The sequence below is a fragment of the Pseudomonas helmanticensis genome (genome assembly GCF_900182985.1).
Taxonomy (GTDB): Bacteria; Pseudomonadota; Gammaproteobacteria; order Pseudomonadales; family Pseudomonadaceae; genus Aquipseudomonas; species Aquipseudomonas helmanticensis.
On record NZ_FXUY01000001.1, the window covers coordinates 4,338,723 to 4,396,393 of the forward strand.

The 57,671-nt window shown below is 59.2% G+C and carries 51 protein-coding genes and 1 pseudogene (2 of these 52 cut by a window edge); 38 read left to right on the plus strand and 14 right to left on the minus strand.

Features of this window, described 5'->3' with window-relative positions:
- A protein-coding gene (locus QOL84_RS19320) for a response regulator transcription factor (RefSeq protein WP_283438229.1) crosses the window boundary here: on the plus strand, positions 1-79 show its end. The gene continues 641 nt to the left of window position 1, outside the view; only the last 79 of its 720 coding nucleotides appear in the window; the start codon falls outside the window, past its left edge; its stop codon occupies positions 77-79.
- A gap of 135 nt (positions 80-214) precedes the next feature.
- Here the strand turns inward: QOL84_RS19320 and gyrB are convergent, their stop codons facing one another.
- The 4 genes from gyrB to dnaA are packed head-to-tail and all read right to left on the minus strand — an operon-like array spanning position 215 to position 6,425.
- The gene (gene gyrB, locus QOL84_RS19325) at positions 215-2,632 is read right to left on the minus strand and encodes a DNA topoisomerase (ATP-hydrolyzing) subunit B (protein ID WP_129386943.1); all 2,418 of its coding nucleotides are present in this window, start codon (positions 2,630-2,632) and stop codon (positions 215-217) included.
- 5 nt (positions 2,633-2,637) lie between these two features.
- Positions 2,638-3,741: a DNA replication/repair protein RecF gene (recF, locus tag QOL84_RS19330; RefSeq protein WP_283438230.1), complete on the minus strand. Its 1,104-nt coding sequence runs from the start codon at positions 3,739-3,741 to the stop codon at positions 2,638-2,640.
- A 14-nt stretch (positions 3,742-3,755) separates the two neighbouring features.
- Complete coding sequence (gene dnaN, locus QOL84_RS19335) at positions 3,756-4,859, minus strand: DNA polymerase III subunit beta (protein WP_007911887.1); 1,104 nt, start codon at positions 4,857-4,859, stop codon at positions 3,756-3,758.
- A gap of 39 nt (positions 4,860-4,898) precedes the next feature.
- A complete protein-coding gene (dnaA, locus tag QOL84_RS19340; protein WP_283438231.1) occupies positions 4,899-6,425 on the minus strand; it encodes a chromosomal replication initiator protein DnaA in 1,527 nt (508 codons plus the stop codon).
- A 567-nt stretch (positions 6,426-6,992) separates the two neighbouring features.
- On the opposite strand from dnaA, the gene rpmH reads away from it, so the two are divergent.
- From rpmH to QOL84_RS19460, 24 genes are all read left to right on the plus strand, one after another.
- A complete protein-coding gene (rpmH, locus tag QOL84_RS19345; protein WP_003213577.1) occupies positions 6,993-7,127 on the plus strand; it encodes a 50S ribosomal protein L34 in 135 nt (44 codons plus the stop codon).
- Positions 7,128-7,143: 16 nt separating this feature from the next.
- Positions 7,144-7,545, plus strand: coding sequence for a ribonuclease P protein component (gene rnpA / locus QOL84_RS19350; protein WP_042704971.1), 402 nt, complete (start codon positions 7,144-7,146; stop codon positions 7,543-7,545).
- Positions 7,538-7,783, plus strand: coding sequence for a membrane protein insertion efficiency factor YidD (gene yidD / locus QOL84_RS19355; protein ID WP_010465488.1), 246 nt, complete (start codon positions 7,538-7,540; stop codon positions 7,781-7,783). Before rnpA ends, yidD begins: the two co-directional genes overlap by 8 nt.
- 2 nt (positions 7,784-7,785) lie before the next feature.
- A complete protein-coding gene (gene yidC, locus QOL84_RS19360) occupies positions 7,786-9,465 on the plus strand; it encodes a membrane protein insertase YidC (RefSeq protein WP_129386930.1) in 1,680 nt (559 codons plus the stop codon).
- A 79-nt stretch (positions 9,466-9,544) separates the two neighbouring features.
- Complete coding sequence (mnmE, locus tag QOL84_RS19365; protein ID WP_129386927.1) at positions 9,545-10,915, plus strand: tRNA uridine-5-carboxymethylaminomethyl(34) synthesis GTPase MnmE; 1,371 nt, start codon at positions 9,545-9,547, stop codon at positions 10,913-10,915.
- A 550-nt stretch (positions 10,916-11,465) separates the two neighbouring features.
- Positions 11,466-13,364, plus strand: coding sequence for a tRNA uridine-5-carboxymethylaminomethyl(34) synthesis enzyme MnmG (mnmG, locus tag QOL84_RS19370; RefSeq protein ID WP_129386924.1), 1,899 nt, complete (start codon positions 11,466-11,468; stop codon positions 13,362-13,364).
- Positions 13,361-14,005 (plus strand): 16S rRNA (guanine(527)-N(7))-methyltransferase RsmG, encoded by a 645-nt coding sequence (rsmG, locus tag QOL84_RS19375; protein WP_283438232.1) that lies wholly within the window; start codon positions 13,361-13,363, stop codon positions 14,003-14,005. The genes mnmG and rsmG overlap by 4 nt, the downstream gene beginning before the upstream one ends.
- 18 nt (positions 14,006-14,023) lie before the next feature.
- The gene (locus QOL84_RS19380; protein WP_007911909.1) at positions 14,024-14,821 is read left to right on the plus strand and encodes a ParA family protein; all 798 of its coding nucleotides are present in this window, start codon (positions 14,024-14,026) and stop codon (positions 14,819-14,821) included.
- A 9-nt stretch (positions 14,822-14,830) separates the two neighbouring features.
- Complete coding sequence (locus QOL84_RS19385; protein ID WP_129386921.1) at positions 14,831-15,703, plus strand: ParB/RepB/Spo0J family partition protein; 873 nt, start codon at positions 14,831-14,833, stop codon at positions 15,701-15,703.
- A 148-nt stretch (positions 15,704-15,851) separates the two neighbouring features.
- Positions 15,852-16,259: a F0F1 ATP synthase subunit I gene (locus QOL84_RS19390; protein ID WP_129386918.1), complete on the plus strand. Its 408-nt coding sequence runs from the start codon at positions 15,852-15,854 to the stop codon at positions 16,257-16,259.
- Positions 16,260-16,275: 16 nt separating this feature from the next.
- Positions 16,276-17,145, plus strand: a complete 870-nt coding sequence (atpB, locus tag QOL84_RS19395; protein WP_008084413.1) for a F0F1 ATP synthase subunit A — start codon at positions 16,276-16,278, stop codon at positions 17,143-17,145.
- Positions 17,146-17,278: 133 nt separating this feature from the next.
- Positions 17,279-17,536 carry a F0F1 ATP synthase subunit C gene (atpE, locus tag QOL84_RS19400; protein WP_003097235.1) on the plus strand — a complete coding sequence of 86 codons (258 nt, stop codon included), beginning with the start codon at positions 17,279-17,281 and terminating at the stop codon, positions 17,534-17,536.
- Between the two features lie 59 nt (positions 17,537-17,595).
- Entirely contained in the window at positions 17,596-18,066 is a 471-nt protein-coding gene (locus tag QOL84_RS19405) for a F0F1 ATP synthase subunit B (RefSeq protein WP_008084415.1), read from the plus strand.
- 12 nt (positions 18,067-18,078) lie between these two features.
- The gene (locus QOL84_RS19410) at positions 18,079-18,615 is read left to right on the plus strand and encodes a F0F1 ATP synthase subunit delta (protein ID WP_007911956.1); all 537 of its coding nucleotides are present in this window, start codon (positions 18,079-18,081) and stop codon (positions 18,613-18,615) included.
- 21 nt (positions 18,616-18,636) lie between these two features.
- On the plus strand, positions 18,637-20,181 hold the full coding sequence (atpA, locus tag QOL84_RS19415; protein ID WP_007911958.1) for a F0F1 ATP synthase subunit alpha: 1,545 nt from the start codon (positions 18,637-18,639) through the stop codon (positions 20,179-20,181).
- Positions 20,182-20,231: 50 nt separating this feature from the next.
- A complete protein-coding gene (gene atpG, locus QOL84_RS19420; RefSeq protein WP_007911960.1) occupies positions 20,232-21,092 on the plus strand; it encodes a F0F1 ATP synthase subunit gamma in 861 nt (286 codons plus the stop codon).
- A gap of 27 nt (positions 21,093-21,119) precedes the next feature.
- Positions 21,120-22,499 carry a F0F1 ATP synthase subunit beta gene (atpD, locus tag QOL84_RS19425; protein WP_016984062.1) on the plus strand — a complete coding sequence of 460 codons (1,380 nt, stop codon included), beginning with the start codon at positions 21,120-21,122 and terminating at the stop codon, positions 22,497-22,499.
- A 45-nt stretch (positions 22,500-22,544) separates the two neighbouring features.
- Entirely contained in the window at positions 22,545-22,970 is a 426-nt protein-coding gene (locus tag QOL84_RS19430; protein WP_007911962.1) for a F0F1 ATP synthase subunit epsilon, read from the plus strand.
- 118 nt (positions 22,971-23,088) lie between these two features.
- Positions 23,089-24,456 carry a bifunctional UDP-N-acetylglucosamine diphosphorylase/glucosamine-1-phosphate N-acetyltransferase GlmU gene (gene glmU, locus QOL84_RS19435; protein ID WP_283438233.1) on the plus strand — a complete coding sequence of 456 codons (1,368 nt, stop codon included), beginning with the start codon at positions 23,089-23,091 and terminating at the stop codon, positions 24,454-24,456.
- Between the two features lie 228 nt (positions 24,457-24,684).
- Positions 24,685-25,461, plus strand: coding sequence for a DeoR/GlpR family DNA-binding transcription regulator (locus QOL84_RS19440; protein ID WP_283438234.1), 777 nt, complete (start codon positions 24,685-24,687; stop codon positions 25,459-25,461).
- A gap of 2 nt (positions 25,462-25,463) precedes the next feature.
- Positions 25,464-27,296, plus strand: coding sequence for a glutamine--fructose-6-phosphate transaminase (isomerizing) (gene glmS / locus QOL84_RS19445; protein WP_283438235.1), 1,833 nt, complete (start codon positions 25,464-25,466; stop codon positions 27,294-27,296).
- Positions 27,297-27,423: 127 nt separating this feature from the next.
- On the plus strand, positions 27,424-28,350 hold the full coding sequence (locus QOL84_RS19450; protein WP_283438236.1) for a LysR family transcriptional regulator: 927 nt from the start codon (positions 27,424-27,426) through the stop codon (positions 28,348-28,350).
- A 105-nt stretch (positions 28,351-28,455) separates the two neighbouring features.
- The gene (locus QOL84_RS19455; RefSeq protein WP_283438237.1) at positions 28,456-29,082 is read left to right on the plus strand and encodes a glutathione S-transferase family protein; all 627 of its coding nucleotides are present in this window, start codon (positions 28,456-28,458) and stop codon (positions 29,080-29,082) included.
- A 45-nt stretch (positions 29,083-29,127) separates the two neighbouring features.
- Complete coding sequence (locus QOL84_RS19460) at positions 29,128-31,158, plus strand: 2Fe-2S iron-sulfur cluster-binding protein (RefSeq protein ID WP_283438238.1); 2,031 nt, start codon at positions 29,128-29,130, stop codon at positions 31,156-31,158.
- A 117-nt stretch (positions 31,159-31,275) separates the two neighbouring features.
- Here QOL84_RS19460 and QOL84_RS19465 read toward each other — a convergent pair whose 3' ends face one another.
- From QOL84_RS19465 to QOL84_RS19500, 8 genes are read right to left on the minus strand one after another with little or no spacing between them, the layout of a single operon-like run.
- The gene (locus QOL84_RS19465) at positions 31,276-32,406 is read right to left on the minus strand and encodes a glycosyltransferase family 4 protein (protein ID WP_283438239.1); all 1,131 of its coding nucleotides are present in this window, start codon (positions 32,404-32,406) and stop codon (positions 31,276-31,278) included.
- A gap of 1 nt (position 32,407) precedes the next feature.
- Positions 32,408-33,538 (minus strand): glycosyltransferase family 4 protein, encoded by a 1,131-nt coding sequence (locus tag QOL84_RS19470; RefSeq protein WP_283438240.1) that lies wholly within the window; start codon positions 33,536-33,538, stop codon positions 32,408-32,410.
- A complete protein-coding gene (locus QOL84_RS19475) occupies positions 33,522-34,889 on the minus strand; it encodes a glycosyltransferase family 4 protein (RefSeq protein WP_283438241.1) in 1,368 nt (455 codons plus the stop codon). Before QOL84_RS19475 ends, QOL84_RS19470 begins: the two co-directional genes overlap by 17 nt.
- Positions 34,886-36,139, minus strand: a complete 1,254-nt coding sequence (locus tag QOL84_RS19480; protein WP_283438242.1) for an ABC transporter ATP-binding protein — start codon at positions 36,137-36,139, stop codon at positions 34,886-34,888. Before QOL84_RS19480 ends, QOL84_RS19475 begins: the two co-directional genes overlap by 4 nt.
- A complete protein-coding gene (locus QOL84_RS19485; RefSeq protein ID WP_129386881.1) occupies positions 36,139-36,936 on the minus strand; it encodes an ABC transporter permease in 798 nt (265 codons plus the stop codon). The genes QOL84_RS19480 and QOL84_RS19485 overlap by 1 nt, the downstream gene beginning before the upstream one ends.
- The gene (locus QOL84_RS19490) at positions 36,937-38,379 is read right to left on the minus strand and encodes a mannose-1-phosphate guanylyltransferase/mannose-6-phosphate isomerase (protein WP_283438243.1); all 1,443 of its coding nucleotides are present in this window, start codon (positions 38,377-38,379) and stop codon (positions 36,937-36,939) included.
- Between the two features lie 3 nt (positions 38,380-38,382).
- A complete protein-coding gene (gene gmd, locus QOL84_RS19495; protein WP_011336673.1) occupies positions 38,383-39,354 on the minus strand; it encodes a GDP-mannose 4,6-dehydratase in 972 nt (323 codons plus the stop codon).
- On the minus strand, positions 39,351-40,265 hold the full coding sequence (locus QOL84_RS19500; protein WP_283438244.1) for a GDP-mannose 4,6-dehydratase: 915 nt from the start codon (positions 40,263-40,265) through the stop codon (positions 39,351-39,353). The genes gmd and QOL84_RS19500 overlap by 4 nt, the downstream gene beginning before the upstream one ends.
- 427 nt (positions 40,266-40,692) lie before the next feature.
- Between QOL84_RS19500 and QOL84_RS19505 the strand changes: the two genes are divergently transcribed.
- The 6 genes from QOL84_RS19505 (at position 40,693) to QOL84_RS19530 (ending at position 48,996) form a co-directional block, all read left to right on the plus strand.
- A complete protein-coding gene (locus tag QOL84_RS19505) occupies positions 40,693-42,270 on the plus strand; it encodes a glycosyltransferase (RefSeq protein WP_283438245.1) in 1,578 nt (525 codons plus the stop codon).
- Positions 42,264-43,565 carry a glycosyltransferase gene (locus tag QOL84_RS19510; protein ID WP_283438246.1) on the plus strand — a complete coding sequence of 434 codons (1,302 nt, stop codon included), beginning with the start codon at positions 42,264-42,266 and terminating at the stop codon, positions 43,563-43,565. Before QOL84_RS19505 ends, QOL84_RS19510 begins: the two co-directional genes overlap by 7 nt.
- On the plus strand, positions 43,562-44,716 hold the full coding sequence (locus QOL84_RS19515; protein WP_283438247.1) for an acyltransferase family protein: 1,155 nt from the start codon (positions 43,562-43,564) through the stop codon (positions 44,714-44,716). Before QOL84_RS19510 ends, QOL84_RS19515 begins: the two co-directional genes overlap by 4 nt.
- Positions 44,710-45,549, plus strand: coding sequence for a class I SAM-dependent methyltransferase (locus QOL84_RS19520; RefSeq protein ID WP_129386865.1), 840 nt, complete (start codon positions 44,710-44,712; stop codon positions 45,547-45,549). Before QOL84_RS19515 ends, QOL84_RS19520 begins: the two co-directional genes overlap by 7 nt.
- Positions 45,550-45,686: 137 nt before the next feature.
- Positions 45,687-46,871, plus strand: coding sequence for a DUF3142 domain-containing protein (locus tag QOL84_RS19525; protein ID WP_283438248.1), 1,185 nt, complete (start codon positions 45,687-45,689; stop codon positions 46,869-46,871).
- Positions 46,858-48,996 (plus strand): hypothetical protein, encoded by a 2,139-nt coding sequence (locus QOL84_RS19530; protein ID WP_283438249.1) that lies wholly within the window; start codon positions 46,858-46,860, stop codon positions 48,994-48,996. The genes QOL84_RS19525 and QOL84_RS19530 overlap by 14 nt, the downstream gene beginning before the upstream one ends.
- Here the strand turns inward: QOL84_RS19530 and QOL84_RS19535 are convergent.
- Complete coding sequence (locus QOL84_RS19535) at positions 48,993-49,622, minus strand: LysE family translocator (protein ID WP_129386856.1); 630 nt, start codon at positions 49,620-49,622, stop codon at positions 48,993-48,995. The genes QOL84_RS19530 and QOL84_RS19535 overlap by 4 nt on opposite strands.
- 143 nt (positions 49,623-49,765) lie before the next feature.
- Between QOL84_RS19535 and QOL84_RS19540 the strand changes: the two genes are divergently transcribed.
- Positions 49,766-50,239, plus strand: coding sequence for an Lrp/AsnC family transcriptional regulator (locus tag QOL84_RS19540; RefSeq protein WP_007912013.1), 474 nt, complete (start codon positions 49,766-49,768; stop codon positions 50,237-50,239).
- A gap of 29 nt (positions 50,240-50,268) precedes the next feature.
- On the opposite strand, the pseudogene QOL84_RS19545 reads toward QOL84_RS19540, so the two are convergent.
- A pseudogene (locus QOL84_RS19545) lies at positions 50,269-50,511 on the minus strand (dihydrolipoyl dehydrogenase); the annotation flags it as partial.
- Between the two features lie 211 nt (positions 50,512-50,722).
- Between QOL84_RS19545 and hflK (QOL84_RS19550) the strand changes: the two are divergent.
- The 6 genes from hflK (QOL84_RS19550) to bufB all read left to right on the plus strand — a co-directional run.
- Positions 50,723-52,681 carry a protease modulator HflK gene (hflK, locus tag QOL84_RS19550; protein ID WP_283438250.1) on the plus strand — a complete coding sequence of 653 codons (1,959 nt, stop codon included), beginning with the start codon at positions 50,723-50,725 and terminating at the stop codon, positions 52,679-52,681.
- A complete protein-coding gene (gene hflC / locus QOL84_RS19555) occupies positions 52,678-53,718 on the plus strand; it encodes a protease modulator HflC (RefSeq protein ID WP_283438251.1) in 1,041 nt (346 codons plus the stop codon). The genes hflK (QOL84_RS19550) and hflC overlap by 4 nt, the downstream gene beginning before the upstream one ends.
- Positions 53,715-54,764 (plus strand): protease modulator HflK, encoded by a 1,050-nt coding sequence (gene hflK, locus QOL84_RS19560; RefSeq protein WP_283438252.1) that lies wholly within the window; start codon positions 53,715-53,717, stop codon positions 54,762-54,764. Before hflC ends, hflK (QOL84_RS19560) begins: the two co-directional genes overlap by 4 nt.
- Positions 54,761-56,668: a heavy metal translocating P-type ATPase gene (locus QOL84_RS19565; RefSeq protein ID WP_283438253.1), complete on the plus strand. Its 1,908-nt coding sequence runs from the start codon at positions 54,761-54,763 to the stop codon at positions 56,666-56,668. Before hflK (QOL84_RS19560) ends, QOL84_RS19565 begins: the two co-directional genes overlap by 4 nt.
- A gap of 111 nt (positions 56,669-56,779) precedes the next feature.
- The gene (gene bufA2, locus QOL84_RS19570) at positions 56,780-57,031 is read left to right on the plus strand and encodes a BufA2 family periplasmic bufferin-type metallophore (RefSeq protein ID WP_283438254.1); all 252 of its coding nucleotides are present in this window, start codon (positions 56,780-56,782) and stop codon (positions 57,029-57,031) included.
- Between the two features lie 64 nt (positions 57,032-57,095).
- Positions 57,096-57,671, plus strand: partial view of an MNIO family bufferin maturase gene (bufB, locus tag QOL84_RS19575; RefSeq protein ID WP_283438255.1) — the 5' portion only. Its footprint extends 270 nt past the window's final position; only the first 576 of its 846 coding nucleotides appear in the window; the start codon lies at positions 57,096-57,098; the stop codon falls past the right edge of the window.

The window sequence follows — 57,671 nt, forward strand, 5'->3', positions numbered from 1 at the left end:
GGCGGATCGGGGTTGGCAGCTGTTGACCATTTATGGGTATGGGTATCGGTTGGAGAGTGTGGCGGCAGCATCCGAATAGAAGATCAAAAGATCGCAGCCTGCGGCAGCTCCTACATTGATTATCTGTAGGAGCTGCCGCAGGCTGCGATCTTTTGATCTGCCAATAAAAAGGCCAACGCAATGCGTTGGCCTTCTTGTTTGACGCAAACGAGGATCAGAAATCCAGGTTAGAAACCGCCAGCGCATTGCTCTCGATGAAGTCACGGCGAGGTTCGACCGCATCACCCATCAGGGTGTTGAAGATCTGGTCTGCGCCAATGGCGTCTTCGATAGTGACTTTCAGCATGCGGCGCACGCTTGGGTCCATGGTGGTTTCCCACAGCTGATCCGGGTTCATTTCGCCCAGACCTTTGTATCGCTGAATGGTATGGCGCTTGGTGCTTTCAGCCATCAGCCAGTCGAGGGCTTCCTTGAACTCGGTGACCGCTTTCTTGCGCTCGCCACGCTGGATGTACGCGCCTTCGTCGAGCAGCGTGCTCAGCTGAGCGCCGAGGGTGACGACGGTCTTGTAGTCGTTGCTGCCGAAGAAGTCGCGGTTGAAGGTGACGTAGTTCGACAGGCCGTGGGAGATCAGTTCGACCTCTGGCAGCCACACACCACGTTCACGGTCTTCACGCAGACTGGCCTTGTAGACCAGACCGGATTTTTCCACGGTACGCAGACGCGCTTCGTACTGGGCCAGCCACTCTTGCATCGCTGCATGGTCGCCGAGCTTTTCCAGGCTCACGGCCGGCAGGTAGATGAAGTGCTCGGTCAGTTCCTGCGGGTACAGGCGCGACAGACGCTTGAGGGTCTTCATCACCATGCGGAAGTCGTTCACCAGACGCTCGAGCGCTTCACCGGAAATGCCCGGGGCTTCTTCGTTCAGGTGCAGGCTCGCATCTTCCAGGGCCGACTGCGTCATGTACTCTTCCATGGCGTCGTCGTCTTTGATGTATTGCTCTTGCTTGCCTTTCTTGACCTTGTACAGCGGCGGCTGAGCGATGTAGATGTAGCCACGCTCGATCAGCTCCGGCAACTGACGGAAGAAGAAGGTCAGCAGCAGGGTACGGATGTGCGAACCGTCGACGTCAGCATCGGTCATGATGATGATGTTGTGATAACGCAGCTTGTCGATGTTGTACTCGTCGCGACCGATACCGCAGCCCAGTGCGGTGATCAAGGTGCCCACTTCCTGGGAAGAGATCATCTTGTCGAAACGGGCCTTCTCGACGTTGAGGATCTTGCCCTTCAACGGCAGGATCGCCTGGGTCTTGCGGTTACGTCCCTGCTTGGCAGAGCCGCCCGCGGAGTCACCTTCCACGAGGTACAGTTCGGACAGTGCCGGGTCTTTTTCCTGGCAGTCAGCGAGCTTGCCTGGCAGGCCGGCGATGTCCAGCGCGCCTTTGCGGCGGGTCATCTCACGGGCCTTGCGCGCGGCTTCACGGGCGCGAGCGGCATCGATCATCTTGCCGACAACCAGCTTGGCTTCGTTCGGGTTTTCCAGGAGGAAGTCGGAGAAGTACTTGCCCATTTCCTGTTCGACCGCGGTCTTCACTTCGGAAGAGACCAGCTTGTCTTTGGTCTGCGAGCTGAACTTCGGATCCGGCACCTTCACCGAGATGATCGCAGTCAGGCCTTCACGGGCATCGTCACCGGTGGTGGCGACTTTGTGCTTCTTCGCCAGGCCTTCCGCTTCGATGTAGGTGTTCAGGTTACGCGTCAGTGCCGAACGGAAACCCACCAGGTGAGTACCGCCGTCGCGCTGCGGAATGTTGTTGGTGAAGCACAACAGGTTCTCGTTGAAGCTGTCGTTCCACTGCAGGGCGATTTCCACGCCGATGCCGTCGTCACGCTGGATGTTGAAGTGGAACACCTGGTTGACCGCAGTCTTGTTGGTGTTCAGGTATTCAACGAACGCACGCAGACCGCCTTCGTACTTGAACAGCTCTTCCTTGCCGCTGCGCTCATCCTTGAGGACGATGCCGACACCGGAGTTGAGGAAGGACAGTTCACGAATACGCTTGGCCAGGATGTCCCAGCTGAAGTGGATATTCTTGAAGGTATCAGCCGAAGGCTTGAAGTGGATCTGGGTGCCGGTGGTTTCGCTGTCGCCAACGATCGCCATCGGCGCCTGAGGTACGCCGTGGACGTAGGTCTGTTCCCAGATCTTGCCGCTGCGGCGAACGGTCAGGACCAGTTCTTTGGACAACGCGTTCACAACCGACACACCTACACCGTGCAGGCCGCCGGATACCTTGTAAGAGTTGTCGTCGAACTTACCGCCAGCGTGCAGGACGGTCATGATGACCTCGGCGGCGGAAACGCCTTCCTCTTTGTGCACGTCTACCGGGATGCCACGGCCGTTGTCTTTAACGGTGATGGACTCATCCGGGTGGATGATGATGCTGATGTCGTCGCAGTGGCCGGCGAGGGCTTCGTCGATCGAGTTGTCGACCACCTCGAACACCATGTGGTGCAGACCGCTGCCATCGTCGGTGTCACCAATGTACATACCGGGACGTTTGCGTACGGCATCCAGGCCTTTCAGCACTTTAATGCTCGTTGAGTCGTACGTATTTTCTTCGCTCAATGCCTTCACTCCCGATGGTCGTGGGTCTGGGTGATACGGCCCTGTTCCACGTGGAACAGAGCGACTGGCGTTTCCGTCTGCCAGCCTTCCCTCAATAATTCGTGATCTACACAGGTGATGAACACCTGGCAGCGTAAGTCTTCCAGCAAGCGGCACAACGCGCGACGATGGTTCTCGTCCAACTCGGACGGCAAGTCATCCACCAGATAAATACACTGACCGCGTCGGGCTTGGCTGACCAGGTGCCCTTGGGCAATCCGCAGTGCACAGACCACTAACTTCTGCTGACCCCGGGACAAAATGTCCGCGGCGTTGTGTGCGCCCAATCTAAGACGCAAATCAGCCCGTTGCGGTCCGGCCTGGGTATGACCCATTTGCTGATCCCGTTGCAGGGATCCGGCCAGTACGGCGCTCAATTCCCGGTCTTTGTCCCAGCCTCGGTAATAGCTGAGCGTCAAACCTTCGAGCTCAACCAGTTCGCTCAAGGTTTGTTCAAAGACTGGTTTCAAGGCTTTGATGTAAGCGCGGCGGTATTCATCGATTTCAGCGCTGGCCTGGCACAGTTCCCTGTCCCAAACCGCTTGCGAAACGGCGTCAAGTGTACCATGCCGCAGCCAGGAGTTTCTCTGGCGCAAGGCCTTCTGCAAACGCTGCCAGGTGGCCATGAAGCGCGGTTCGACGTGGAACACGCCCCAGTCGAGGAACTGCCGGCGAATCTTCGGTGCACCTTCGAGCAAGCGGAAGCTGTCGGGGTTGATCAACTGCAGCGGCAGGATCTCCGCCAGTTGCGCGGCGCTACGGGCGTTCTGACCGTCGATACGAATCTGAAACTCGCCCTGACGATCGCGCGAGATTCCCAAAGCGCTATGGCCACCCTCGCCCAATTCAACCTGACCGAACACGGTACAGGCGAGCTGCTCATACTGGATGACCGGCAACAGACGCGTGCTGCGAAACGAACGGGCAAGCCCCAGCAGATGAATGGCTTCCAGAACACTGGTTTTGCCGCTGCCGTTGGCGCCGTAAAGAATGTTGATGCGGGGGGAGGGGGAGAAGGTCACCGGGTGCAGATTGCGCACCGCGGTGACCGAAACACGACTTAAGGACATCCAGGGTCAGCTGATTACAGACGCATCGGCATGACAACGTAAGCCGAATCGTCGTTGTCGGACTCTTGCACCAGCGCACTGCTGTTGGAGTCGGACAGGATCAGACGAACCTGCTCGGTGGTCATCACGCCCAGCACGTCGAGCAGATAGCTCACGTTGAAGCCTATTTCCAGCGAACCGCCGTTGTATTCAACGCCCACTTCTTCTTCCGCTTCTTCCTGCTCCGGGTTGTTGGCCTGGATCTTCAACTGACCGCTGGCCAGTTGCAGACGGATACCACGGTACTTTTCGTTGGAAAGAATCGCGGTACGGCTGAACGCTTCACGCAGGGCCTGGCGATCGCCCAATACCAGCTTGTCGCCGCCCTTCGGCAGAACGCGCTCGTAATCCGGGAATTTGCCGTCGACCAGTTTCGAGGTGAAAGTGAATTCGCCGGTGGTCGCACGGATGTGGTGCTGACCCAGCACGATGCTGACATTGCCGTCCGGCTCGGTGAGTAGACGCGCCAGTTCGAGAATACCTTTGCGCGGCACGATCACCTGGTGGCGATCCGGCTGGCCGATATCGGCTTTCATCGAGCACATGGCCAGACGGTGACCATCAGTAGCCACAGCACGGATGATGCCTTCGGAAACTTCCAGCAGCATACCGTTGAGGTAATAACGCACGTCCTGCTGGGCCATGGCGAAGCTGGTGCGTTCGATCAAACGTCGCAGTTTGCTTTGCTCAAGGCTGCAGGTCAGCGAGCCCGGACCTTCTTCAACGGTCGGGAAATCGTTGGCTGGCAGGGTCGACAGGGTGAAGCGGCTACGGCCAGCCTTCACGACCAGCTTCTGCTCGTCGACCTTGATGTCGATCAGCGCATCGTTGGGCAGGCTTTTGCAGATGTCCATCAGCTTGCGCGCAGGCACGGTGATGGAACCTGTCTCTGCCGGCTCCTCAAGTTGCACACGACCGACCAGTTCGACTTCCAGGTCGGTACCGGTCAGCGACAGTTGCTGGCCTTCGACTACCAACAGCACGTTGGACAGTACCGGCAAGGTCTGTCGACGCTCGACGACGCCTGCGACCAGTTGCAGGGGTTTCAACAGGGCTTCGCGTTGAATGGTGAAATGCATGGTCTAGTCCCTTGCCTTAATAAGCTGCGCTGGTGTTCATCAAGTTGTCAGTGTACGCAGCAGGTTCTTGTAGTCCTCGCGGATGTCCGCGTCGGATTCCTTAAGTTCGTTGATCTTGCGGCAGGCGTGCAACACGGTGGTGTGGTCACGGCCACCAAACACATCACCGATTTCCGGCAGGCTGTGGTTGGTCAGTTCCTTGGACAACGCCATGGCCACCTGACGCGGGCGTGCTACCGAGCGCGAGCGGCGCTTGGACAGCAAGTCCGAGATCTTGATCTTGTAGTACTCGGCGACGGTGCGCTGAATGTTATCCACAGAGACCAGTTTGTCCTGCAATGCCAACAGGTCTTTCAGGGATTCGCGAATCAACTCGATGGTGATGTCGCGGCCCATGAAGTGCGAGTGGGCGATCACGCGCTTTAGCGCGCCTTCCAGCTCACGGACGTTGGAGCGAATGCGTTGGGCAATGAAGAACGCGGCGTCGTGCGGCAAGTCGACTTTGGCCTGGTCGGCCTTCTTCATCAAGATCGCCACGCGGGTTTCCAGTTCCGGCGGCTCGACGGCAACCGTCAGACCCCAGCCGAAGCGGGATTTGAGACGCTCTTCAAGGCCTTCGATTTCTTTCGGGTAGCGGTCACTGGTGAGAATGACCTGCTGGCCACCTTCAAGCAGGGCGTTGAAGGTGTGGAAAAACTCTTCCTGCGAACGCTCCTTGCGGGCGAAGAACTGAATGTCGTCGATCAGCAAAGCATCCACCGAACGGTAGAAACGCTTGAACTCGTTGATCGCGTTCAGTTGCAGCGCTTTGACCATGTCGGCCACGAAACGCTCGGAATGCAGGTACACGACCTTGGCATTCGGGTTCTTCTTTAATAGATGGTTACCCACCGCATGCATCAAGTGAGTTTTACCCAGGCCGACGCCACCATAAAGGAACAGTGGGTTGTAACCATGCTTGGGATTGTCCGCCACTTGCCAGGCCGCCGCACGGGCGAGCTGGTTGGATTTACCTTCGACGAAGTTTTCGAAGGTAAAGGTGCGGTTCAGGTAACTGGTGTGCTTGAGCGCACCTTCGACCTGCACGGTGCGCTGTTCTGCGCGGACCGGGGCCTGTTGTGAGGCAGCACCGGACATCGGATCGAAGCTGTCACGCGATGGCTCGTCACTGATTTCAACGGATTTCTGCGTCGAGCGCTTGGCCGGCGCAGGCGTCGACACAGGAGCCTGCGTATTGGCAGGCGCGCCCGTGTTTACCTGGGCCTGGGAAACCTGTGCGGCAGCCAGCGGTGCATTCGGTGCGGCACGTGGGGCCGAGCTGCGTTTGCTGCCTATTAATAAGGAAAGCGCCGGCGCCATGCCGTTGCCATGCTCATCCAGCAGTTCAAGGACGCGGCCCAGGTACTTTTCGTTGACCCAGTCCAGCACAAAACGGTTCGGTGCGTAGACGCGCAACTCGTCGCCTTCGGCTTCGACCTGTAGTGGACGGATCCAGGTGTTGAATTGTTGGGCAGGCAGCTCCTCGCGCAAAAGCTCCACGCACTGCTGCCAAAGTTCCACTGACACGGATATCCCCTAAGTTGAAAGCCGGTGAGGCAAAAACAAGCGGCCATTGTAGCGGCGAGCCGCCCACTTATCCACATGCAGGTAGTCAGCTGCGCATGATTTATCAATGCGTTAAATGACAACAAAGCGACCAACGGTGTGTGAATAAGCTCTGTGGATAACCCGCTCTAAGGGCACTGGACAACTGGGGGTTGAACTCGGTGGATAACCTGCCTGTGGATAACAGCCCATTCCACACACAGGTTATCCGACAGTGCAGCACAGGCTGAACACGGTTTTCCACTGTAGTTGTCATCCTCTGTACATCAGGTGAAACAAGGCCTGAGAGCAGTTATACACAGAAGATGGTGGCCCTAGCTTTTATAAGCTTTACAGAAAAGCTTTAAATAATTCCCTTCTTTATTTTTATATTTGGCGAACAGGCTGTCAGCCCAAGAAGGCATCGAGATCTATTTATAAGGAAACGCTGGTTGGAAATTGACCTGAAGGCTTGCTTTCTCTAGAATCCCCGGTCTCTTAAAACGGGGGCCATTCCGGCCCGTTGTGGACGAACCAGGTAACACGACAATGAAACGTACTTTCCAACCAAGCACTATCAAACGCGCCCGTACCCACGGTTTCCGTGCTCGCATGGCTACCAAGAACGGCCGTGCAGTCCTGTCGCGTCGCCGCGCCAAAGGTCGTGCGCGTCTGGCAGTTTGATAATCCGGTACTGGAGGTGAGTCAGGACTTCAGTCGGGAAAAGCGTCTGCTTACCCCCCGGCATTTCAAGGCAGTCTTTGACTCCCCTACCGGCAAGGTTCCGGGGAAAAATCTCCTGCTCCTAGCACGCAACAACGATCTTGATCACCCCCGTCTCGGGCTGGTTATCGGGAAAAAGAGCGTAAAGCTCTCCGTTGAGCGCAATCGCCTCAAACGTTTGATGCGCGAATCATTCCGTCTGCACCAGGATTCACTGGTCGGCTGGGATATCGTTATCGTCGCGCGCAAAGGTCTGGGCGATGTAGAAAACCCCGAATTGATTCAGCATTTCGGCAAGCTCTGGAAGCGTCTGGCACGCAGCAAGCCAGTTCCAGAAGTCAAAACCGAAACTGTAGGGGTAGACAGTCCTGATGCGTAAACTGGCCCTCGTTCCGATCCAGTTTTATCGCTATGCCATTAGTCCTTTGATGGCCAGTCATTGTCGTTTCTACCCCAGTTGTTCCTGCTACGCGTATGAAGCCATTGAAAATCATGGCCTTCTGCGCGGTGGCTGGCTGACCTTTCGTCGTTTAGGTCGCTGTCATCCGTGGAATCCCGGTGGTTATGACCCGGTTCCACCTATCCCTACCTCCCGTTCTTCTTCGATGGCCGAGTAATCATGGATATCAAACGCACGATCCTGATCGTCGCCCTGGCAATCGTGGCCTACGTTATGGTCCTTAAATGGAACCAGGACTACGGTCAGGCTGCCCTGCCGACTCAGAATGTTGCTTCCAGTACGACTACATCCGGTTTGCCGGACACCGCCACTGGCAATAATGCTGCCGCCAGTGACGATATTCCGCGCGCCGCTAGCGATACCAGCGCACCTGCCGAAACACCGGTAGCCGCCAGCAAGGATCTGATCCAGATCAAAACCGACGTGCTCGATCTCGCGATCGATCCACAAGGTGGCGACGTTGCCCAACTGACCTTGCCTCTGTATCCACGTCGTCAGGATCGTCCTGATGTTCCGTTCCAGCTGTTCGATAACGGCGGCGAACGTGTTTATCTGGCACAAAGCGGTCTGATCGGCACCAATGGCCCGGATGCAAATCCTGCCGGTCGTCCGGTTTACTCCTCGGAGAAGAAGACTTATCAACTGGCTGACGGTCAGGACCAACTGGTCGTAGACCTGAAGTTCAGCAAGGACGGCGTCAATTACATCAAGCGTTTCACTCTGAAACGCGGCCTGTATGACGTAGCCGTTTCCTACATTGTGGATAACCAGAGCGCTCAGCCCTGGAACGGCGCAATGTTTGCTCAGTTGAAGCGCGATAACAGCGCCGATCCTTCGTCCACAACCGCTACTGGCACCGCGACTTACCTGGGCGCCGCCCTGTGGACAAGTTCGGAGCCGTACAAGAAAGTGTCCATGAAGGACATGGACAAGGCGCAGCTGAAAGAAACCGTCACCGGTGGTTGGGTAGCCTGGCTGCAACACTACTTCGTGACTGCGTGGATTCCGGCGAAGGGCGAAAACAATGTCGTCCAGACGCGTAAAGACAGCAAAGGCAACTACATCATCGGTTACACCGGTCCGACACTGACCGCTGCTCCGGGTGCCAAAGTTGAAACCAGCGCTGTGCTGTACGCCGGTCCGAAAAGCCAGGCTGTGCTGAAACAGTTGTCCCCGGGTCTGGAACTGACCGTCGACTACGGCATTCTGTGGTTCATTGCCCAGCCAATCTTCTGGCTGCTGCAACACATCCACGCCATCGTCGGTAACTGGGGCTGGTCGATCATTTTCCTGACCATGCTGATCAAGGGTCTGTTCTTCCCTCTGTCGGCTGCCAGCTACAAATCGATGGCGCGCATGCGTGCCGTTGCACCGAAACTGGCTGCACTGAAAGAACAGCATGGCGATGACCGGCAGAAAATGTCGCAATCCATGATGGAGCTGTACAAGAAAGAGAAGATCAATCCGCTGGGCGGCTGCTTGCCTATCCTCGTGCAGATGCCGGTTTTCCTCTCGCTGTACTGGGTTCTGCTGGAAAGCGTGGAAATGCGCCAAGCGCCGTTCATGCTGTGGATCACTGACCTGTCAATTAAGGATCCGTTCTTCATTCTGCCGATCATCATGGGCGCAACCATGTTCATCCAGCAGCAGTTGAACCCGACTCCGCCGGATCCGATGCAGGCGAAGGTCATGAAAATGATGCCAATCATCTTCACCTTCTTCTTCCTGTGGTTCCCGGCTGGTCTGGTGCTGTACTGGGTAGTGAACAACTGCCTGTCCATCACCCAACAGTGGTACATCACGCGTAAGATCGAACGGGCTACCAAAGCAGCCGCTTGATTTACACTGTGGATAACCACTCAAAACGCCCCCTAGTGGGGCGTTTTGCTATCTGTCATTTTTGTCTGGATTCCGGTTAATGAGCGTACCTCGTGAAACCATCGCTGCTGTCGCCACCGCTCAAGGTCGCGGCGGTGTCGGCATCGTCCGTATTTCCGGGCCGCTGGCCAGCGTTGCCGCACAAGCCATCAGCGGCCGCGCACTGAAACCGCGTTACGCCCATTACGGGCCGTTTTTCAGTGATGACCAGCAAGTGCTCGATGAAGGTCTGGCGCTGTATTTCCCGGGGCCGAACTCGTTCACCGGTGAAGACGTGCTGGAACTGCAGGGCCACGGCGGCCCGATCGTTCTGGATATGTTGCTCAAACGTTGTCTGGAACTGGGCTGCCGTCTGGCGCGTCCGGGGGAATTCAGCGAACGCGCGTTCCTCAATGACAAACTCGACCTGGCACAGGCCGAGGCGATTGCCGATTTGATCGAAGCCAGTTCTGCACAGGCTGCGCGTAATGCGTTGCGCTCATTACAAGGCGCTTTTTCCCAGCGTGTGCATAACCTCACCGAACAGCTGATCGGGTTGCGTATCTACGTCGAAGCCGCCATCGACTTCCCGGAAGAAGAAATCGACTTTCTCGCCGATGGTCATGTTTTGAGCATGCTCGACAAAGTTCGCAGTGAGTTATCCACTGTGCTGCGCGAAGCCGGGCAGGGTGCTTTGCTAAGAGATGGCATGACGGTGGTGATTGCCGGCCGTCCGAACGCTGGTAAATCGAGCCTGCTCAATGCCCTGGCCGGACGTGAAGCGGCGATTGTTACCGAGATTGCCGGCACTACTCGGGACATCCTGCGGGAACATATTCACATCGACGGCATGCCGCTGCACGTTGTCGATACTGCAGGCTTACGTGATACCGATGATCAGGTGGAAAAGATCGGCGTCGAGCGAGCGCTGAAAGCCATCGGTGAAGCCGATCGGGTTTTGCTGGTAGTCGATGCAACCGCACCGGAAGCGCTCGATCCGTTTGCGTTGTGGCCGGAATTCCTCGAAACCCGCCCGGATCCGGCAAAAGTTACCCTGATCCGTAATAAAGCCGATCTGACCGGGGAAGCAATTGCCCTGGAAACCAGTGAAGATGGCCATGTGACGATCAGTTTGAGCGCCAAATCAGCCGGTGAAGGGCTGGATCTGTTGCGCGACCATCTCAAAGCCTGCATGGGCTACGAGCAGACGTCTGAAAGCAGTTTCAGCGCTCGCCGCCGCCACCTTGAAGCGTTGCGCCACGCCAGCGCAGCCCTTGAACACGGTCGCGCACAACTGACTCTGGCGGGTGCCGGCGAGTTGCTGGCCGAAGACCTGCGTCAGGCTCAGCACTCTCTAGGGGAAATCACCGGGGCATTCAGCTCTGATGATCTGCTGGGACGGATCTTTTCCAGCTTCTGTATCGGTAAATAAACCTTCCGCTATCCACAGACAGGTCCATTCGCGACCTGTCTGCACCTCCTCTTTCTCCAAACCTTTCTCCAGCCGGGCAGATTCCTCTCCCTGAGCGGATTTCTCGTGCCCGCTATTTCATCATTTTCCGGATTTCCGTGGATTAAGCCCTGTGAATAACTGCCACTGAGGTCGGTTGATAACAGGGCTTCAAAACTGGATATAACCGCCCCTGTGGATAACAAGCTCTTTCATCCACAGGCTTAGACCGGTTATCCAAGCCCCTCATTGGCACCTGAACACAGGGTTTTGAAACTCTGTACATATTGAATATAAAGGCCCGTAGCAATCTATCCACAGAAAGTCGCCTCAGTAGAAATAAACATAAAAACAAAGGTTTTATAAATTTCTCTCTTTTTTATTCTTTTAACCTCGAGTTCTCCACAGCTGGTTAAATTTTGTGCAAAGGGTTCTTTAGGAAGGGCGAAGTCCCTATACTTGTCGACCAGGTCCAAAAACCTGATCTCAAACTATTCCTGAATTACCTACTTAAGCAGGCACGAGGTGCGTGGTGGATTTCCCTTCCCGTTTTGAAGTGATCGTCATCGGCGGCGGTCATGCCGGTACCGAGGCAGCACTGGCCTCAGCACGTATGGGGGCAAAAACCCTGTTGCTGACGCATAACGTGGAAACCCTCGGTGCCATGAGTTGCAACCCGGCCATCGGTGGCATTGGCAAAAGCCATCTGGTCAAGGAAATCGATGCCCTTGGCGGCGCGATGGCCATGGCTACCGACAAGGGCGGCATCCAGTTTCGCGTGTTGAACAGCCGCAAAGGCCCAGCCGTACGAGCAACCCGTGCGCAAGCCGACCGGATTCTGTACAAAGCCGCTGTCCGCGAAATTCTCGAAAACCAGCCGAACCTGTGGATATTTCAACAAGCCGCTGACGACCTGATCGTCGAGCAGGAACAAGTCCGTGGTGTGGTCACACAAATGGGTCTGCGTTTCCTTGCTGATTCAGTGGTATTGACCACCGGTACGTTCCTCGGCGGACTTATCCACATCGGGTTGCAGAATTTTTCTGGTGGTCGCGCCGGTGATCCGCCGTCGATCGCCCTGGCTCACCGTCTGCGTGAAATGCCATTGCGTGTCGGTCGCCTGAAAACCGGCACCCCGCCGCGTATCGATGGCAAGTCTGTGGATTTCTCGGTGATGACCGAGCAGCCGGGCGATACGCCGATCCCGGTGATGTCGTTCATGGGCAACAAAGAACAGCATCCACGCCAGGTCAGCTGCTGGATTACTCACACGAACGCCCGCACCCACGAAATCATCGCGGCGAACCTCGATCGTTCGCCGATGTATTCCGCTGCCGGTGAAATCGAAGGCATCGGCCCGCGCTATTGCCCGTCGATCGAAGACAAGATCCACCGCTTTGCCGACAAGGAAAGCCATCAGGTGTTCATCGAACCGGAAGGTTTGACCACCCACGAGCTGTATCCGAACGGGATATCCACAAGCTTGCCGTTCGACGTGCAATTGCAGATCGTGCAATCGATTCGCGGCATGGAAAACGCGCACATCGTGCGTCCGGGTTACGCGATCGAATACGACTACTTCGATCCGCGCGATCTGAAGTACAGCCTCGAAACCAAAGTCATCGGCGGTCTGTTCTTCGCCGGGCAAATCAATGGCACCACCGGTTACGAAGAAGCTGGCGCCCAAGGTTTGCTCGCGGGTGCCAACGCCGCACTGCGCGCCAAGGGCAAAGAAGCCTGGTGCCCACGTCGCGATGAAGCGTACATCGGCGTATTGGTCGACGACCTGATCACCCTCGGCACTCAAGAGCCGTACCGCATGTTCACTTCGCGTGCCGAGTACCGCCTGATCCTGCGTGAAGACAACGCCGACCTGCGTCTGACCGAAAAAGGCCGCGAGCTCGGCCTGGTCGATGACGCGCGTTGGGCGGCCTTCTGCAAGAAACGCGAAAGCATCGAACTCGAAGAGCAACGCCTGAAAAGCACTTGGGTTCGCCCGAATACGCAGCAAGGCGATGCGATTGCCGAAAAATTCGGCACGCCGCTGACTCACGAATACAACTTGCTCAATCTCTTGAGTCGTCCGGAAATCGACTACGCTGGTCTGGTCGAAGTGACCGGCAACGGCGCCGAAGATCCACAGGTCGCCGAGCAGGTTGAAATCAAGACCAAGTACGCCGGTTACATCGACCGTCAACAGGACGAAATCGCCCGTCTGCGCGCCAGCGAAGACACTAAATTGCCTGTGGATATCGATTACACCAACATTTCCGGTCTCTCCAAGGAGATCCAGAGCAAGCTCGGCGCGACTCGTCCAGAGACGCTTGGCCAGGCTTCGCGGATCCCGGGCGTGACCCCGGCAGCGATTTCGCTGTTGATGATTCATTTGAAAAAACGCGGCGCGGGCCGTCAGTTGGAGCAAAGCGCTTGAGTTCTAAGGTCACTTCGCAACACGCCGAAGAGTTATCCACAGGAGCCCGCGAGCTCGGTGTCAATCTCACTGAACCCCAGCACGAACTGCTGCTGGGTTATCTGGCCCTGTTGATCAAATGGAACCAGGCCTACAACCTGACCGCCGTGCGTGATCCGGACGAAATGGTCTCGCGGCACTTGCTCGATAGTCTCAGCGTGATGTCGTTCATCGAAAACGGCCGTTGGCTCGACGTCGGCAGCGGCGGCGGCATGCCGGGGATCCCGTTGGCGATCCTGTATCCGGACGCGCAAGTGACCTGTCTGGACAGCAACGGCAAGAAAACCCGCTTCCTGACCCAGGTCAAACTCGAACTCAAACTGGATAACCTGCAAGTTATCCACAGTCGTGTTGAAGCCTTCCAGCCTGCACAGCCGTTCAACGGGATCATTTCCCGGGCGTTCAGCAGCATGGAGAACTTCACCAACTGGACTCGCCACCTCGGCGATGCCGATACACGCTGGCTGGCAATGAAGGGCGTTCATCCGGCCGATGAGCTGGTAGCATTGCCGGCAGACTTCAAACTCGATAGCGAACACGCCCTGGCCGTACCCGGTTGCCAAGGCCAACGCCATCTGCTGATACTGCGCCGCACGGCATGATTGGGAACACAAGCAAGAATGGCTAAGGTATTCGCGATAGCGAACCAAAAGGGTGGTGTGGGCAAGACCACCACCTGCATCAACCTCGCAGCATCCCTGGTCGCGACCAAGCGCCGGGTGCTGTTGATCGATCTCGATCCACAGGGCAACGCCACCATGGGTAGCGGTGTGGATAAACACGGCCTGGAAAATTCGGTCTATGACCTGCTGATCGGCGAATGCGATCTGGCCCAGGCCATGCACTATTCCGAACATGGCGGTTATCAACTGCTGCCGGCCAACCGCGATCTGACGGCGGCCGAAGTGGTGCTGCTGGAAATGCAAATGAAGGAAAGCCGTCTGCGCAGCGCGCTGGCGCCGATCCGTGAAAACTACGATTACATTTTGATCGACTGCCCGCCGTCGCTGTCGATGCTGACGCTGAACGCATTGGTCGCCGCTGACGGGGTCATTATCCCCATGCAGTGCGAGTACTTTGCGCTCGAAGGTCTCAGCGACCTTGTGGATAACATCAAGCGCATCGCCGAGTTGTTGAACCCGAACCTGAAAGTCGAAGGCCTGCTGCGGACCATGTATGACCCGCGTCTGAGCCTGATGAATGACGTTTCGGCACAGCTCAAGGAACACTTCGGCGAGCAGCTGTATGACACGGTGATTCCTCGCAACATCCGCCTGGCCGAAGCGCCGAGCTATGGCATGCCGGCACTGGCCTACGACAAGCAATCGCGTGGCGCCCTGGCTTATCTGGCCCTGGCCGGCGAGATGGTTCGCCGTCAGCGCAAAAATTCACGCATCGCCGCCGCTCAGGCAACTTAAGGAATCCCCATGGCCGTCAAGAAACGAGGTCTCGGACGTGGACTGGATGCACTGCTGAGTGGTCCGACCGTCAGCGCGCTGGAAGAACAGGCCGCGCAAGCTGACACCCGTGAGCTGCAGCACCTGCCGCTGGATCTGCTGCAGCGTGGCAAGTACCAGCCGCGCCGGGACATGGATCCGCAGGCGCTGGAAGAGCTGGCGCTGTCGATCAAGGCACAAGGCGTGATGCAGCCGATCGTGGTTCGCCCGATTGGCGGTGGCCGCTTTGAAATCATCGCCGGTGAACGCCGCTGGCGCGCGAGCCAGCAAGCCGGGCAGGAAACCATCCCGGCGATGGTCCGTGATGTACCGGATGAAACCGCGATCGCCATCGCGCTGATCGAGAACATCCAGCGTGAAGACCTCAACCCGATCGAAGAAGCGGTAGCCCTGCAGCGTTTGCAGCAGGAATTCCAGCTGACCCAGCAGCAGGTCGCCGAAGCTGTGGGCAAGTCCCGCGTCACCGTGGCCAACCTGTTGCGTCTGATTGCACTGCCGGAAGTCATCAAGACCATGTTGTCCCACGGCGACCTGGAAATGGGTCATGCCCGTGCATTGCTCGGTCTGCCAGAGAATCAGCAGGTGGAAGGGGCGCGACATGTTGTCGCACGCGGCCTCACTGTGCGCCAAACTGAAGCACTGGTTCGCCAGTGGTTGAGTGGCAAACCGGAGCCTGTGGAAGCCACCAAACCCGACCCGGATATCGCCCGCCTCGAACAGCGTCTGGCCGAGCGCCTAGGCTCTGCGGTGCAGATTCGCCACGGCAAGAAGGGAAAAGGTCAGTTGGTGATCGGTTACAACTCCCTCGATGAGCTTCAAGGTGTGCTCGCGCACATTCGCTGAAACATTTCCTCATGTAGCGCGCAGTCGGAAATCACTACCTGACAGTTGAATAGGGGCAGAACCGCCCCTATACTCTGCGCGCATTTTGTCGGCACAAATTATGCCAAGTTATTGAATTCTGGCAGCCGACCATTGGAGAGCAAATGTGATGGAAACCCGCAAGCCAAACCGCCTGCCGTTCCATCGCCTGGCGGTTTTTCCGGTGTTGATGGCTCAATTTGTCATTTTGTTCATTGCCGCTTTGGCGCTTTGGCAATGGCATGGAGTCGTTGCCGGATACTCGGGACTTTGCGGAGGCCTGATAGCCTTGCTGCCCAATGTTTATTTCGCTCACAAGGCATTTCGGTTTTCCGGCGCCCGAGCAGCCCAGTCCATCGTCCGGTCTTTTTATGCCGGCGAGGCAGGCAAACTGATTTTGACAGCAGTGCTTTTTGCGCTGGTGTTTGCAGGTGTGAAGCCACTGGCGCCGATAGCTGTATTCGGCGTGTTCGTGCTGACTCAGTCGGTCAGCTGGTTCGCTCCCCTGCTGATGAGAACAAGACTTTCGAGACCTTAGGGCGTTTGAGGCAACCATGGCAGAAACAACCGCTTCGGGCTATATCCAGCACCACTTGCAGAACCTGACCTTCGGTCAGCTACCTAACGGCGGCTGGGGCTTTGCCCATACCGCAGCAGAAGCCAAGGAAATGGGCTTCTGGGCTTTCCACGTCGATACTCTCGGCTGGTCGGTCGCGTTGGGTCTGATCTTCGTTTTTCTTTTCCGCATGGCGGCAAAGAAGGCGACTTCGGGTCAGCCGGGTGCTTTGCAGAACTTCGTTGAAGTATTGGTCGAATTCGTCGATGGCAGCGTGAAAGACAGCTTCCATGGCCGTAGCCCGGTGATTGCACCGCTGGCACTGACCATCTTCGTCTGGGTGTTCCTGATGAACGCCGTCGACCTGATCCCGGTCGACTGGATTCCTCAGCTGGCCATCCTGATCACCGGTGATCACCACATCCCGTTCCGCGCCGTGTCGACTACCGACCCGAACGCGACCCTGGGCATGGCGTTGTCGGTTTTCGCGCTGATCATTTTCTATAGCATCAAGGTCAAGGGCATCGGCGGCTTCATCGGCGAACTGACCCTGCACCCGTTCGGCAGCAAGAACATCTTCGTTCAAGCCCTGCTGATCCCGGTGAACTTCCTGCTGGAATTCGTGACCCTGATCGCCAAGCCGATCTCTCTGGCTCTGCGTCTGTTCGGCAACATGTATGCCGGCGAGCTGGTGTTCATTCTGATCGCTGTGATGTTCGGCAGCGGTCTGCTCTGGCTGAGCGGCCTGGGCGTTGTTCTGCAGTGGGCTTGGGCTGTGTTCCACATCCTGATCATCACCCTGCAGGCGTTCATCTTCATGATGCTGACCATCGTCTACCTGTCGATGGCGCACGAAGAAAACCATTAAGACCAGTCTCGACTAGTCTGATGTCCTTCCCGGTCAAACGGGAAGGGGCTCTTCACAGGGCACCTGAAACGATTTGTTTTACCGCTTTAATCTAAAAAACCTAAACCATACGACGTAAAAGTCGGGAGGAAAGATGGAAACTGTAGTTGGTCTAACCGCTATCGCTGTTGCACTGTTGATCGGCCTGGGCGCACTGGGTACCGCAATTGGTTTCGGCCTGCTGGGCGGCAAGTTCCTGGAAGGCGCAGCGCGTCAGCCAGAAATGGTTCCAATGCTGCAAGTTAAAATGTTCATCGTTGCCGGTCTGCTCGACGCCGTAACCATGATCGGTGTTGGTATCGCTCTGTTCTTCACCTTTGCGAACCCGTTCGTTGGTCAGATCGCTGGCTAATTACCCGGATTCTTCCGAGTAATTTGATGTGATGGACAACGTAACTGCGAGGTGTTGGCGTGAACATTAATGCGACCCTGATTGGCCAGTCCGTTGCGTTCCTGATTTTTGTACTGTTCTGCATGAAGTATGTATGGCCTCCGGTCATCACTGCCCTGCACGAACGTCAAAAGAAGATCGCTGATGGTCTGGACGCTGCCAGCCGTGCAGCTCGCGACCTGGAGTTGGCCCAAGAAAAAGCGGGTCAGCAACTGCGCGAAGCGAAAGCTCAGGCAGCTGAAATCATCGAGCAAGCCAAGAAACGCGGTAACCAGATTGTCGAAGAGGCCGTTGAAAAGGCCCGTGTCGACGCTGACCGTGTGAAGGTTCAGGCTCAAGCCGAGATCGAACAGGAACTGAACAGTGTCAAAGACAAGCTGCGCGCCCAAGTGGGCATGCTGGCTGTCGGCGGCGCCGAGAAGATCCTGGGTGCCACAATCGATCAAAACGCGCACGCAGAGCTGGTTAACCAACTGGCTGCTGAAATCTAAGCGAGGGCGATCATGGCAGAACTGACCACGTTGGCCCGACCTTACGCTAAGGCGGCCTTCGAGCACGCTCAGGCCCACCAGCAACTGGCCAATTGGTCAGCCATGCTCGGCCTGGCTGCAGCGGTGTCACAAGATGACACCATGCAGCGCGTGCTCAAGGCCCCGCGACTGACGAGCGCAGAAAAGGCCGCCACGTTTATTGACGTGTGCGGCGACAAGTTTGATGCCAAGGCACAGAACTTCATCAATGTCGTTGCCGAAAACGACCGTCTCCCGCTTTTGCCGGAGATTGCCGCTCTTTTCGACCTGTACAAGGCCGAACAAGAGAAGTCGGTAGACGTTGAAGTGACCAGTGCTTTTGCATTGAACCAAGAACAGCAAGACAAACTCGCCAAGGTTCTCAGTGCACGACTCAACCGGGAAGTGCGCCTGCAAGTTGCGGAGGATGCTGCCCTTATAGGTGGTGTCGTTATCCGCGCCGGCGACCTGGTTATCGATGGCTCGATTCGCGGCAAAATCGCGAAACTTGCCGAAGCATTGAAATCTTGAGTTTGAAGGGGCAGCAGAGCAATGCAGCAACTCAATCCTTCCGAAATAAGTGAAATTATCAAGGGCCGCATCGACAAGCTCGATGTGACCTCCCAAGCCCGTAACGAAGGCACTGTCGTCAGCGTATCTGACGGCATCGTGCGGATTCACGGTCTGGCCGACGTAATGTACGGCGAGATGATCGAGTTTCCGGGCGGCGTCTACGGTATGGCCCTCAACCTTGAGCAAGACTCCGTAGGTGCCGTTGTACTGGGCGCTTACCAGTCTCTGGCTGAAGGCATGAGCGCCAAGTGCACTGGCCGCATCCTCGAAGTTCCTGTTGGTAAGGAACTGCTGGGTCGCGTAGTCGACGCACTGGGTAACCCTGTTGACGGCAAAGGTCCACTGGGCAACACCTTGACCGACGCGGTCGAGAAAGTTGCACCGGGCGTGATCTGGCGTAAGTCGGTAGACCAGCCTGTACAGACTGGCTACAAGGCTGTCGATGCCATGATTCCTGTCGGCCGTGGCCAGCGTGAGCTGATCATCGGTGACCGTCAGATCGGTAAAACCGCTCTGGCGATCGACGCGATCATCAACCAGAAAGACAGCGGCATTTTCTGCGTCTACGTAGCAATCGGTCAGAAACAATCGACCATCGCCAACGTGGTTCGCAAGCTGGAAGAAAACGGCGCCCTGGCCAACACGATCATCGTGGCTGCCAGTGCTTCGGAATCTCCTGCGCTGCAATTCCTGGCACCGTACTCCGGTTGCACCATGGGTGAATTCTTCCGCGACCGCGGTGAAGACGCGCTGATCGTTTATGACGATCTGTCCAAGCAAGCAGTGGCTTACCGCCAGATTTCCCTGCTGCTGCGCCGTCCACCAGGCCGTGAAGCTTACCCAGGCGACGTGTTCTATCTCCACTCCCGTCTGCTGGAGCGCGCATCCCGCGTTTCGGAAGAATACGTAGAGAAGTTCACCAACGGCGCAGTGACCGGCAAAACCGGTTCCCTGACCGCACTGCCGATCATCGAAACCCAGGCTGGCGACGTTTCCGCGTTCGTTCCGACCAACGTGATTTCGATCACCGACGGTCAGATCTTCCTGGAATCGGCCATGTTCAACTCGGGCATCCGCCCTGCAGTGAACGCCGGTGTTTCGGTATCCCGTGTGGGTGGTGCCGCTCAGACCAAGATCATCAAGAAGCTCTCCGGTGGTATCCGTACCGCTCTGGCTCAGTACCGTGAACTGGCGGCATTCGCCCAGTTCGCTTCTGACCTGGACGAAGCGACCCGTAAGCAACTTGAGCATGGTCAGCGCGTTACCGAGCTGATGAAGCAGAAGCAATACGCACCAATGTCGATCGCTGACATGGCGCTGTCGCTGTATGCCGCTGAGCGTGGGTTCCTGACTGACATTGAAATCGCCAAGATCGGCAGCTTCGAACAAGCGCTGATCGCTTTCTTCAACCGCGATCACGCCGATTTGATGGCCAAGATCAACGTTAAAGGTGACTTCAATGACGAAATCGACGCTGGCATGAAAGCCGGTATCGAGAAGTTCAAGGCCACCCAAACCTGGTAAGCCGCAGCGGGAGCCGCGAGGCTCCCGCTTGCTAACCTGATAGGTGTTACATGGCAGGCGCAAAAGAGATTCGCAGTAAGATTGCGAGCATCAAAAGCACGCAAAAGATTACCAGCGCCATGGAAAAAGTGGCGGTAAGCAAAATGCGCAAGGCACAAATGCGCATGGCTGCTAGCCGTCCTTATGCGGAACGTATCCGCCAGGTAATTGGGCATCTGGCCAACGCCAACCCGGAATACCGCCACCCGTTCATGATCGACCGCGAAATCAAGCGTGTGGGTTATGTTGTGGTGAGCAGTGACCGTGGTTTGTGCGGCGGCTTGAACACCAACCTGTTCAAGGCCCTGGTCAAGGACATGGCGGTAAACCGCGAAAACGGCGTCGAGATTGATCTGTGTGTCGTTGGTAGCAAGGGTGCGGCCTTTTTCCGCAACTTCGGCGGTAACGTCGTTGCAGCTATCAGCCACCTGGGTGAAGAGCCGTCGATCAATGACTTGATCGGCAGCGTCAAGGTGATGCTGGATGCCTACCTGGACGGCCGTATTGACCGCCTGTCCGTGGTGTCCAACAAATTCATCAACACCATGACGCAACAGCCTACCGTGGAGCAATTGATTCCACTGGTGGCCACCCCGGATCAGGATCTCAAGCACCACTGGGACTATCTCTACGAACCGGATGCCAAAGAGCTGCTTGACGGCTTGATGGTCCGCTACGTTGAGTCGCAGGTCTATCAGGCGGTGGTCGAGAACAACGCGGCTGAACAAGCTGCGCGGATGATCGCGATGAAGAACGCTACCGACAACGCCGGTGATTTGATCAGCGATTTGCAGCTGATCTACAACAAGGCGCGTCAGGCTGCGATCACCCAAGAGATCTCGGAAATCGTCGGCGGCGCTGCCGCGGTTTAACGGTTCAAATATTCAGAGGATCCAGCTATGAGTAGCGGACGTATCGTTCAAATCATCGGCGCCGTTATCGACGTGGAATTTCCACGCGACAGCGTACCGAGCATCTACAACGCTTTGAAAGTAAAAAGCGATGCCGGCACCACTCTGGAAGTTCAGCAGCAGCTGGGCGACGGCGTGGTTCGTACCATTGCGATGGGTTCCACCGAAGGCTTGAAGCGCGGTCTGGAAGTTACCGACTCTGGCGCAGCCATCTCCGTACCGGTCGGTAAAGCGACCCTGGGCCGGATCATGGACGTCCTCGGTAACCCGATCGACGAAGCTGGCCCGATCGACACCGAAGAGCGTTGGGGCATTCACCGCCCAGCACCTTCGTTCGCTGAGCAAGCAGGCGGCAACGACCTGCTGGAAACCGGCATCAAGGTTATCGACCTGGTTTGCCCGTTTGCCAAAGGCGGTAAAGTCGGTCTGTTCGGTGGTGCCGGTGTAGGCAAAACCGTAAACATGATGGAACTGATCCGTAACATCGCCATCGAGCACAGCGGTTACTCCGTGTTCGCCGGTGTGGGCGAGCGTACCCGTGAGGGTAACGACTTCTACCACGAGATGAAGGACTCCAACGTTCTGGACAAAGTGGCACTGGTTTACGGTCAGATGAACGAGCCGCCGGGTAACCGTCTGCGCGTAGCACTGACCGGCCTGACCATGGCCGAGAAGTTCCGTGACGAAGGTAACGACGTTCTGCTGTTCGTCGACAACATCTATCGTTACACCCTGGCCGGTACTGAAGTATCCGCACTGCTGGGCCGTATGCCTTCGGCAGTAGGTTACCAGCCGACCCTGGCTGAAGAGATGGGCGTTCTGCAAGAACGTATCACTTCGACCAAGGAAGGTTCGATCACTTCGATCCAAGCGGTATACGTACCTGCGGATGACTTGACCGACCCGTCGCCAGCGACCACCTTCGCCCACTTGGACGCCACCGTCGTTCTGTCCCGTGACATCGCTTCCCTGGGTATCTACCCAGCGGTAGATCCACTGGATTCGACTTCGCGCCAGCTGGACCCGAACGTAATCGGCCAGGACCACTACGACACCGCTCGCGGCGTTCAGTACGTTCTGCAACGTTACAAAGAGCTGAAGGACATCATCGCGATCCTGGGTATGGACGAGCTGTCGGAAGCCGACAAGCAGTTGGTAAACCGTGCTCGTAAGATCCAGCGCTTCTTGTCGCAGCCGTTCTTCGTGGCTGAAGTCTTCACCGGTGCTTCGGGTAAATACGTTTCCCTGAAAGACACCATTGCTGGCTTCAAAGGCATCCTCAACGGTGACTACGACCACCTGCCAGAACAAGCGTTCTACATGGTTGGCGGCATCGAAGAAGCGATCGAGAAAGCCAAGAAACTGTAATCCCGGCGCCCGGCAACGGGCGCTAATTTAGGTTGAGGCAATCAGATGGCTATGACAGTCCATTGCGATATCGTCAGCGCGGAAGGGGAAATCTTTTCCGGCCTGGTCGAGATGGTGATTGCGCACGGTGCACTGGGTGATCTTGGTATCGCTCTGGGTCACGCGCCGCTGATCACTAATCTCAAGCCGGGTCCGATCCGCCTGATCAAGCAAGGCGGGGAGCCTGAGGTGTTCTACATCTCCGGTGGTTTCCTCGAGGTTCAGCCGAACATGGTCAAGGTGCTTGCCGATACCGTGCAACGTGCCGCCGATCTGGATGAAGCTCAGGCTCAAGCAGCTCTCAAAGCTGCCGAGCATGCTCTGCATGAAAAAGGCGCTGATTTCGACTACAGCGCTGCGTCAGCACGTCTGGCCGAGGCAGCAGCTCAGCTGCGCACCGTCCAGCAGATCCGCAAGAAGTTTGGCGGTTAATCCGTCAGCCACTTGTTGTGCGATTGATAAAAAAGGGTAGCCTCGGCTACCCTTTTTTCTTTTCCGAATTCCAAAAACCCGGTCGCAGTTGCTGACCACCCAGGATTGGTAGCCAGTCATGTCTCTTGAAATCGTTATCCTCGCGGCCGGTCAAGGCACTCGTATGCGTTCGGCATTGCCGAAGGTGTTGCACCCGATTGCCGGCAATTCCATGCTGGGCCATGTTATCCACAGCGCCCGGCAACTCGATCCGCAACGCATTCACGTGGTCATCGGCCACGGTGCCGACGTGGTGCGCGAACGTCTGGCGGCTGATGACCTGAATTTCGTCCTGCAGGACAAGCAACTCGGTACCGGCCACGCCACTGCTCAGGCTGTGCCGTTCATTACTGCCGACACTGTGCTGATCCTCTACGGCGACGTGCCATTGATCGAAGTCGAAACCCTGCAACGTCTGCTCAAACAAGTCGTTCCCGGGCAAATGGGCCTGCTCACCGTTGAGCTGGATGACCCGACCGGCTATGGCCGCATCGTTCGCGATGCCGGAGGCAAGGTCACGGCAATCGTTGAGCATAAAGATGCCAGCGAAGCACAACGCGCGATTACCGAAGGCAACACCGGCATTCTCGCTGTCCCGGCCAATCGTCTGGCCGACTGGATGAGCCGCCTGTCCAACAACAACGCTCAGGGCGAGTACTACCTGACCGACGTGATCGAAATGGCGGTCAGTGACGGTCTGGTGGTTGCCACCGAACAACCGCATGATGCAATGGAAGTGCAGGGCGCCAATGACCGCAAGCAACTGTCCGAGCTGGAGCGTCATTACCAGTTGCGCGCTGGCCGTCGTTTGATGGCGCAAGGCGTGACCCTGCGTGACCCGGCGCGCTTCGATGTGCGTGGCGAAGTCACCGTAGGTCGCGACGTGCTGATCGATATCAACGTCATCCTCGAAGGTAACGTTGTTATCGAAGACGACGTGGAGATCGGCCCGAACTGTGTGATCAAGGACAGCACCTTGCGTAGAGGCGTGGTGATCAAGGCCAACAGTCATATTGAAGGCGCTGTTCTCGGCGAGGGCAGCGATGCCGGCCCATTTGCGCGCCTGCGTCCTGGCACCGTGCTCGAAGCGCGGGCGCATGTGGGTAACTTTGTTGAACTGAAAAATGCCCACATGGGCGAAGGCGCAAAGGCCGGTCACCTGACCTACCTGGGCGATGCCGAAATCGGCGCGCGCACCAACATCGGCGCTGGCACCATCACCTGCAACTACGATGGCGCCAACAAGTGGAAAACCGTGTTGGGCGCGGATGTGTTCATCGGCTCCAACAACTCGTTGGTAGCGCCTGTGGATATCTCTGCCGGTGCGACCACGGCGGCGGGGTCGACCATTACGCAGAATGTGGATAACGCGCAGTTGGCGGTTGGGCGTGCGCGGCAGAAGAATATCGATGGCTGGAAGAGGCCGGAGAAGATCAAGAAGGGCTGAGTTATCCACAGTCTCACTTAGCCACAAAAATCCAATGTGGGAGCGGGCTTGCTCGCGAATGCGATATATCAGTCACACATTCAGTGCCTGAGACGACGCTTTCGCGAGCAAGCCCGCTCCCACATTTTTGTTTGTGACGTTTTAAAAAAGTCTGCCTGATGCTTGACGATTTGGGGCCGATAGGTTTTGATTGCTTCCGTTATCTTTCGAATCGAAACTTAAGCCGCCATGTCGAAACGCAATACGCCGCAGCGCCGTCACAACATCCTTGCCTTGCTCAACGAGCAGGGTGAAGTCAGTGTGGACGAATTGGCCAAGCGCTTCGAAACCTCCGAAGTTACGATTCGCAAGGATCTTGCCGCGCTGGAGAGCCATGGACTGTTGCTACGCCGTTACGGCGGCGCAATTACCATGCCGCAGGAACTGGTCGCTGAAACCGCGCAAAGCGTTTCCAAGTACAAACAGGCGATTGCCCGCGCGGCGGTGAAACGCATCCGCGAGCACGCGCGCATCATCATCGACAGCGGCAGCACCACCGCCGCGATGATCCCTGAACTTGGCCAGCAGCCGGGTCTGGTGGTGATGACCAATTCCCTGCATGTCGCCAACGCCTTGAGCGAGCTTGAGCACGAACCGGTGCTGTTGATGACCGGTGGCACCTGGGATCCGCATTCGGAATCCTTTCAGGGCCAGGTCGCCGAGCAGGTACTACGCTCTTACGACTTCGACCAGTTGTTTATCGGTGCCGATGGTATCGATCTTGTACGCGGTACCACGACCTTCAACGAACTGCTCGGTTTAAGCCGGGTCATGGCTGATGTGGCGCGAGAAGTCATTGTCATGGTCGAGGCCGACAAGATCGGCCGCAAGATTCCCAACCTGGAGCTGCCGTGGAGCAGCGTCCATACCCTAATTACCGATGATCGCCTGCCTATCGATGCACGCGATCAGATCCAGGCCCGCGGTATCACCGTGATTTGCGCGGCTGTCAGTCAGGAGAAATAAGCATGTGTGGAATTGTCGGCGCAGTTGCTGAACGTAATATCACCGCCATCCTGCTCGAAGGCCTCAAACGCCTTGAATACCGTGGCTATGACAGCGCCGGTGTCGCGGTTTACACCAACGACGAAACCCTTGAGCGCATGCGTCGCCCGGGCAAAGTCAGCGAACTCGAAGTCGCACTGGCCGAACACCCGCTGGTTGGCCGCCTCGGTATCGCCCACACCCGTTGGGCCACCCACGGTGCGCCGTGCGAACGCAATGCCCACCCGCATTTCTCCGGCGACATCGCCGTGGTGCACAACGGCATCATCGAAAACCACGAAGCCCTGCGTGAACAACTGAAAGCGCTGGGTTACGTGTTCACCTCCGACACTGACACAGAAGTCATCGCCCACCTGCTCAACCACAAGCTCAAGGATCAACCTGATCTGAGCGTTGCGCTCAAAGCCACTGTTAAAGAACTGCACGGCGCTTACGGTCTTGCCGTGATCAATGCCAAACAACCGGATCGTCTGGTCGCCGCGCGCAGTGGCAGTCCGCTGGTGATTGGTCTGGGTCTGGGCGAGAATTTTCTCGCCTCCGACCAGTTGGCCCTGCGCCAGGTCACTGACCGCTTCATGTACCTGGAAGAAGGCGATATCGCCGAAATTCGTCGCGATAACGTGCAGATCTGGGACGTCAACGGTAAAGCCGTCGAGCGCCAGACCGTGCAGTACAGCGACGGTGCCGAAGCCGCCGACAAGGGCGAATATCGCCACTACATGCTCAAGGAAATCCACGAGCAACCGGCCGTTGTCCAGCGCACCCTCGAAGGTCGTTTGAGCAACGATCAAGTACTGGTTCAAGCATTCGGTCCACAAGCGGCCGAGCTGTTCGCCAAAGTGCGCAACGTGCAGATCGTCGCCTGCGGCACCAGCTATCACGCGGGTATGGTCGCCCGTTACTGGCTCGAAGAACTGGCCGGCATTCCGTGCCAGGTCGAAGTCGCCAGCGAATTCCGCTACCGCAAAGTGGTGGTGCAGCCAGACACCCTGTTCGTAACCATCTCGCAGTCCGGTGAAACCGCCGACACCCTAGCCGCACTGCGCAACGCCAAAGAGTTGGGCTTCCTCGCCAGCCTGGCGATCTGCAACGTCGGCATCAGTTCGCTGGTGCGCGAATCCGACCTGACCCTGCTGACCCAGGCCGGTCGCGAAATCGGCGTGGCCTCGACCAAAGCCTTCACCACGCAACTGGTCGGCCTGCTGCTGTTGACCCTGTCGTTGGGCCAAGTGCGCGGCAGCCTTGCCAAAGGCGTTGAAGCCACACTGGTCGAAGAACTGCGTCGCCTGCCAACCCGTCTCGGCGAAGCGCTGGCGATGGATAGCACGGTGGAAAAAATCGCCGAACTGTTCGCTGAAAAGAACCACACCTTGTTCCTTGGCCGTGGCGCGCAATTCCCGGTGGCGATGGAAGGTGCCTTGAAGCTCAAGGAAATCTCCTACATCCACGCCGAAGCTTACCCGGCCGGCGAACTGAAACACGGCCCGCTGGCGCTGGTGGATAACGACATGCCAGTGGTTACCGTCGCACCGAACAACGAGCTGCTGGAAAAACTCAAATCCAACTTGCAGGAAGTCCGCGCTCGTGGCGGCGAGCTGATCGTGTTCGCCGACGAGAAAGCCGGGATGACCAACGGCGAAGGCACTCACGTAGTGCAAATGCCGCACATCCACGACATCCTCTCGCCAATCCTCTACACGATTCCGCTGCAGTTACTGTCGTACTACGTTGCGGTGCTGAAAGGCACGGACGTCGATCAGCCGCGTAACCTGGCGAAGTCGGTGACGGTGGAATAAGTTATCCACAACTGAGTCAGCCGAAAAAGATCGCAGCCTGCGGCAGCTCCTGCACGGGAATCGTATTTCACCTGTAGGCGCTGCCGCAGGCTGCGATCTTTTGATTTTCAAGTGAGGGTCGACCCCGATGGATCGCTTCCAGGAAATGCACATCTTCACCACCGTCGCCCAAGAGCAAGGCTTCTCCGCCGCTGCTCGTCGCTTGGGTCGGTCCGCCGCCAGCGTCACGCGGGCAGTGGCGGCGCTGGAGTTGCGGATCGGCACGCAGTTGCTGATCCGGACCACGCGCAGTGTGCATTTGAGTGAAGCGGGGCAGCGTTATCTGGAAGATTGTCGGAGGATTCTCGCCGAGGTGCAGGAGGCCGAGGATTCTGCGGCGGGCAGTCATGCCCAGCCGCGTGGGCAATTGACGGTGACGGCGCCGGTATTGTTTGGTGATTTGTTTGTGACGCCAGTGATGGCGGGTTATCTGGCGCAGTATCCGGATGTCACGATCCACGCGGTGCTGGTCGATCGCATCGTCAATATGGTGGAAGAGGGCATTGATGTCGCAGTGCGCATCGGTGACTTGGCGGATAGCAATCAGCATGCGATCCGAGTGGGAGAGGTACGTCGCGTCATCTGCGGTTCGCCGGACTACTTCGCCAAGTACGGTCGGCCGGTTCATCCCCAAGCGTTGGCCGGTGCGCCCGTCGTGGCGACCTCAGCGATTGGCCAGCAACGCACATGGCCGTTTCTCGACGCGGGCGAACCGCTCAGCGTGCGTCCCGAACCGCGCTTGATCGTCACCGCCAATCAGGCAGCCATTACCGCAGCCTGCATGGGCTTGGGTTTGACGCGGGTGTTGTCCTATCAAGTGGCGAGCAAGATTGCCTCTGGTGAACTTGAAATCGTCCTCGCCGAGTTTGAACTGCCGCCCTTGCCGATTCACGTGGTGTATCAGGGCGGACGCAAGGCCCCGGCGCGGATCCGCAGTTTTGTGGATTTCACGGTAGAGGCTTTGCGCGAACATCCGGCGTTGAAAAATGAGGCGTTATTGCACCAGTTGAAATAATTGATTGCGTTTGGTGGTGATTCTGTTCCCCCCGCAACGGGGGGATGATGGTCTGCATCGGCGCTCTCATCCCCGCAGTGGCGCCCCTGTTCAGCGGAGTCGACCATGCAAGCGATCAAACTCTACAACTTCCCACGCTCTGGCCATGCTCATCGCGTCGAGTTGATGCTGTCCCTGCTGCAATTGCCGACCGAGCTGATCTTTGTCGATCTGGCCAAAGGTGAGCACAAGCAGCCCGCCTATCTGGCGATCAACAGCTTCGGCCAAGTGCCGGCGATTGATGACGGCGGCGTGGTGCTGGCCGATTCCAACGCGATTCTGGTGTACCTGGCGCAAAAATACGGCAACGGTCGTTGGTTGCCGGCTGACCCGGTGGGTGCCGCCCATGTGCAGCGCTGGTTGTCCGCCGCTGCCGGGCCGATTGCTTTCGGTCCTGCTGCCGCACGCTTGGTCACCGTATTTGGCGCGCAACTCAATGCTGATGAAGCCATCACCCGCGCGCACAATCTGTTGAAAGTGATGGACGTCGAACTCGGCAAAACTCCTTATCTGGCCGGCGAAGAACCGACCATTGCCGACGTTTCCGCCTACAGTTACATCGCTCACGCGCCGGAAGGCAACGTGTCGCTGGAAGAGTACGGCAACGTTCGCGCCTGGCTGGCCCGCGTCGAAGCCCTGCCGGGTTTTGTCGGCATGCCGCGCACCGTCGCCGGTCTGCAAACCGCAGTCTGATAATCGCAATCCACGCTGCGCCAGTGGTGCAGGGGAGAGGTCGTGATGGAAGGTTCACCGTGGCACGCTGGCGAACAGCAGTTACAGGCCCATGTCGGCGTTGCCGAACGCATGGAAGCCTTCGGGCGCAAGGTGATTCGCACCTGGATGCCCGATCAGCACCGTGAGTTCTATCAGCAACTGCCTTTCCTGCTGTACGGCGCAGTCGATGCGCATGGGCGGCCGTGGGCCAGTGTGCTCGAAGGCGCGCCAGGGTTTGCCCAATCGCCGGATCCCGAACACCTGCATTTCGCCAGTCAGGTCGCGGCCGATGACCCGGCGCAATTGCGCAATGGCGAGCCGATCGGTTTGCTCGGCATCGAGTTGCACTCTCGCCGGCGCAATCGCCTCAATGGCCATGTCGGCAATCTGGGCGCTCAAGGATTCGAGGTGAGCGTGGATCAGGCGTTTGGCAACTGCCCGCAATACATTCAGTTGCGTCAGTTCCAGCGTGTAGCACTGACTGATCCACAGACGCGCCCGGCTGAGCATCTGGATATTCTGGATGATGCCGCGAGCGCGTTGATCGCTGGCGCCGATACCTTTTTCGTCGCCAGTTACGTGGATGTCGATAGCCAGCGTGCGGTGGATGTTTCCCATCGAGGCGGTCAGCCCGGTTTCGTACGGGTGGAAGGCAACCGTCTGACCATCCCCGATTTCGCCGGCAACCTGCACTTCAACACGTTGGGCAATCTGCTGCTGAATCCCAAGGCTGGCTTGCTGTTCATCGACTTTTCCACAGGCGATCTGTTGCAACTCAGCGGGCGTACCGAGATTCTTCTCGAAGACCCGCAGATCGAGGCGTTTCAAGGCGCTGAGCGGTTGTGGACTTTCGAAGTGGAGAAACTGGTGCGGCGCCCGGCAGCATTGGCGTTGCGCTGGCGCTTCGACGGCATGTCGCCGACCAGTCTGTTGACCGGCAACTGGGCCGAGGCGGCTGCGCGTTTGCAGGCGCAGGCGCTGGGCAACCAATGGCGGCCGCTGCGGGTGGCGAAGATAGAAGCGGAAAGTCGCAGCATCCGTTCAATCTACCTGGAGCCAACAGATGGCGCCGGTTTGCCGGTGTTTCTCGCTGGTCAGCATTTACCGCTGCGCTTCACGATCGATGGCGAGGTGCATATCCGCACTTACAGCCTGTCGAGCGCGCCATCGGATGGTTTCTACCGGATCAGCGTGAAGCGCGAAGGGCTGATTTCGTCGCATCTGCATGAGCAGATCCGCGTTGGCGATGTGCTGGAAGCGCGGGCTCCACAAGGGCATTTCACTGTGGCGCCGCTGGAGCACCGCCCGCTGGTGCTATTGGCGGCTGGCGTGGGAATAACGCCGTTGCTGTCGATGCTGCGCGAAGTGGTGTACCAAGGCCTACGCACGCGGGGGATTCGTCCGACGCTGTTGTTGCAGAGTTCGCGCAGCCTGGCTGATCAGCCGTTTCGCAAAGAGCTGGACCGTTTGCTGGAAACGGCTGGCGATGCGGTACGGGTGCTGCGTTTGCTGAGCCAGCCAGAAGCCGATCTGCAAGAGGGTGAGGATTTCGATTTGCATGGGCGTATCGACAGCACAGTGCTGAGGAACCTGCTGGATGCCGAGGATTTCGACCAGCTCGATTTCGTCCTTTGCGGCCCCGGTGGTTTTACCCAAGGGCTGTACGACAGCCTGCGCGAACTGGATGCGCGCGACGCGCAGATTCATGCGGAAACCTTTGGCCCGTCGACACTGAAACGCCAGGCCGACCCGGACGCCATCGTCATCGAACAACCGCCCGCAGCGACTACTTCGGTGCCTGTGGTGTTCGAGCGCTCGGCAAAAGAAGCGCGTTGGCAACCCGATGGCGGTAGCCTGCTGGAGCTGGCGGAAAGCCGTGGATTGCGTCCGGAGTTCAGTTGCCGCGGTGGCTCATGCGGCACCTGCAAAACAAGGCTGGTCAGCGGCGCAGTAAATTATCCACAGCCCCCGGCGGACATTCCGGAAGCAGGCCACGTGCTGATTTGCTGTGCGGTTCCGGCACAAAGCAGCCAACCCTTGGTCTTGGACCTGTAACGAGCCCCCCTGTAGGAGCTGCCGAAGGCTGCGATCTTTTGATCTTGCGTTTATAGAATCGAAATCAAAAGATCGCAGCCTGCGGCAGCTCCTGCAGGGGGATGTGGTTCAGCCTGATCAGGCGTAGGACAGGGATTTCTCTTCAAGCAATTCCTGATACAGCTCTGTCCACTTGCGGCCCATCTCGTCGGCGGTGAATAACTGCCGATATCGTGCCTCAGCCTTCACGCCCATCGCAGCAGCGCGCACCGGATCTTCCCACAAGGTACGCATTGCCTCGCGAAACGCCCGGGGATTACTCGGCGGCACCACCAGCCCGGTTTCGTTGTGGATATTGATGTAGCTGGTGCCAGTGCCGATCTCACTGGAGATCATCGGCTTGCCGTACATCGCGCCTTCAAGCAGCGAAATACCGAACGCCTCCGAGCGCAGGTGCGAAGGGAAAACGATGGCGTAGCTCAGTTGCAGCAAGGCGACTTTGTCTTCATCACCCAGGCGCCCGAGGAAATGGATATTGCGCAGCCCCAGCGCCGCCGCTTGGGCATGCAGTTCCTGTTCGAGCGGGCCGGCGCCGACGATCACCACCGGGTAATCCACGTCTTTCAGCGCCTCGAGCAGAATGTGCAGGCCTTTGTAGTAACGCATCACGCCGACAAACAGGAAAAACTTATCCCCAAGCTGTTGGCGCCAACGGTTCATGCGCTCGCTATCGGCCTGTGGATAACCTGCTTTGTTCAAGCCATACGGAATCACCCGGGTCTTGTCCTGAAACTGCTGCAGAACATCGCTGGTGTGCAGGTAGTTCGGCGAAGCCGCGACGATGCGGTCGGCGCTGGCGAGGAAGCGGTTCATCAGCGGACGATAGAGTTTGAGCAGGTGCTTCTGGCGAATGATGTCCGAGTGGTAGGTGACGACACTGGGCTTGTTCGTTGCGCTGGCGAAATGCACCAGGTCCATGAACGGCCACGGGAAGTGGTAGTTGACCACGTCGGCCTCGGCGGCCATTTCGCGAAACTGCTTGAACACGCTCCAGGAGAAACCGGTGGAGGCGAACTGGATATCAAGTTTGGCGCGGTGCACTTCGTGCTGACCGAGTTTCACCACCGGCGGCGTCGGGTCGGCGCTGAGCGTCAGCACCTGGCCGTCGATGCCATGTTTGGCGCCGCTCTCGCACAGCTGGAAGATCACTTGTTCGATGCCGCCGACCGAATCAGGCAGGTAAGTCTTGAAAAAATGAAGTACGCGCATTTCAACCTCCCATGGCCTGGCGGTAGGCACCGGCCGTGGCCTGTGCACAACGCTCCCAGGAAAAAAGCCGTGCCTGCTGCAATCCGGCTTCTCGGCATGCCTGCCAATGTGCTTGATCGTCGATCAACCGGCTCATTGCATCACGCAAGCCGTCTGCATCGTCAGCTTCAATATAGTTGCCGGCAGCCCCCGCCACTTCCGGCATCGCCGAGGAACGGGTGATGACTACCGGTGTGCCACTGGCCATCGCCTCGAGTACCGGCAATCCAAAACCTTCATACAGCGAGGGAAAAATCAGCGCGCGGGCGCCGGCCAGCAGTTGTGCCACTTGTTCATCCGGCAGATAACCGAGCAGACACACATGCCCGCTCGCCAAGGCTTGGCGCAGCGGTTCGCTGAACTGTTCGCGCTCCCAGCCCGCCATGCCGACGATCAGCAACGGAAAGCGCTGGCGCACGGCTTCCGGTAACAGGGCGTGCGCACGCAGGGCCAGACAGAGATTCTTGCGCGGCTCGAGGGTGCCGACACACAGAAAGTATTCTCGAAAGCCCACGGCATGCGCTTTGAGTACTGCGTCGATGGCGTGCGGTTCGCGCGGATGGAAACGTTCGGCCACGCCCAATGGCGCTACGACAAAGCGCTCGGCGGGCAGACCAAAATAGTCCTGGGCTTCGTCGGCAATCGCCTGAGAGTCGGTCAGGATCAGCCGCGCCTGCTGTACGCCAGAGGCCAGGCGCCGCTCGATTTCCTTGAGCCGCGCCGGCGGCTGGGTTTCGGGAAAATGCAGGTGCGTGAGGTCGTGCAGGGTGATCACGGTCGGGCCGTTGAACGCCAGCGGCCACAGGCTCGGCTCGTGGTACAGGTCGATACCTTGCGTGCTGCCCTGATCGAAACGTTTCTGCTCCAGCCAGCGCCGGGCCTGATAAGCCCCGGGGATTTGCCGCAGCAGTGGCGTCAGGCGCGAGTAACCGGGCATGGCCGCTTCCGGCAATGCCGAACTCCAGCCCCAGCCATGGAACAAGCTGACCTCGACATCGGTTTCGCAGCGCAAAGCGTTGACCAGCTCCGCGACGTAGTGGCCGATGCCGGTGCGCGGTGCTTGCAGAATCCGGGCGTTAAGGGCAATGCGCATGCTGCCTCGCTGGCGCCGCTGGCGCTTCCAGGACATGACGCACACTGCGTTCGGCCAGTTGCTCGCTGGCTTCGCGCCAGCCGATCCAGGTCCAGTCCGCGACATCGCGGGCGGCGGGGAACTGGCCGCTGCTTTCGAAGGCTGCGATCAGATCGGCAAGGCTTTGCGGCGCTTGCAGATCGAAGTACGCCATGAACTCACCGCCGATTTCGCGGAACACTGCGATATCGCTGGCCATTGCCGGCAGACCGCGCTGCATGGCCTCCACCAGTGGCAGGCCGAAGCCTTCGACGAACGAGGGGAAAACCAGTGCCTTGGAATGGGCGTAGGCGTGTTCGAGGCTGGTATCGCTCAGGTCGTTGAACATGAACAGCCGCTGATTCAGCTGCGGGTGAGCGCGCACCCGCTCAAGCAGGACCTCGCACTTCCAGCCGACACGCCCGGCGATGCACAGGCGGGCATTTGAGCCTGCAGCCCAGGCGCGCTCAAAGGCGTCGAGCAAATAGCCGTGGTTCTTGCGTGGCTCAATGGTGCTGACCATCAGGAACACCGGCTCGGCTATGGCGAACATTTCGCGCAGGCGCGGTTCGACCGTTGCCTCGTTGCTGTGCAAGTCCAGCTCGGAGCCGAGGTGGAAAAAATCCAGCCAGCGCTTGTCAGCCTGCGCGGAGCCGATGCGCTGTTGCAGTTCCTCACGCACCTGATCACGTACGGTCGCGGAGATCGCCATAAAACCATCGGCGGTGCGGCTGACCCAGTCGAACCACTCGCTGAAAACCTGCACCAGGCGCGTGTCGTAGAACTGCGGATGAGTCAGCGGGATCAGGTCGTAGATCACCGCGATGATGCCAACGCCATCGCGCTTGAGTCGTTCGACGTGGGCAAAAAAATCCGAGTGCCAGGAGGAATCCAGCAGCACCAGTTGATCACCGGGCTGATGTTGCAGCGGTGAGCAGCGCTTGAGCAGTTGCGTGTGGTTGATGGCGCCAATCAGCCGCAGCGGTAAACCGAACAAACCGAATGACGTCAGGCGATAGGCAACATACAGCCCGCGTCGCAGCAGTTTCGAGCTGCTCCGGGTGTCGAGGCGCTGGTGCCCTTGCCAGAATCGATGCGCGAGGCGTTGCAGGCGTTCGCCGAACGTCGCCAGGGCATTGAACAGCGGGGTGTCGAGCGGCGCCAGGCGCTGTACGCGATAGAGTTGGCCATTGAGCAGGATCACCGGCATGCATTCGACGCCTTCGGCGCTCGGCGGCAACTGTTTGATGACATTGCGCACCACGCGCTGGATTCCCGAGTTGACTTTCGGGTGCTTGAACACGTGGGTGCATTCCACCAGCAAGCGAGTCATGGCGTGCGCTCGACAGGTGTGGCCGCGGTTTCGCGAGTGATCGTGGTCTGCGCATTCAGCCAGGAACAGCCGACGAAATCCTCGTGCCGATTGTTGATCACGTGGAACACCAGGCCGTAGTCGCGCCATTCGAAGTTGCGATCCAGGTGCGAATCCAGGCGCGACAGGCTCAGCGACACCGAATAGTTGCCTTTGCCCAGGCCCATGATGAAGGCGAAGCGATAGGTAAAGCGTTCACCGGCGTGCAGATCGGTCAGCGCCTTGCCCTGACGGTGGGTGTTGATGCCATACATCATCTGCCCCAGGCGATCCTTGAGGATGAAGCCCAGCACCAGGCGTTCGATGTCCTTGCGCACTTCGACCTGCACTTCCAGCACCACCGGCTGGCCGACTTCGGCGGCGTCGATGCTGCGATCGTGTTCGTCGAGCATGCGCACGCCGAGAATCGCCGCTTCACCGGTACCCGAGACGGTCTGCACTTCGCCCCCGGCGAGCATTTCCTGGCGCACGACCTGGCCTTCACGCTCGGCCATCAGGGCGTTGTAGTAATCGAGCACGGCTTCGGGTTTACCGTACATGGCCATGTGGCCATCCTTGAGCAGGATCGCCGAGTCGCAGATCGACTGAATTGCCGAGCGGTCGTGGGACACGATCAACAGCGTGGTGCCGGCCTTGCGGAAGCTGCGGATGCGCTCGAAACTCTTGTGCTGAAAATAGGCGTCGCCCACCGACAGCGCTTCGTCGACGATCAGAATGTCCGGACGCCGGGCGGTCGCCACACTGAACGCCAGACGCATCTGCATGCCGCTGGAATAGGTGCGTACCGGGTGATCGATGGCGTCGCCAATCTCGGCGAAATATTCTATTTCGGGCATCAACGCTTCGATTTCTTCGAGCTGCATGCCCAGTAGCTGCCCGGCCATCACCGCGTTCTGGCGGCCGGTGAAGTCGGGATGAAAACCCATGCCCAGTTCCAGCAGCGCCGCGACCCGACCTTCGATTTCGATCTTGCCCGCAGTCGGCTGGGTGGTGCCGGTGATCATCTTCAACAAGGTGCTTTTGCCGGCACCGTTGGCGCCGACAATGCCCACCGCTTCGCCGGGGGCGATCTCGAATTCGACATCGCGCAGCACCCAGTGCTGATGATGACGGATCGGCGAGAAGGGGATCAGCCACTCGGCCAGCCGCGCCCAGCGGTTAGGGTATTGCTTGTAGGCCTTGCTCAGGCCGGTGACACGAATATGCCCCATCAGAGTTCATCCACCATTTCGCCGACGCGTTGACGAAACAGCCGCAGCCCGAGCAGACAGAAAACGCTGCCGGTGATGAAGATCGGCAACAGCGAACTCCACACCGGCCATTGCCCATAGAGGAACAGGTTCTGATAACTGCTGAACAGGTTGGTCAGCGGGTTGAGTTGCAACAGGCGTTGCACCCATTCCGGCAGGATGCTGATCGGATAGACGATCGGCGTCAGCCAGAACCAGAATTGCAGGCAGATCGCGAACAGCTGACCGACATCGCGGAAAAACACGTTGAGCACACCGAGCACCATGCCCAGTCCGGCGCAAAACATCATTTGCAGCGCAATCAGCGGCAACAGCGCCAGCAAGGCCATGCCTGGCCAGCGCCCGGTTACCAGCAGGAAACCCAGAAACAGCGCGATGATGATGGCGAAGTTGATCCCGGCATTGATCAGCACGATCACCGGCAGGCAGATCCGCGGGAAGCTGATTTTCTTCAGCAGATTGGCGTTGTCGAGAAACATCGTCTGGCTGCGCAAGGTGATTTCCGAGAACAGTCCCCAGGCCAGCAGGCCGGCGCAGAGATAGACGCTGTAGGCCATGCTGTCGTCCACACCGGGCAGACGCGCGCGCATGATGTGCGAGAAAATCACCGTATACACGACGATCATCGACAACGGATTGAAGATCGGCCACAGGGCACCGAACAGCGAATTGCGGTAACGCGCTTGAAACTCTCGTTGCACGCTGCCGAGGATGAATCCACGGTAGCTGCGCAACGAGCGATACAGGGAAAGCAGCATTCAATCGGTCCTGCCGTAATGGTCTTCGAAGCGGACGATATCGTCCTCTCCCAGGTATTCGCCGCTCTGCACTTCGATGATCACCAGATCGATCACGCCGGGGTTTTCCAGGCGGTGCTTGTGGCCGGCGGCGATGAACGTCGATTCGTTCTTGGCCACCAGATGCGTGCCGGTGCCGTTATTGGTGACCTTGGCCATCCCTTCGACGACCACCCAGTGTTCATTGCGGTGATGGTGCATTTGCAGGGACAGCTTGCCACCGGGTTTGACCACGATGCGCTTGATCTTGAAGCGCGGCCCTTCTTCGAGAACAGTGTAAGTACCCCACGGGCGGCTGACTGTACGATGCAACCGATAGGCTTCGTGGGATTTGTCCTTGAGTTGCTTGGCCACCCGCCGCACGTCCTGCGCACGGTCGGCGTGAGCCACCAGCACCGCGTCGGCGGTGTCGACGATAATCAAGTTATCCACACCCACCGTCGCCACCAACCGATCTTCGCTCTGCACGAAGTTATTGTGGCTATCAATGAAGATCGCCTCGCCGCTGGCGCGGTTGTTGTCGGCATCGGCGGGCACCAGAGCCGCGACGGCGCCCCACGAACCGATATCGCTCCAGTCAAAACCGGCCGGCACCACGACGACTTTTTCTGAGCGCTCCATCAGCGCGTAGTCGATGGAGATGTCGGTGATTTCCGCGAACAGCGCCGGTGACAGTTCTTGCTGCAAGCAGCCGACGGTTTCGATCGGTGCGCTGGCGGCCATGCAGGCGCGGGTCTGTTCCAGCAGTTCAGGCGCATGCAATTGCAGCTCGGCAATCACGGTGGCGGTGGTGAAGCAGAACATCCCCGAATTCCACAGGAAGTTGCCGCTTTCCAGATAATGCGTGGCGGTTTGCAGGTCGGGTTTCTCGACGAAGCGCTGCACTTTCGCCGCGCCTTTGGCGTCCAGCGGTGCGCCGGTTTCGATGTAGCCGAAGCCGGTTTCCGGCGCGGTCGGGATCACGCCGAAGGTCACTAGATAACCGTCCTTGGCCAGATTGACCGCGTGCTCGACGGCGGTTTTCAGCGCGTCCTGATTGACGATCAAATGGTCGGCCGGCATTACCACCATGATCGCGTCATCACCGTGCAGCGCTTGCAGTGACAAGGCTGCGGCAGCGATAGCCGGCGCAGTGTTGCGCCCGGTCGGCTCGAGCAGGAAGTGCCCGCGATGGCGCGACACGTGGGCGGCGCAATAGTGATCCTTGCTCTGGAAGTAGTACTCGCGATTGGTCACCGTGACGATGTCGCCCCAGCCGTCGAGCAAAGCTGCGGCGCGCTGGTAGGTCTTGCCGAGCAGCGACTGGCCGTCGGGCAAATTCATGAACGGTTTCGGATGGCCCTCGCGGGACACCGGCCACAAACGGGTGCCGGCACCGCCGGACAAAATCACGGGGATCAGCATGGCCTACTCCTTGGCGACGCGTTTCATGTCCGCATCCATCATCATGCGGATCAAGGTATCCAGGTCGGTTTTCGGCTTCCAGCCCAGCACGCGCTGAGCCTTGGCCGGATTGCCGAGCAGCACTTCAACTTCGGCCGGGCGGAAAAACGCCGGGTCGATTTTCACGTAATCACGGTAGTTGAGGCCGACGTGATCGAAGGCGATGCGGCACATCTCGCGCACCGTGGTGGTGACACCGGTGGCGACGACGAAATCGTCAGGCTTGTCCTGTTGCAGCATCAGCCACATGGCTTCGACGTAATCGCCGGCAAAACCCCAGTCGCGTTTCGCGTCGATGTTGCCCAGCGCCAGCTCCTGCTGTTTGCCTTGTTTGATACGCGCGGCAGCGTCGGTGACCTTGCGGGTGACGAACTCGATGCCGCGCAGGGGCGATTCATGGTTGAAGAGGATGCCGCTGCTGGCATGCAGGTTGAAGCTTTCGCGATAGTTGACGGTGATCCAGTGGCCGTAGAGTTTGGCTACGCCGTACGGGCTGCGCGGATAGAACGGCGTGTTCTCGTCCTGCTGCTCAGCCTGGATCAGGCCGAACATTTCGCTGGTCGAGGCCTGATAGAAGCGCGTGTGCGGGCTGAACTGACGGATCGCCTCGAGCAAGTGCGTCACGCCCAGACCGTCGACGATGCCGGTGGTCACCGGTTGATCCCACGAGGCGGCGACGAAGCTTTGCGCGGCAAGGTTATAGACCTCGTCCGGCGCCGACTTGATGACTGCGCGCTGTACCGAGCAGGCATCGGCCATGTCACCGTCGAGGTAGACGATGTCGGCTTCGACGCCCATCTCGCGCAGACGCCAGCGCGAATCGCTGCTGCGCCGCGCCACGAGGCCGTGAACCTTGTAGCCCTTGTCGAGCAGCAACTTGGCCAGATACGCGCCGTCCTGGCCGGTGATCCCTGTGATCAGTGCACTTTTTGTCATTCTTGTCGTACTCGCATCTCCCAGTCGGACAGGATCGCCCGCAGGGATTGTTGTGTGGTGATTTCTGGCGCCCATCCGGTGGTTTTCGCCAGTCTTGCGTGGCTGCCGCAAACGCGACGCTGATCGGCGCGTCGCATGCGCGCCGGATCCTGAACCAGTTGCATCTCGACCTCAGCCAGATCGCCCAGTTGTTCGATCAGGCTGCGGATGCTTTGCTCGTGCCCCGAGCAAATGTTGTAAACCTGTCCCGGTGTGCCTTTTTCCAGCAACGCCAAGTACGCCGAGATGACATCGCCGACATCGAGGAAGTCGCGCGTCACGTCGATGTCGCCAACCTCCAGTTGCGGCGCCTGCAAACCTTGTTTGATGCGGCAGATCTGGCGGGCGGCGCTGGCGATGACAAAGCTGTCTTTCTGCCCGCTGCCGATGTGATTGAACGGGCGCGCCACCAGCACCGGCCAGCCTTCGCTCAGGCCCCATTGCAGGCTGAGAAACTCGGCGGAGAGTTTGCTCACGGCGTAAGGGTTGCGCGGGCAGGGCGGTTGTTGCTCGGTGATCGGCAGATGGTTTTCGCCGACCTGGCCGTAGACATCGCCCGAGCTGACGTACAGGAACGTGCCCTGAAAGCCGCGCGCCTTGAGCGCTTGCAGCAGATTGAGGGTGCCGAGCAGATTGATTTCGAGGGTGCCCGCCGGGTCACGAAAGGCTTGCGGGACAAACGTCTGCCCGGCCAGATGAATGACGGCGTCGGGCAGTTGCGGCCACAGGTCGAGGAGGCTGTCCGGATCTGTCAGGTCGTAGGGTGCAGCGGCAGGCAGCAGCTCCCACGACGAATCAGGCGATGCCAGACGAGACTGAATATGTTGTCCCACGAATCCACTGAGACCCGTGACGAACAGACGCTTTTTCAAACAGCGACCCCTTGGTCTTGAACTTGCGCCACTTTCCCACAGGCTTTAAGGGGAAGTCTGTCAGACCGGTAGAAAAAACCGATAGGACGACAGGCGAAGTCGTTGTTGTAGTTGTTTGGTTGCCAATCTGTGCCAATTGCGCAGCAATTTCAACAGGTCCAACCGTGACTGGTCAGTTCTCGTCAGCGTAGCCCGATTTATTCTCGCCCGGCGGTTCACGAATCCTCAGCGGATGTGTTTAGAATGCCCCTCGTCGCGAAAACCCGGACGTTGATTGCGGGACCGCGACACAGGGTGAAACCGACCACTAAAACAAGAACGAAGACGTGCTCAATGACTCAGGGCGAGAACGGTACGACCGACTCGATCCGAAGCTGAGACGTCATAGCATGAAGGTGCCAGGACGGCAGTTTCAGCGTGGGATGCCATGAATTTCATTCTTTACTCGGACGTCAACGACAGCTCCATCAGCCAGAGCCTGGGGCGTCCCGAATACAGCTATTACTTCGTGCTCAAGGCCTATCGCCCGGTGCTGGAAAGCCTTGGACGAGTGCATGTGGTGTCGTCCACCGCCGAGGTCGACGCGCTTTACCGCCAACTGCTCGCCGCCGGTGAAGACAGTGTCTTCCTGTCGTTCACCCCGCCGCAGAAAACCCCGGTCGATCTGCAATGCCCGACGATGTGCGTGGTGGCGTGGGAGTTCGATTCGATCCCTGATGAGCAGTGGGACAACGATCCGCGCCAGGACTGGACGCAGATGCTCGCGCGGCAGGGCCGGGTGATCACCTTGTCGAGCCACACCGCGCGCGCCATTCGCCGAGCCATGGGCGAAGACTTTCCGGTGTTGGTGCTGCCGACGCCGCTGTGGGAAAACTTCGCGGCAATCCGTCAGCAGCATTTGCCGGTGCCGGTCAATCCGGGCGCCGCGCTGGCGATCAAGGGCTGCATTTTCGATACGCGCACGCTGGGCCTGTCCGCCGATGCGCTGATCCCGGCGCCGCTGAGCGCTGAAGAAGAGGCCGCACTGGCCGCCGAACTCGAAGCCGCCCGCCCGCCACCGCTGACCTTCAAGCGGCGCCTGATCATTGCCCGGCATTACTTGCGGCTGTGGGCGCTGGATCTCGGGCGTCAGCAAGCCGAGCCGGTGCCGCGGGTCAAATTTCTGCACAACTGGTATTGGGAAGGTCTTCGCGATCTGTTCGCGGACAACCTGCACGGCTGGCTCGAAAAACGCCTGCCGGCAATCTGTGGCCCTCAACCGCTGCCGCTGATCGAACCGCCTCCGCTGGATCTGCCGGACACCACCTCGGTGGTCGAAACCCGCGTTGACGGCGTGGTCTACGTCACCGTGTTCAATCCCAAGGATGGCCGCAAGAACTGGCATCAACTGATCACGGCGTTCTGCTGGGCGTTTCGTGAAACGTGCGACGCGACGCTGGTGCTGAAAATTACCCAGAACGATCTGGCGTCCTACTACAGCGAGTTGATGACCTTGCTCGCGCAGCTCACGCCGTTCGCCTGCCGGGTGGTGGTGATGCACGGTTACCTCGACGACGCGCAGTACGCCAGGCTCTATGCCGCCGCGAGTTTCTACGTCAATGCCTCGCGCTGCGAAGGCCTGTGCCTGCCGTTGATGGAGTTCATGTCCAGCGGCAAACCAGTGATCGCGCCGGATCACACAGCGATGGAAGACTACATCGATGATTCAGTGGCATTCATGGTCAAGTCCAGCGAAGAGCTGACCATCTGGCCGCAGGACACCCGCATCATCTATCGCACCCTGCGATACCGTCCGGATTGGGGCTCGCTGAAAAACGCCTACGAACACAGCTACCGCACGGCCAAGGCGCCAACCCCGGAATATCAGCGCATGTCGGCTGCTGCCATCCAGCGCATGCACGACTACTGTGGTTTTGCCCCGGTGCAAAAGCGCATGGCGGATTTTTTCGGCCTGGTGCCGCAGACCACGGATGCCGCGCCAGTGACGGATAACGCCTCATGCTGATCATCATTCATTCGGAAACCAACCAGCACACCATCGCGCAGAATCTCGGGCGTTCGGAGTACAGCTATTACTTCGTGCTCAAGGAGTATCGGCCGGTGCTCGAGCGTCTCGGGCGCGTGGTGGAAGTGGCTGATCCGCAGCGTGAAGTCGATGCGCTGTACCTGGAATGCCTGAGCCGCGGCGAGCCGTGTGTCTTTCTGTCGTTCTCGCCACCGCATCGCACGCCGGTGCATCTGGCCTGCCCGACGCTGCCGGTGTTTGCCTGGGAATTCAGCACCATCCCCAACGAAGCGTTTGCCGGTGAACCGCGCAACGACTGGCGCAGCGTGCTGCACGCGTGCGGCGCAGCGATCACCCATTCCAGTTACACGGTCAACGCCGTGCGTGAGGCGATGGACGCCGATTACCCGATCGTCGCGGTGCCTGCGCCGGTCTGGGACCGCTTCGCTGCACGCGGCGCGCAATCGCAGGGGCAAGCATCGCCCGAGTCGTTTCGCCTGAGAATCAAAGGCCTGGTTGCCGACAGTCGAGCACTCGATCTCAATGCGTTCGGCCCCAAGCATTTGCGCAGTGGCAAGGGCATTGATTTTGCCGCGCCAGTGACCGAGCAGGAACTGCGGCTCGACGGCGTGGTGTACACCTCGGTGTTCAACCCTGGCGATGGGCGCAAGAACTGGGAAGACATGCTCAGTGCCTTCTGCGTGAGTTTTCGCGAGGTCGACGACGCCACGCTGGTGCTCAAGCTCACGCACCATGATGCCGAAGAAGCGCTCGGCGATATCCTCCATCACCTGTACAAAAACCAGTCCTATCGTTGCCGCATCGTGCTGATCTACGGCTATCTCGCCGATGCCGATTACGAGCAACTGGTGCAGGCCACACGTTACGTGGTCAACACCTCCTACGGCGAAGGCCAATGCCTGCCGCTGATGGAGTTCATGTCCTGCGGCAAGCCTGCCGTGGCTCCGCGCACCACGGCAATGATCGATTACCTGAGCGCCGACAACGCGTTCCTGATCGAGTCCACCGACGAACTCACGGCGTGGCCACACGATCCGCGCAAGGCGTTCCGCACGCTGCGTTACGCGACCAATTGGGCATCGTTGTGCCAGGCCTATGAGGCCAGTTACGACGTGGCCAAAAATCATCCGGCGCGTTACGCACAGATGGCGGCGCACGCCGTCAGCAGCCTGCAGGGTTTCTGCAGTCAGGCCGTGGCCGAGCAGCGCTTGCAGGCGTTCTTCGCGCAGTTGTTCGAGCGCCACACCGCCACCGTGGAAACCCCTCAAGCATGAACAGCAAACGGATCATGGACATTGAAGTCCTGCGCGCGATTGCCGTGCTGGGTGTGCTGTTTCATCACCTGCAAGGCAGTCTGTTCACCGATCCGGTGCCGCTGCTGGAAAAAATCCATGGCTGGGCGCAACCGTGGTGGGGCGTCGATCTGTTCTTCGCCATCTCCGGATTTGTCATCGCCCGCAGCCTGATCCCGGCGCTGCAAGGCTGTACGACTCGCCAGGACTACTGGCAGCAGACGCGCAACTTCTGGCTGCGCCGGGCATTTCGACTGTTGCCGTCGGCATGGTTATGGCTGGCGCTGATGTTGCTGGCGTGCCTGTTCCTGAATCGCTCAGGAGCGTTCGGCACGCTGTCCGCCAACCTGCAAGCGACGTTGGCGGGCGTCTTCCAGTACGCCAACTTCCGCTTTGCCGACAGCTTCTTTCATTACGAATACGGCAGCAGTTTCGTCTATTGGAGTCTGTCGCTGGAGGAGCAGTTTTACCTGCTGTTCCCGCTGCTGATCGTGCTGTGCCGCAAGCATCTGGTCTGGGCTTTGCTGGCGCTGGTCGCGGTGCAGCTATTCACTTTGCGCACGCCGCTGCTGATGGTGGTGCGAACCGATGCGCTGGCACTCGGCGTGTTGCTGGCGATGTGGAGTGCGCAACCTGGTTATCAGCGCTGGCAGCCGACGTTCTTGCGTCGACCGTGGGCCGGGGTTGCGGCGTTGCTCGTGATCGCAGCGCTGTTGAGCTTCATGGCCACCGACCGTTTCACTTTTGCCAACTACCGCATCGGTTCGATCGCTGTGCTCAGCGCGCTGTTGGTGTGGATCGCTTCGTACAATCGCAATTACCTGATGCCGGCCGGTGGCGTTCAGCGTTTGCTGGCCTGGGTGGGCAGTCGTTCCTACGGTATTTATCTGATCCACATTCCGGCCTATCAACTGGTGCGTGAGTTGATCTTCCGGTTGCAAAGCGCCGGCCTGCCAAGCCCGGCCGGACATCCGATCGTCACGCTGTTGCTGGCGTTCGGGCTGATCGTGCTGCTCAGTGAACTCAATTACCGCTTCATCGAAATGCCTATGCGCAATCGCGGTACCGCGCTGGTCAAGCGCCTCGGTACCTCGCCAACCGCCGTCCCATCCTCTGGAGCCACCTCATGCTGAGCCTTTTGAAGAAACTCACGGCGGGCACGCCGGCACCCGCCCCTGCGCAGCCTGTTGCGGCGACCGCCGAGAAAACCGACCCGTACATGCTTGGCCTGCACGATGCGATGCTCAGTGGCTGGTTCAATCAGGAAACCGGCGAGCTGTTCAAAGGTTTTCCGGTGAGTGCCGACGACACGCTGCTCGACGTCGGCTGCGGTGACGGTGGCAACGTGCACTTCTGCGGCATGCGCGGGGCGAAGATCATCATTGCCGACATCGATGGCGCCAAGGTCGAAGCCACCCGTCAGCGCCTCAGCGATACCCCGGCGCGGGACATCGAATGCCATGTCACCGATTGCAATCCGCTGCCGATTGCCGATGCCACGGCGACTCGCGTGGTCTCTACCGAAGTCATCGAACACGTCGACGATCCGGCGCAGTTTCTCGCCGAACTGGTGCGCGTCGGCAAACCTGGGGCGCTGTACTTGCTGAGCGTGCCGCATCCAAGCTCCGAAGACCTGCAGAAAGACATCGCTGCGGCGGAGTACTTCCAGAAGCCCAACCACATTCGCATCATCAGCGAAGAGCAGTTCAAGGCGATGGTCAGCGAAGCGGGGCTGGAGGTCATAAGCCACAGTCAGTACGGTTTTTACTGGTCGATGTGGATGTTGCTGTTCTGGGAAGCCAAGGTCGACTTCAGCAACCCCGATCACCCGTTACTCAATCACTGGGCCGATACCTGGAAAACGGTACTGGACTCGCCGCGTGGCGCGCAGATCAAGCAGGCGCTGGATGCCGTTGTCGCCAAAAGCCAGGTGATCATCGCCCGCAAACCCACGGCATCCCTGTAGGCGCTGCGGCACGCTGCGATCTTTTGATCTGGATTGTAAAAAACCGGATCAAAAGATCGCAGCCTCGTTTCACTCGACAGCTCCTACAGGGTTTTTGTGTAACCTTGCGGTCTCGTGGTGTCAGGGATTGGGAAGGTATGCGGTTTATTGTGGGTCTGTTCCTGGGCGTCTTGCTCTTGGGTTGCGAGCAGCGCGACCCGCCTGCCCTCGACCAACAACTCTATATCTGGCAACGCCAATGGACGCCGGCCCATGAGGCGGCGTTGAGCGGTAGCCATGATGACTTCTCGACATTGCGCGTGCTTGCGCTGCAAGCCTTCCCGAATGCAGGGTGGAGCCGGACGCGGATCGATTCACGGTTGTTGCAAGCCGATGGCCGCCCACTGATTGCGGTGATTCGTCTCGACGGTCAGCTGAAGTCGCTGGATCAGGATCAAGCCACCGCGCAGATTCTTCAGCTGCTCACAGAGTGGCAGGCGCAAGGCCTGACGCTGAGTGGCGTCGAGATCGACCACGATGCCGGTAACGCGCGTCTGCCGGACTATGCCGAGTTCCTCAAGCATCTGCGTTCGGCATTGCCGACGAGCCTGCCGCTGAGCATTACCGCGCTACCGGCCTGGCTCAGCAGCCCACAATTGCCGACACTCCTGCAAACCGTCGACAGCAGCGTGTTGCAAGTCCACGCCGTCAGCGATCCACGCCGAGGTTTGTTTGATCCTGCGCAGGCGTTGCAGTGGGCGAAAGACTGGGCGCGCGTTACCGACAAGCCGTTCTATCTCGCGCTGCCAGCCTATGGCGTGGCGTTGTTGGCGGACGACGGCGGGGCGCCGGTGGTGGAAAGCGAAGTGCAGCTTGAACGAGGCGGCGAGCGTCGGGAGTTGCTGGCTGATCCGCTGCAACTGAGCCAACTCGGCAAAACCTTGCGCGACGACCCACCGGCACATCTCGCTGGGTTGATCTGGTTTCGCTTGCCGCTGGCCAACGACCGCCGCGCCTGGAGCCTGACCACGTTGGGCGCTGTGGCTCGGGGCGATGCGTTGAATGGTCAGCTCGGCGTGACGTTCAGCGAACACAACGGTCTCTACGACATCAAACTCGACAACCCCGGCAACCTCGACAGTGCCTGGCCCGCGCAAATCACCTTGAAGGCGCAACGCTGTGAAGGCGCCGACGCGCTCGCCGGTTATGCGTTGCAACAAAGCGCGGATCTGCTTACCTTCACCCGCCTGCGCGACGGCCGCTTGCCGGCGGGCGGACAACGCGCCATCGGTTGGGCGCGTTGCGCACATATTGATCAAGGAGGTTCGCATGTTGACCCGTAACTGGCCCCGCCATCTGCTCTGCCTGAGCCTCTGCTTGCCGCTCGGTTCGGCGCTGGCCTGCGGCCCGGACTTCCCGATGCGCCTGCTCGACAATCGCGGGCAAACCCTGGCAGATCTGCCTGAGGGCAGCTTCCACTTTGAACTCAGTCGTCTCGGTAAAGCCATCGCCGGGCTGAACAGTGTCACCGCTGCGACGCACAATCCGGACGACCTGTACGGCGAGGAAAACGCCGCCGTCGAGGCTCGGGAAAAGGCCGAACAGGCCGGTTTGAGCGTCGAACAGCAAGCGCTGGTCAAGCAACTGCGCGGGCTGACCGATGCACGTCAGGTCGACGTGCAGGGCGCGAGCCTGCCGGCGGAAATCCGTTTGTACGTGGCCGGTGCGGTGGCGTTTGCCACTGGCGAGCATCAACTCGCGGTCGAATATTTCAACAAGCTGCTGGCGCTGCCGGCGGATCAGCGTCCATTGCGCAGCACCTGGGCGGCGTATTCGCTGGGGCGTAGCTGGTTTGCCATGAGCAGCGAAGGCGCGGATACGGTCGCGGCGCTGGAGCGATCGCGTGAGGCTTTCCGCCAAACCCGGCAGTTGAGCATCGACGGTTTCAGCGATCCGCTGGAGCTGGGGGTTGCCAGTCTCGGCGAAGAGGCGCGGGCGGTGCGCACGGCCGGCGACTGGAGCGGCGCCATCGAACTGTACGAAGCGCAAAACCTGCATGGCTCGGCGGTGGGTTACACCTCGCTCAAGCAATTGATGAACGAATTGGCGGAGTTGCCCGAAGCCGAACTGGCGGAGTTGCTGCAGCACAAATCGGTGCAACAACTGGTCACGGCCTCGCTGGTCAGTCGCCAGGGCTGGTCGTTTGGCGATGAGCCGCCGAACGAGAAAAAACTGGTGAAGCTGCTGCAAAACAGCACGCGCGGCAGCCTCGAAAACGCTGATCGCCTGGCAGCCATGAGTTATCAACAAGGCGATTATGCTGGCGCCAAGGCCTTCCTTGAAAACGCCGGTGATGGCGGACTCGCGTGGTGGTTGCGAGCAAAACTGGCGGTGCGCGACGGCGATAAAAATGCCGCCGCCGCAGCCTATTCGAAAGCCGCGCAAGCCTTCCCGCAGAAAGAAGACTGGGGTTATCGGCGCACGCCGGACTGGGCTTATGAAAGCCTTCAGCCGAAATGCCGGGTCGAGGGTGAAAGTGCGATCCTGGCGTTGCAGCGCGGCGAATACCTGCAAGCATTCGTGCAGTTGTATCGCAGCAATAGCACTTATTGGTTCGATGCGGCGACCGTCGCTGAGCGTGTGTTGACGCTTGCCGAGCTCAAGCAGTACGTCGATGAAAATGTCCCGGCACCGCCGGCGTTGACCCAGCAGGAGCGCGACAACTACGTTCCCTTGCCGGTCGCCGCCAGCCTGCGCAACCTGCTCGGTCGTCGCCTGCTGCGTGAGGGGCATTACGCCGAAGCGGTCGCTTATTTCGACAATCCCGATTTGCAGAACAAGGCCCGACTCTATGGCGAGCAACGGTTGAAAGCCGATTCCGCGTGGTGGCCGACCAAACGTGCCAGTGCGTTGTATAACGCGGCGTGGACGGCGCGCGAGTGGGGCATGGACATTCTTGGCTACGAGATGGCACCGGACTACGCCACCTTCGGCGGCAACTACTCGCTGGAAACCACGGAACTCAAGGTCGGCCCGCTGGTTTCCGAAGCCGAAGTACAGCGTCAGAAGGCCAGTGAGGCGCAGCCGGATCAGCGTTATCACTATCGTTTTGTGGCCACGGCCCTGGCCAGTCGCGCCGCCGACAGCCTGCCGCATACCAGCCAGGCATTTGCCGCTGTGCTGTGCAACGCCGCCGGCTGGAACAGTAGCCTGGACGAGCAGAGCACGCTGTATCAGCGTTACGTCAAGGAAGGCGCGTTCGTGCCGTGGGCGGTGGACTTCGGCAATCAATGTCCGTACCCGGATTTCGAAAACGCCGACAAACGTTACGTCACCCAGGTCACGGACGCTGTGCGCACGACGCTGCGGCCGTACAAATGGCCGGTGCAGATTGGCGCGATTGTGCTGGTGACGGCGGCGGCATTGCTGTTGATCACTCGTCGCCAACGCAAGAACCGTAAAGGCTAGGCCTGCTGGACGAAAGTCAGGCGTAGCGCAAAGCCGATCAACAGGCTGCCGAACAGCCATTGTTGAACGCGCTGGGCCGTTGGACTGTGATGCAGCCAACGGCCCAGCGCGGCACCGGTCAGCGCGTAGGCGCTGTCGAACAGCAGCCCGACGCCGACCAGCAAGCCACCTAACAGGGCGAACTGGCTCAGCACTGGCGCGCCATCATTAACGATGAATTGCGGTAGCAGCACCGAGCAGAACAGCAGTGCCTTGGGATTGAGCAGGTTGGTCAGCAAACCGCGACGAATCGCTTCGCGCCACTGTCCATGGCTGTCGGCAATGTCGCTGGCGTTGAGGTTCGGCAGCAGCGTGCTGCGCAGGCATTGAATGCCGATCCACAGCAGATACGCGGCGCCTGCCAGCCGTACCACTTCGAATGTCCACGGTGCCGCCTTGAACAGCGCCGCCAGCCCCAGCGCCGCCAACGCGACATGGCAACCCCGAGCAATCCCCAGGCCGATCGCGGTGGCCAATGCGGCTCCGCGACCCTGACGTGCGCCGGTTTGCAGTAGCAGGATCATGTCCGGTCCGGGCAATAGATAAACCACTGCCAGCGCCAGGAAAAACAGCCAGAGACTTGCCATGTTGCCGCCCTTTCGTTGTCGATTCGGTGGTCCAAGTCTAGGGCGCAAGGGTGGGGCAGGTGCTTGCGTAGTTGGCTTCAAAAAAGCTCGGTATTGGCATAACCTGCTTCTTTTTGTGTTTCAACCATCAGGATCTGCCAAGCATGAAACTCGACGCCTTTGACCGGAAGATTCTTGCCGCGCTGCAACGTAACGGACGCCTGAGCAATGTCGAGCTGGCGGATGAGATCGGTTTGTCGGCATCGCCATGTCTGCGCCGCGTGCGCATGCTGGAAGAAGCGGGGGTGATCCGTGGCTATCAGGCCAATCTGGATCGCGATGAAGTGGGGCTGGGGCTGACGGTGTTTGTCGGGGTCAAGGTCGAGCGCCATAACGACGAGCAGGCGGAAGCGTTCTACCGGGCGGTGACGGCGTTGCCGGAGGTGATTTCAGCGTTTCTGGTGTCCGGTGAATCGGACTTTCTGCTGCAAGTGGTGGTGCCCGATCTGCGCGCGTATGACCGTTTTCTCAGCGGTTGTCTGCTGAAACTGCCAGGCGTGAGTGATATTCGCAGCAACTTTGCGATTCATACGGTGAAGACGCCGGGGGCATTGCCGCTTGGGCATCTGCCTGCCTGAAGAGCAAAGATCGCAGCCTTCGGCAGCTCCTACAGGGGTACGCATTTCATCCCCTCGACATTCATCGCCGCCTGCCGCAACGCCTCCGACCGTGTCGGATGCGGATGACAGGTCAGCGCAATGTCCTCGGCCGAAGCACTGAACGCCGTCGCCACACAGAACTCGCCAATCATTTCGCTCACGCTCGGGCCCACCAGGTGCACGCCGAGTACTTCGTCCGTGCGCTCGTCGGCGAGGACTTTGGCAAAGCCTACGGTCTCGTGGTTAACCTTTCCCGGGCCATCGATGTGGCCCCAGCCCTTGATCCAGTCGACCTTGTTCTAAAATTTCGAACGCAAAATGTGCGTTTGTGGACATTTCGGTCAAGGCTTCAGGCAAGCGACAGGTTGGGCGCCATTGAATAAGCGCAATTGTGTACGAATATTTCACGCTTTTCGTTATATCGTAACGATATGAACAGCGAGCCAATGATGTTGGGGTGATATGCAAGTCGATCTGGAGGTTGATGGCACGCAAGTGACCGGACTGCCGCGCTTTCAACAGGCGGCCACGCAGGGCAGACGATTGCGGCGTTGGGCGATCGGCTTGGGTGCATTGGCGGGTGCGGGCTGGGTGCTGGCGTTTTTTGTCGGGTTATTCGCACCGCAATCACTGTGGTTGCCGCTTTTGGTCAATCAGAGCGCAGCATTGCTGGTGTTGGTCGCAGGCCTGCAATCGGCTTGGTGGGTGACGCGCTGGCGCGCAGGGGTGATGAATCCTCAGGCGTTAACCCCGCTGGTGGTTGACGGGCCTCCCGCAGCCGATGGCTGGTATGAGCGCCTGCTCGATCGCCTTAGTCAGCGTGGCCTGCATCTGCTCGGGCAGATTGGTGCAGCGACGTTATGGTTGGGCGGGTGGGCGTTGCTGGTGCTACTTGGCATCGAGCAGGCGTGGAATCTGGCATTGCCGGCCGCCGCTGTCGGACTGTCCGCTACGGTGGGCGCGACGCTGGCGTTGCTGTTGGCGTTCGGTCTGTTGGTGCTGGAGCGGCAACTGGCCCAGGAAAATCCTGCGCAATGGCCAGAAGCAGGTTCGTTGGCACAATTGACGCGTGTCTCGATCATCAGTCTGGTGTTGGGTGCGGTGTGTTTGTTGTTTGCCGGCGAAAACTCCGTGTGGCCGGTTCGCGTTGCTGTGCTGATGGGTATTTTGCCGGGATTGGTCGCGATCGAGCTGCTATTGCGTGCCGTTCTTTCGGTTTTTAGCCCGCATCGCGAACAGCTCGAACCGCCGCTGCTGGCGCGCAGTTTTTTTGCCGACATGTTGCGTTGGCCGCCGCAGCCGCTACTCGCGTTGCAGCACGAATTGCACAACCGTTTCGGCATCGATCTGCGGCAGATCTGGGCTTTCAGTTACATGCGTCGTGCCTTTCTACCGGTGCTGGCGCTGGTCGCGGTGGTTGGCTGGTTGCTCACCGGTATTCATGAAATCCCGCTGCAAGGCCGTGGCATCTACGAGCGTTTCGGCAAACCTGTGGAGGTCTTCGGTCCGGGCTTACATAGCGGTTTACCGTGGCCTCTTGGGCGGGTGCTGAGCGTCGAAAACGGTGTAGTGCATGAGCTGGCAACCAGCGTCGGTGAAAACCCGACGCCTCTGCAAGCCGATCCCGCTGAGGGGCCGGCGCCGATGACGGCCAATCGGTTGTGGGACGCTAGCCACGTCAATGATAAATCCCAGGTCATCGCCAGCAGTCGGGGCGAGCAGCAGAGCTTTCAGATCGTCAACATGGACGTGCGGTTCGTCTATCGCATTGGTCTGAGCGATCAGGCAGCGCTGGCCGCGACCTACAACAGCGCCGATGTTCCGACGCTGATTCGCAGCACCGCCAGCCGGATTCTGGTGCACGATTTTGCCTCGCGCACACTGGACGGTTTGCTTGGAGCGGACAGGGTAGGGCTGGCCGATGAAATCGGTCGCGCGGTGCAGGATGATCTGCAAAAGCTCGACAGCGGAGTGGAAATTCTTGCCACGGTGGTCGAAGCCATTCATCCACCGGCCGGCGCCGCCAATGCCTACCACAGTGTGCAAGCGGCGCAGATTGGCGCGCAGGCGTTGATCTCGCGGGAGCGCGGCGCCGCCGCTGAAGCGAGTAATCAGGCGCAACTGCAGGCCAGCCTTGCGCGCGATCAGGCCAGCGCCAATGCGCGTGAAATCAACGCAGCGGCGCAGGCTGCGGACCTGAAATTCGCTGCCGAACAAAAAGCCTATGCCAGTGCCGGTCAGGCATTTGTGCTGGAGCAATACCTCGGTCAGCTCAGCCAAGGTCTGAGTAAAGCCAAATTGCTGATACTCGACCACCGCCTCGGCGGCAGCAACGCGCCGACCATCGACCTGCGTACGTTCACGCTGCCGGCTGACCCGACGCCCGCGCGCACCACCGCTCAACCAGGAGTTAGCCATTGAGCCAGTCGCATACTCACGAACCGCATGATCACAGCGGCCACGATCATGGTCGCGGCGGGCATCACCATCATCATGGTCATCATCACCACGGCGCGCCGGAAGAGGCGGGGCCGTTCCCGTGGCGACGCATGGGCTGGGCGGCGTTGCTGGTGGTATTTGCCATTGCTGCGGCGAGCCTGGTGCAAGTGCGCTCCGGCGAGGCCACGGTCATCACCCGTTTTGGTAACCCGTCGCGAGTGTTGCTCGAACCGGGTTTGAGCTGGCGCTGGCCGGCGCCGTTCGAGGCTGCGATCCCGGTCGATCTGCGTCTGCGCACCACCTCCAGCGGCTTGCAGGATGTCGGTACGCGTGACGGTTTGCGCATCATTGTGCAGGCGTATGTGGCTTGGCAGGTGCAGGGCGATCCGGACAATGTGCAGCGCTTCATGCGCGCGGTGCAGAATCAGCCTGACGAAGCGGCACGACAGATTCGCACCTTCGTCGGCTCGGCGCTGGAAACCACCGCGAGCAGTTTTGATCTGGCGAGTCTGGTCAATACTGACGCCAGTCAGGTGCGCATTGGCGATTTCGAAGCGCAATTGCGTCAGCAGATTGATCAGCAGTTGCTCGCCACTTACGGCGTGCGCGTGGTGCAGATTGGTATCGAACGTTTAACCTTGCCGTCGGTGACGCTGACCGCGACGGTCGATCGGATGCGTGCCGAGCGCGAAACAATTGCCACGGAACGTACGGCGATCGGCAAGCGAGAAGCGGCGCAGATCCGTTCTGCCGCCGAACGCGATGCGCGAATTGTGCAAGCCGATGCGACGGTGAAAGCCGCCGATATCGAAGCGCAATCTCGCGTCGAAGCGGCGCAGATCTACGGTCGTGCTTACGCCAGTTCGCCACAGCTCTACAACTTGCTGCGCTCGCTGGATACGCTCGGCACCATCGTCACGCCCGACACCAAACTGATTCTGCGTACGGATGCCGCACCATTCCGCGTGCTGGTCGATGGCCCGCCAACGCTCGACAGCAAAAGCGGATCGCAGCCATGAGTGAAGAAGTTCCACGTGGAACACATTCGCTCAATAGCCCATGGATTCAAGCGGGACGTTTGGCGTTTTTTGCCTTGTACGCGGTGACGGTACTGGCCGCATTGGCTTGGGCGTTCTCCAATGTGCGGCAGATCGACCCGCAGAATCGCGCGGTGGTTTTGCACTTTGGCGCGCTGGATCGCATTCAGAATGCCGGTCTGTTGTTGGCGTGGCCCCAGCCATTCGAGCAAGTGGTTTTGTTGCCAGCGGCGGATCGGGTCATCGAGCGCCGTGTGGAAAACCTGCTGCGCACGGATGAGGCGCTCAAGGCTGATCGGGTCGCCTCGTTCGCGACACCCTTGAGCGATGCATTGGCCGGCTCTGGTTATTTATTGACCGGTGACGCCGGTGTGGTGCAACTGGATGTCCGCGTGTTTTACAAAGTCACCGACCCGTATGATTTTGTCCTGCAAGGAGAACATGTCTTGCCGGCACTCGATCGTCTGGTGACACGCAGTGCTGTGGTACTGACAGCCGCGCGGGATCTGGACACCATTCTGGTCGCCCGACCGGAACTGATCGGTGCCGATAATCAGGCTGCCGAGCGTCGTGAAAAACTCCGTGGTGATCTGGTGCAAGGCATCAACCAACGTTTGGCGAACTTGAAGGCGAGCGGCCAGGGCATCGGCATTGAAGTAGCGCGAGTCGATGTGCAATCGAGTTTGCCGGACCCAGCGGTCAGCGCTTTCAACGCGGTCTTGACCGCCAGTCAGCAAGCCGACAAAGCCGTGGCCAACGCACGCACTGACGCCGAGAAACTCACTCAAACCGCCAACGAACTAGCTGACCGAACGTTGCAGGTCGCCCATGCACAGGCCGGCGAACGCCTGGCGAAAGCTTCTGCCGACACCGCCACCGTATCGAGTCTGGCCAGCGCCACCGACCCGCAAATGCTCCTGCGTCTGTACCGCGAGCGCATGCCGAAGATTCTCGGTCAGTCCGGATCGGTGACCACGGTCGACCCGAAAGACGATTCCCGCCTGATCATTCAGGGAGCCAGTAAATGAGCGCGACCACTGCTGCACCGAGCCTGTTGTCCTCGGCCGAACAACGCCGTGCGGCGCGTCAATTGACCTTGGCCATGCTCGCACTGGGTCTGCTGAGCCTCGGCTTGATTTGGCGCTGGATGATCCCGGAACAAACCGGCGTCAGTCAGTTACTGCTGGGTTTTGCCTCTTTATTGGTGGCTGTCCCGGTAATGCGTTCGGCGTGGTACAGCCTGCGTTACCCGAGTCTGCACGGGATTACCGATCAGTTGATCGCCTTGGCAATGCTTGGGGCGTGGGCGACCGGCGATCTGCTGACTGCGGCGTTGCTGCCGATCATCATGATCTTTGGCCATGTGCTGGAAGAGCGCAGCGTGATTGGTTCGCAGGAAGCGATTCATGCCCTCGCCCAACTGACCCGCAGCCACGCGCGTAAGGTTCAGGCGGATGGTTCGATCATCGAAGTGGATAATGGCACGCTGAAATCCGGCGACAGGGTTGAGGTGCGAGCCGGAGATCGGGTGCCGGCGGACGGTCGGGTACTGTCCGGACAGGCCAGCCTCGATACGGCCTCGATTACCGGTGAATCGGTGCCGGTGGAAGCGGGCGTCGGCATGACAGTGTTCGGTGGTGCAATCAACCTCGATGGTCTGCTGCGCATCGAAGTGACCCGCACGGGCGATGAATCGACACTGGGCAAAGTCATTGCCCTGATGCAAAACGCCGAACGTTCGAAGCCGCCAATTACCCGTTTGCTCGAGCGTTATGCCGGCAGTTACATGGTGTTGGTGTTGCTGCTCGCGGCAGTGACCTGGTTTATCACCAATGATGCGCAAGCGATGCTTGCCGTGTTGGTCGCGGCCTGTCCGTGCGCATTGGTGTTGTCCGCCCCGGCGACGGCGATTGCCGGTGTGGCGGTGGCGGCGCGGCACGGCATTCTTATCCGCAGTTCGGCATTCCTCGAAGAACTGGCCGACCTCACCTCGCTGGTGGTCGACAAGACCGGCACTTTGACATATGGCACCTTGCGTTTGCAGTCGATCAACAGTCCGTGCGCCGATTCATCGACGGTCATGGCGTTGGCGGCCAGTCTCGGCGCGGCGAGCAGTCACCCGGTCAGCCGGGCTCTGGCGGGGCTGGTCAGTCAGGACGCGTGTTGGTCACTCAAGGATATTCATGAGCGCCAAGGCCTGGGTGTGGTCGCCATGACCGAGCAGGGCGAGGCGGCATTGGGCCGACCGGAGTTGTTTGGCCACCTGGGCATCGCCACGACAGCCGTGCCTGAGCACGACGGTCCGATTGCCGGCCTGGCGCTGAACGGTGAATTCCTCGCCTGGCTGTTGCTCGCCGACAGCGTCAAACCGGAAGCCCGCTTTGCCCTCAATGAGTTGCGTGAACTGGGGCTCGGACGGCAACTGTTGCTGACCGGTGATCGTCAGAGCGTGGCCCAGGCCCTGGCGCGAGATGTCGGCTTGCACGAGGTTGAAGCGCAAGCCTTGCCCGAGGACAAACTCAATCGCGTGCTCAAGGAAATCGACAATGGTTTCCGGCCAATGGTGGTCGGCGATGGCATCAACGATTCGCTGGCACTCAAGGCCGGTGTGGTCGGCGTGGCGATGGGCGTTGGCGGTGCCGACATCGCACTGGCCTCGGCCGACATCGTGCTGATCGGCAGTGACCTGCGCCGACTCGGCACCTGTGTGCGGCTGAGTCGTCAATGCCGGCGAACCTTGCAGGTCAACGTGATCATCGGTCTGGGCTGGACGCTGGTGATCGTGGTGTTCGCTGCATTCGGCTGGCTCGGCGCTGCCGGGGCGATGATTGCTGCGTTGCTGCATAACCTCAGCACCTTGCTGGTACTCGGCAACGCCGGACGTTTGCTGCGTTTTCAGGAGCCGCTGTTGAAGCTCAAGGAAGAAACCTGAAACTATTTTTCACACTTCTGTAACGCCGTCAGGGTCGCCCTCTCTAGTGCTATGTCGGGACTGAACAACCTTCCAGCCGACACCCCCTGACGATTACCGAGGATAAGAAAAATGACTATCAAGACCGCTGCTGCTGGTGCCGCTCTCGCTTTGGCCGCCGCCACGATGTTTGCCGGTGTCGCGACCAACGCAATGGCTGCCGATGCCAATGTTCACTGCTACGGCGTGAATGCCTGCAAAGGCCAGAACGACTGCAAGACCAAAGACCACGCCTGCAAAGGCATGGGTTCGTGCAAAGGCCAGGGCTTCAAGGCGATGACTCAGACGGCTTGCGACAAAGCAGGTGGCAAGGTCGGCGAATAACTGACCGGCAAGTGCCGCCGCAGTGGTTAACGCCACTGCGGCCACTTTTATCAGGAGTCCGCTCATGCCTGCTGTTCATCCTTTCCTTGGTTACGGCCTCGGCTTGCGTAGTGCCTATTACCAGCAGATCCTCGAACAGTCGCCGCACGTCGACTGGTTTGAAGTGGTCTCGGAAAATTTCATGGTGCAGGGCGGCAAGGCCCTGTATTACCTCGACGCCATCGCCGAGCGCTATCCGTTGGTGATGCACGGAGTGTCCTTGTCCATCGGTGGGCCGCATGCCCTCGATCCGGACTATCTCAAACAACTCAAGCAACTTGCTGACCGGGTCAAACCGGCATGGATCTCCGACCACTTGTGCTGGAGCCGTGGCAACGCGCATCAGTTGCATGATCTGCTGCCACTGCCGTACACCGCCGAAAGCCTTGTGTACATCGCCGGGCGAGTCGCGCAAGTGCAGGACGTGTTACAGCGGCCACTGGTGCTGGAGAACGTCTCCAGTTATGTGCGCGCCGCGTCGGATGATTTCACCGAGTGGGAATTTCTTGCCGCTCTGAGCCGGGAGAGCGGCTGCGAGTTGCTGCTGGACGTGAACAACGTCTACGTCAGTTCACGCAATCACGGTTTCGATCCGTGGGCC

Excerpts from the sequence above, each read along its gene's own strand:
- recF (WP_283438230.1), bottom strand. The coding sequence starts at position 3,741 with ATGTCCTTAAGTCGTGTTTCGGTCACCGCGGTGCGCAATCTGCACCCG.
- dnaN (WP_007911887.1), bottom strand. The coding sequence starts at position 4,859 with ATGCATTTCACCATTCAACGCGAAGCCCTGTTGAAACCCCTGCAACTG.
- rpmH (WP_003213577.1), top strand. The coding sequence starts at position 6,993 with ATGAAACGTACTTTCCAACCAAGCACTATCAAACGCGCCCGTACCCAC.
- yidD (WP_010465488.1), top strand. The coding sequence starts at position 7,538 with ATGCGTAAACTGGCCCTCGTTCCGATCCAGTTTTATCGCTATGCCATT.
- yidC (WP_129386930.1), top strand. The coding sequence starts at position 7,786 with ATGGATATCAAACGCACGATCCTGATCGTCGCCCTGGCAATCGTGGCC.
- mnmE (WP_129386927.1), top strand. The coding sequence starts at position 9,545 with ATGAGCGTACCTCGTGAAACCATCGCTGCTGTCGCCACCGCTCAAGGT.
- QOL84_RS19380 (WP_007911909.1), top strand. The coding sequence starts at position 14,024 with ATGGCTAAGGTATTCGCGATAGCGAACCAAAAGGGTGGTGTGGGCAAG.
- QOL84_RS19385 (WP_129386921.1), top strand. The coding sequence starts at position 14,831 with ATGGCCGTCAAGAAACGAGGTCTCGGACGTGGACTGGATGCACTGCTG.
- QOL84_RS19390 (WP_129386918.1), top strand. The coding sequence starts at position 15,852 with ATGGAAACCCGCAAGCCAAACCGCCTGCCGTTCCATCGCCTGGCGGTT.
- atpB (WP_008084413.1), top strand. The coding sequence starts at position 16,276 with ATGGCAGAAACAACCGCTTCGGGCTATATCCAGCACCACTTGCAGAAC.
- atpE (WP_003097235.1), top strand. The coding sequence starts at position 17,279 with ATGGAAACTGTAGTTGGTCTAACCGCTATCGCTGTTGCACTGTTGATC.
- QOL84_RS19410 (WP_007911956.1), top strand. The coding sequence starts at position 18,079 with ATGGCAGAACTGACCACGTTGGCCCGACCTTACGCTAAGGCGGCCTTC.
- atpA (WP_007911958.1), top strand. The coding sequence starts at position 18,637 with ATGCAGCAACTCAATCCTTCCGAAATAAGTGAAATTATCAAGGGCCGC.
- atpG (WP_007911960.1), top strand. The coding sequence starts at position 20,232 with ATGGCAGGCGCAAAAGAGATTCGCAGTAAGATTGCGAGCATCAAAAGC.
- atpD (WP_016984062.1), top strand. The coding sequence starts at position 21,120 with ATGAGTAGCGGACGTATCGTTCAAATCATCGGCGCCGTTATCGACGTG.
- QOL84_RS19430 (WP_007911962.1), top strand. The coding sequence starts at position 22,545 with ATGGCTATGACAGTCCATTGCGATATCGTCAGCGCGGAAGGGGAAATC.
- glmU (WP_283438233.1), top strand. The coding sequence starts at position 23,089 with ATGTCTCTTGAAATCGTTATCCTCGCGGCCGGTCAAGGCACTCGTATG.
- QOL84_RS19440 (WP_283438234.1), top strand. The coding sequence starts at position 24,685 with ATGTCGAAACGCAATACGCCGCAGCGCCGTCACAACATCCTTGCCTTG.
- glmS (WP_283438235.1), top strand. The coding sequence starts at position 25,464 with ATGTGTGGAATTGTCGGCGCAGTTGCTGAACGTAATATCACCGCCATC.
- QOL84_RS19450 (WP_283438236.1), top strand. The coding sequence starts at position 27,424 with ATGGATCGCTTCCAGGAAATGCACATCTTCACCACCGTCGCCCAAGAG.
- QOL84_RS19455 (WP_283438237.1), top strand. The coding sequence starts at position 28,456 with ATGCAAGCGATCAAACTCTACAACTTCCCACGCTCTGGCCATGCTCAT.
- QOL84_RS19460 (WP_283438238.1), top strand. The coding sequence starts at position 29,128 with ATGGAAGGTTCACCGTGGCACGCTGGCGAACAGCAGTTACAGGCCCAT.
- QOL84_RS19465 (WP_283438239.1), bottom strand. The coding sequence starts at position 32,406 with ATGCGCGTACTTCATTTTTTCAAGACTTACCTGCCTGATTCGGTCGGC.
- QOL84_RS19470 (WP_283438240.1), bottom strand. The coding sequence starts at position 33,538 with ATGCGCATTGCCCTTAACGCCCGGATTCTGCAAGCACCGCGCACCGGC.
- QOL84_RS19475 (WP_283438241.1), bottom strand. The coding sequence starts at position 34,889 with ATGACTCGCTTGCTGGTGGAATGCACCCACGTGTTCAAGCACCCGAAA.
- QOL84_RS19480 (WP_283438242.1), bottom strand. The coding sequence starts at position 36,139 with ATGGGGCATATTCGTGTCACCGGCCTGAGCAAGGCCTACAAGCAATAC.
- QOL84_RS19485 (WP_129386881.1), bottom strand. The coding sequence starts at position 36,936 with ATGCTGCTTTCCCTGTATCGCTCGTTGCGCAGCTACCGTGGATTCATC.
- QOL84_RS19490 (WP_283438243.1), bottom strand. The coding sequence starts at position 38,379 with ATGCTGATCCCCGTGATTTTGTCCGGCGGTGCCGGCACCCGTTTGTGG.
- gmd (WP_011336673.1), bottom strand. The coding sequence starts at position 39,354 with ATGACAAAAAGTGCACTGATCACAGGGATCACCGGCCAGGACGGCGCG.
- QOL84_RS19505 (WP_283438245.1), top strand. The coding sequence starts at position 40,693 with ATGAATTTCATTCTTTACTCGGACGTCAACGACAGCTCCATCAGCCAG.
- QOL84_RS19510 (WP_283438246.1), top strand. The coding sequence starts at position 42,264 with ATGCTGATCATCATTCATTCGGAAACCAACCAGCACACCATCGCGCAG.
- QOL84_RS19515 (WP_283438247.1), top strand. The coding sequence starts at position 43,562 with ATGAACAGCAAACGGATCATGGACATTGAAGTCCTGCGCGCGATTGCC.
- QOL84_RS19520 (WP_129386865.1), top strand. The coding sequence starts at position 44,710 with ATGCTGAGCCTTTTGAAGAAACTCACGGCGGGCACGCCGGCACCCGCC.
- QOL84_RS19525 (WP_283438248.1), top strand. The coding sequence starts at position 45,687 with ATGCGGTTTATTGTGGGTCTGTTCCTGGGCGTCTTGCTCTTGGGTTGC.
- QOL84_RS19530 (WP_283438249.1), top strand. The coding sequence starts at position 46,858 with ATGTTGACCCGTAACTGGCCCCGCCATCTGCTCTGCCTGAGCCTCTGC.
- QOL84_RS19535 (WP_129386856.1), bottom strand. The coding sequence starts at position 49,622 with ATGGCAAGTCTCTGGCTGTTTTTCCTGGCGCTGGCAGTGGTTTATCTA.
- QOL84_RS19540 (WP_007912013.1), top strand. The coding sequence starts at position 49,766 with ATGAAACTCGACGCCTTTGACCGGAAGATTCTTGCCGCGCTGCAACGT.
- hflK (WP_283438250.1), top strand. The coding sequence starts at position 50,723 with ATGCAAGTCGATCTGGAGGTTGATGGCACGCAAGTGACCGGACTGCCG.
- hflK (WP_283438252.1), top strand. The coding sequence starts at position 53,715 with ATGAGTGAAGAAGTTCCACGTGGAACACATTCGCTCAATAGCCCATGG.
- QOL84_RS19565 (WP_283438253.1), top strand. The coding sequence starts at position 54,761 with ATGAGCGCGACCACTGCTGCACCGAGCCTGTTGTCCTCGGCCGAACAA.
- bufA2 (WP_283438254.1), top strand. The coding sequence starts at position 56,780 with ATGACTATCAAGACCGCTGCTGCTGGTGCCGCTCTCGCTTTGGCCGCC.